Below are 54,530 nucleotides of genomic sequence, written 5' to 3' on the forward strand. Positions count from 1 at the left end.
TCATCCTGGAGGAGGCCGAGGTCGCCGTCGTCCCGGGCGAGGCCTTCGGTACGCCGGGCTACCTGCGCCTGTCCTACGCCCTCGGTGACGAGGACCTGGTCGAGGGCGTCTCGCGGATCCAGAAGCTGCTGGCGGAGGCCCGCGACTGACGTTTCCCGTACACCCTCAGGGGTGTCGTTCTCCTTTTCGCGCTCCACGCGCGTGTGCGGGCCGTCTCCCTCCGGGGAGGCGGTCCGCTTCTTCGTTCGGGCAAGACCACGATCAGGGAAAACGCTACCGGCGCGACGGTTCCGTACGGCAGGATTTCGGGATGGAGCGTGTACGTGATCTGTCTGATCTGCCCAAGGCCCATCTGCACCTGCACTTCACGGGGTCCATGCGCCCCGGCACGCTGCTGGAGCTCGCCGACAAGCACGGCGTCCGGCTGCCGGACGCGCTGACCGGCGCGGAGCCGCCCCAGCTGCGGGCGACCGACGAGCGCGGCTGGTTCCGTTTCCAGCGGCTGTACGACGCTGCCCGCTCGTGCCTCAGGGATCCGGAGGACATCCGGCGGCTGGTGCGCGAGGCCGCCGAGGAGGACCTGAGGGACGGCTCCGGGTGGCTGGAGATCCAGGTCGACCCGACGTCGTACGCGCCGCGCCTGGGCGGGCTCATCCCGGCCATGGAGGTCATCCTCGACGCGGTGGACTCCGCCTCGCGGGAGACCGGCCTCGGGATGCGGGTCCTGGTGGCCGCGAACCGGATGAAGCACCCGCTGGACGCCCGCACGCTGGCCCGCCTGGCGGTGCGGTACGCCGACCGCGGCATCGTCGGTTTCGGGCTGTCCAACGACGAACGGCGGGGCATGGCCCGGGACTTCGACCGGGCGTTCGCCATCGCGCGGGAGGGCGGCCTGCTGTCGGCGCCGCACGGCGGTGAGCTGGCCGGGCCCTCGTCCGTCCGGGACTGCCTGGACGACCTGGAGGCCACGCGGATCGGGCACGGGGTGCGGGCCGCCGACGACCCCCGGCTGATGAAGCGGCTGGCGGACCGCCAGGTGACCTGCGAGGTCTGCCCGGCGTCCAACGTCGCGCTCGGCGTCTACGAGAAGCCCGAGGACGTACCCCTGCGCACTCTGTTCGAGGCCGGGGTCCCGATGGCGCTCGGGGCCGACGACCCGCTGCTGTTCGGCTCGCGGCTCGCCGCCCAGTACGAGATCGCCCGCCGGCACCACGGCTTCACGGACGCGGAACTGGCCGAGCTGGCCCGCCAGTCCATCCGGGCGTCGGCGGCCCCGCCCGACGTCCGCGCGAAGCTGCTGGCCGGCGTGGACGACTGGCTGAACTCGTGACCTGTGCCCCGGCCGGTTCCGGCGGGGCGTGGCCTAGAGGCTGACGCCCACCGTCACGGGCTCGTTGACCAGGGTGATGCCGAAGGCGTCGTGGACTCCGGCGACGACCTCGCGGGCCAGTGCGAGCAGGTCCTCGGTGGTCGCCGCGCCCCGGTTGGTGAGGGCCAGGGTGTGCTTGGTCGAGATCCGGGCGGGACCGGTGCCGTAGCCCTTGGTGAATCCGGACCTGTCGATCAGCCAGGCGGCGGAGGTCTTGGTGTGGCTGTCCCCGGCCGGGTAGGCGGGCGGCATCACGTCGTCGCCCAGCCGCTCGCGCACACGCGCGTGGAACGCGGCGAACTCCTCGTGGGTGAGGATCGGGTTGGTGAAGAACGACCCGGCCGACCAGGTGTCGTGGTCCTCGGGGTCCAGGACCATGCCCTTGCCGGACCGCAGCTTCAGGACCGTCTCGCGGGCCGAGCCGAGGGGCACGCGGTCCCCCGGTTCGACGCCGAGGGCGCGGGCGGTCTCGGCGTACTTGACCGGGGCCGAGAGTCCGGCGGCGTCCTCCAGCTCGAAGCGGACGCGGAGCACGACGTAGCGCTCGGGGTCCGCCTTGAAGCGGCTGTGCCGGTAGGAGAAGGCGCAGTCGGCGTTGGCCAGCGTGACCGTCTCGCCGGTGCGCCGGTCGTAGGCGACGACCTCCGTGATGGTCGACGACACTTCCTGGCCGTACGCGCCCACGTTCTGGATGGGGGTCGCGCCCGCCGAGCCGGGGATGCCGGCGAGGCACTCGACGCCCGCGAGCCCGGCCTCGACGGTGCGGGCGACCGCGTCGGTCCACACCTCGCCGGCGGCCAGTTCCAGTTTCGTGCCGTCGAGCGCGAACCCGGTGGTGGCGATGCGCAGGGCCGTTCCCGGGAACCCCTTGTCGCCGATGACCAGGTTCGATCCGCCGCCGATGAGCAGCAGGGGCGTACCGCTGTCGTCGGCCTCGCGGACGGCGGCGATCACCTCGTCGTCGGTGGTGGCGGTGATCAGCCGGGTGGCGGGCCCGCCGAGCCGGAAGGTGGTCAGGGGGGCGAGCGGAGCGTCGTGGAGTTCCTGCACGGGCTCAAGAGTACGAGAGGGCACGGGGGCCGCCGCCCATCGGTGGGGGCCCGGCGCGTGTCCGGCGGGCCAGGGGGTGCGGGTACGGCGTCGGGGAGGCCCGCGGAACGGCGGGCCTCCCCCGCGCCCTACGGCGTCCGCTCGAAGCGCCGCAGCACCTCGTCCCAGTCGGGGGGCAGCTCGTCGGCCGTCGCCGTCCAGGTGAGGAACGTCGCGTCCCGCATCAGGGGCCGCAGGGTGCCGGCGGCCGGGCCGTGCGCGCCCGAGCGGGCGAAGTGCTTGAGGGCCGCGGGCGACTCCCAGGCGGACAGGGTCCAGAAGGTGCGCCGCAGGGGCCACGCCTTCAGGGAGGCTCCGTACGCGCCGGGCGCCCTGCCGACCTGCCGCCACACGGCGGGCGTCCGCAGGAAGAACCTGAGCGCTCCCCAGCGGGTGCGGGTCTCGAACCGGGAAGCCATGACGTGGACCTGCCCGTGCTGCGGCGGGGGCTGCGGAACGGTCCAGGGAAGAGTGGGCACGGTGTACTCCTTCCGGTGCGGTGGACGGTCAGCGGGCGGCGGTTTCCAGGGCGGGTTCCGTGGGCTCGGCCGCGGTGTCGGCGCCGGGCGTCCGGGCGGTGTTCCGGGCGGTGCGCCGGGCGGAGGGGATGGCCAGGGCCGCCGCGGCCGCGAGGGCCACCACGCCGGCGCCGGTCCAGAGCGCGGGCCGCAGTCCGTCCACGAAGCTCTGGGCGGACTCGTAGCCGCCCTGGGCGGCGAAGATCGAGGACATCACCGCGATTCCGAGAGCGCCGCCGACCTCGCGCAGGGCGTTGTTGGCGCCGGAGGCGACGCCCTGTTCCTTCGGGTGGACGCTGGACATGACCAGGGCGGACGCCGGGGCGAAGTACAGGGACATCCCGATGCCGCTGGCGATCAGGCCGGGCAGCTGTCCCGGGTAGGAGACGTCGGCGGTGACCACGGCGGCCAGGTACGCGAGTCCCGCGGCCTGGAGGAACAGTCCCGCCGCGACGACCGGCCGGCCGCCGACGCGGTCCGAGAGGTAGCCGGCGATCGGCGCGACGAGCATCGGCATCCCGGTCCAGGGCAGCATCCGCAGCCCGGCCTCGGTGGGCGAGTAGCCGAGGACGCCCTGCATGTACTGGCTGAGCAGGAAGATAGAGCCGAACATCCCGACGAACATCAGCAGGCTCGCGGCGTTGATCCCGGAGAAGGCCGGCGAGCGGAAGAGCCGCATCGGCAGCATCGGCGCCTTGCCGCGGATGCCGTGCCGGACGAACCCGCCGAGCAGCACGGCGCCGGTGACGAGAGCCGTCAGAACGGACGCGCTGGTCCAGCCGTCGGCGGGCCCGCGGACCAGCCCGTAGACGATCCCGAAGAGGCCGCCGCTGGCGAGGAGCGTGCCGGTGATGTCGAGCGGGGCTCCGCTGCCGTGGGACTCGGAGAGCCGCAGCCGGGCGAGCGGCAGCAGGGCGAGGCCCAGCGGGACGTTCAGCCAGAAGATCCAGTGCCAGGACACGTGTTCGGTGAGGCTGCCGCCGATGAGGGGCCCGGAGGCGACGGCCAGGCCGTTGACGGCTCCCCAGATCCCGTACGCCGTCCCCCGCTTGGCGGCCGGCACGGCGGCGGTCAGCAGGGTCAGCGTCAGCGGCATCATGATCGCGGCTCCGACGCCCTGGACCGCGCGGGCGGCGATCAGCGAGTCGATGCCGGGCGCCATGGCCGCGGCGGCGGACGCGCCGGTGAAGACGGTGATGCCCGCCAGGAACATCCGCCGGCGCCCGAACCGGTCCCCCAGGGCCGCGCCGAACATCAGCAGCACGGCAAAGGTGAGCGTGTACGCGCTCACCGTCCACTCCAGATCGTCCAGCGCTCCCCCGAGGTCCTCCCGGATGGAGGGCAGTGCGGTGGTGACGACGAGGTTGTCCAGCGCCGCCATGAACCCGGCGACGCTGGTGATGACGAGGGCCCAGGCGGTTCCCCCGCGACGTGCGGTCTGTTCTGACATCTCTCCCCCAGAGGATGCTCGGCAGTGCGGTTAGTTATTGATGACTAACTTTTACGGGCAGGGCGAAGGGCACCGGAGCCGCCTTCGCCGCCTACTTCTCCAGCCGCCCGTCGAGTCGCGCCGACGGGTAGATCCCTTCCCAGACCCGGTGCTCGGGCGGGAACCCCATGGCCACGAGACAGTTGATGAGCATCCCGTACGCCATGAAGGTCGTCGTCCCGTCGACGTCGGCCCCGAGCGACAGGTGAACGGTGTCCCACAGCCGCGTCCAGCCGGCCCGCACCGCTTCCCCGAACTCACGCTCACCGGCCTGCTCGGCGGCCGCCACGGCGAGGTACATCTGCATCTGCATCATCAGCCGTTCGGGCTGCTCCGCGATGACCGTGCTGTACGCGTTCCCCATGGCCACCTGGGCCTCTTCGCCTTCGAGTCCCTCGGAGGCCTCCTCGAAGGTGCGGATCGTGTCCTCCACGCACCGCTCGGCGGCCGCCAGGAAGATCGCCTTCTTGCTGGGGAAGAGCCGGAAGAGATACGGCTGCGAGACGCCGACCCGCTTGGCGATCGCCTCGGTGGACGTGCCGTAGAAACCACCGCGGGCGAACTCGCTCGTCGCCGCACGGATGACGCTCTCGCGCCTCTCCTCCGCACTCATCCTGACCATGAGAGGAAGTTAGTACTCAATCACTAACTTGGTCAAGGGGGTTCGGTGGGGTGGTTTTCTCGCAGGGCGGCGGGCCGTCGCAGGTGCGGGGCGGGGGTCACTTCTAGTGCCGGTTGGGGGCCGCTTCTAGTGCAGGGGGCGGTGACTGCGAGTGCGGGTCGGGGGCCATTTCGCGTGCGGGTCGGGCGGCCGCTTCTGGTGCCGGGGGCGGCGATTGCGAGTGCGGGTCAGGGGCCATTTCGCGTGCGGGTCGGGCGGCCGCTTCAGGTGCCGGGGGCGGCGACTGCGAGTGCGGGTCAGGGGCCATTTCGCGTGCGGGTCGGGCGGCCGCTTCTGGTGCCGGGGGCGGCGACTGCGAGTGCGGGTCAGGGGCCATTTCGCGTGCGGGTCGGGCGGCCGCTTCTGGTGCCGGGGGCGGCGATTGCGAGTGCAGGTCGGCGCCGCCACTTCTAGCGCCGGGCGGCGGCGATTGCGAGTGCAGGTCGGGGGCCACTTCTAGTCCCGGGTGTGGCGACTGCGAGTGCACGGGGCGGCCGAGAAGCGGGGGAGCTGGACGTACGGAGGTGCGGAAACCGGAACGCCCGGAGTGCGGTACGCGTTGGGGCGGGCAGGGGGCCTCATACGCGTAAGGAGCGCCCCTCCATTGAGGACGCCCCTTACATCGCACTTCGTCGCACGCCGTCACGCCGGCCCCTGTGGAACTCCGGCCAGGGTTCGCGCCAGCTCAGGCTCCCGGTGGCGTCACCGCAGGCCCCGGACACCCCCGTCGAGTCAACGCGGGTCCCGCTGACACCCCGTCGACCCAAGGCGAACCGGCCGCCGACGCTCCCCGCCGTTCAGGCCAGGCGTGTTTCCGCCGCTCAGGCCAGGCGTATTCCCGACGTTCAGGCCAGGCGTACGACCGCCCGTGACATCCCGAGCACCTTCTGGCCGGCGCTCATCGCCACGAGGTCCACACGGACCGTGTTGTCGTCGAGCTTGGCGGCGACCTTGGCGCTGACCTCGATGTCGGCGCCCCGGTCGTCGTTCGGGACGACGACGGGCTTGGTGAAGCGCACGCCGTACTCGACCACCGCTCCCGGGTCGCCGGCCCAGTCGGTGACGACGCGGATGGCCTCGGCCATGGTGAACATGCCGTGCGCGATGACGTCGGGAAGGCCGACCTCGACCGCGAACTTCTCGTTCCAGTGGATCGGGTTGAAGTCCCCGGAGGCGCCCGCGTACTGCACCAGCGTGGCGCGGGTGACGGGGAAGACCTGGGCCGGCAGCTCGGTGCCGACCTCGACGTCCGCGTAAGCGATCTTCGCCGTCATGTCAGCTTCCCTCCGCCGCACGCGCGACGAGCTTGGTGACAGCCGTCACCACGTGCTCGCCGGCCTCGTCGTGAACCTCACCGCGGATGTCCACGATGTCGTTGCCCGCGAGGGACTTGATCGACTCGATGGTCGAGGTGACCGTGAGCCGGTCCCCCGCGCGCACCGGCCGGGTGTAGGCGAACTTCTGGTCGCCGTGCACCACGCGGGTGTAGTCGAGGCCGAGTTGCGGGTCCTGGACGACCTGCCCGGCGGCCTTGAAGGTGATCGCGAAGACGAAGGTCGGCGGGGCGATCACATCGGGGTACCCGAGAGCCTTGGCGGCGTCGGGGTCCGTGTACGCGGGGTTGTCGTCCCCCACGGCCTCCGCGAACTCGCGGATCTTCTCCCGGCCGACCTCATAGGGGTCGGTGGGCGGGTAGGTCCGCCCCACGAAGGACTGGTCGAGCGCCATGGGCTCGGCACCTCCTGGTTTTCAGCCGGAACAACCGGACAACAAGGCACGGCCGAGGCCCGCGGCGCGACGCCCGGCGGACGAACGCCGGGGCCCGTCACGGACGCCCGGCGAATGACCGACGGGTTCCACGACGGGACGCTCGGCGCACGAACGACGAGGTCACGACGGGAACTCGGCGATCGAACGACGCGAGGCCGCCCCCGTTGCTGGGGACGGCCTCGTGTACGAGCCTGAAATTATCGCGTTTCGCGGTGCGCGGTGTGCGCGTTGCAACGCGGGCAGTGCTTCTTCATCTCCAGTCGGTCCGGGTTGTTACGCCGGTTCTTCTTGGTGATGTAGTTCCGCTCCTTGCACTCCACGCAGGCCAGCGTGATCTTCGGGCGGACGTCGGTGGCAGCCACAGGAGTGCTCCTTGACGAACGGATGGGACGATTAACGCATAGAAGAGTAGCCGATCGAAGGACCGACCCCACAATCGGCTACTGTCAGTAGCGGTGACCGGACTTGAACCGGTGACACAGCGATTATGAGCCGCTTGCTCTACCGACTGAGCTACACCGCTGAGATGCGATCGGGCCCCGCCTTGCGACGGGAACCTCACACACCAGAGCCCCAATACGGAATCGAACCGTAGACCTTCTCCTTACCATGGAGACGCTCTGCCGACTGAGCTATTGGGGCGAGCGATGAAGACATTACACGGTCGGCCGCCGATCGCCCAAATCCGTTTCGCGGCACCTGCCCCGGGCTGTCTCCCACCCGTCCCCCGGGTCGTCCCGCGCCCGCTCCCTCGTCCGTTTCCGACCCCTCTACGGCCCTTGCGGCGCACGGGAACCACGCCTCCCCAGCGGGCCACGCCGCGGACGGGAACCCGTCCCCCGTCGGGGCTGCGGCCGACGCGAATCACGCGTCTCACCAGGCCGTACCGGCGGACGGGATGGCGGACGGGAACGGCCCCTCTCCGTGACTCCTCGACTTCGTCTTTCGATCTCGCTCCTCGTCTTCGCGATACGCGAGTGATCAGTGATGCCCCTGAGGTGACGGGGACCACTGGTGACACGTGAAGCGATGGCGGCGGGAGGCGAACTCGGCACTGCGCGGGCCGCGCGCGCATCGCGCCGCGACGAGGTTCGTCCAGCCCACCGCCTCGCCGCGGCCCGGACGCCGGCGTCCGCGTCAACCTGGCGACCACACCGGTACGACTATTGCGCTCCTCCCGGATGCGGGCGCGTCGCGACCCTAGGCTCGACTCACTCTGCGTGATCTTGCGTCCCTGCCGCGCAGACGTCACCGACCCCAGGAGCGCGATGCCCGACAGCCAGCCGCAGCCGCCCCACTCCTCGTCCTCCTCGGGACACGCCGACGCCTCCGACCTGCTGCTGTGCAGAGCACGGCTCACCGACGGCCGGACCGTGGACGTGCGGCTGGGCGGCGGACGCATCGAGGCCGTCGGCACCGCGGGCAGCCTCGCTCCGAGCGGAAGCCCGGCCCACGGCACGCGCGTCGATCTCGACGGCTATCTGCTCCTGCCGGCCCCGGCGGAGGCGCACGCCCACGCGGACACGGCGTTCACGGCCGACGGGGACGGGCCGGTCTCGTACGACTGCGAGGAGGTCCAGCGCCGGGCCACCGAGGCGGCGCTGCTCCAACTCGGGCACGGGGCGACGGCGTTGCGCGCGCACGTGCACGTCGGTGATGTCCAAGGGCTGGGCGCGCTGACGGCGGTGCTCCAGGCCCGTCGGGCGCTGCGCGGTCTCACCGAGCTGTCGACGGTGGCGATGCCGCGGCTGCTGACCGGGGTGGCGGGGGCGGACGGGCTCGCGATGCTGCGGGACGCGGTGAAGATGGGCGCCTCCGTGGTGGGCGGCTGCCCGGACGCCGACCCGGACCCGACGGGCTACACGGAGGCCGTACTGGAGATCGCCTCCGAGCACGGCTGCCCCGTCGATCTGCACACGGACGGCGCCGACCCGGCCCGCCTGGCCCGGCTGGCCGCGATGGCGGGAGGTCTGCGGCCCGGAGTGACGCTCGGCCCCTGCGGCGGCCTCGGGCGGCTGCCGGCCGACGCGGCGACCCGCGCCGCGGACCAGCTCGCGGCGGCCGGGATCACGGTCGTGTGCCTCCCGCAGGGCGGCTGCGGCAGCGTCGACCGCCAGGGGACGGCTCCGGTACGGCTGTTGCGGGCGGCGGGCGTACGGGTCGCGGCGGGCAGCGGTGCCCTGCGCGACGTCTCCAACCCCGTGGGCCGGGGTGACCCGTTGGAGGCGGCGTACCTGCTCGCCTCGCGTTACGGGCTCCGCCCCGAGGACGCCTACGACTCGGTCGGTTCCGCCGCCCGGGCCGCTCTGGGCCTGCCCGAGGTGCGGGTGGAGGCCGGTTTCCCGGCGGAACTGCTCGCGGTGCGCGGTGACGGCCTCGCGGGCGCGCTGTCGCTGGCGTACAGCCGGATCGTCGTCCACGGGGGGCGCGTCGTCGCACGGACGAGCGCGGTGCGGGAGTACTGCGGTTCGGGTGCGGCGGGCTTGGACCTGCCCCGGCAGGGGCGGGGCATGCCGTCGTGAGCGGCAGCTCTACTGGGATCTGCCGTCGTGAGCAACCTTCTCTCCCGGGGCCTGCGTCGTGAGCAACAGCACTTGCGGGGCCTGCGTCGTGGACGCCAACACTCCTTGAGCATGCCGCCGTCGTGAGCGGCAGCACCCATGCGCGTGCCGTCGTGAGCGACGACGCTCCCTGGTGCGAGCGCTCACGGGCGCGTGGCCCCGGCGGACGCGCGGGAAGGCGGTTGTGGGCGCCCTCCCGGCGTCTGGCGGTCCGCGGTGTCCGTCGGCGGGGTCAGAGCAGGCCGCCGCCCAGCATGGCTCCGGTCAGGGGATTGTCGAGACCCGGGGCATCGCCGACAGGGAACTCCGTGGCGTCCGACGGAGCGCTGACGTCGCCCGCCTCGGTGAACTTCACGACCAGAGGCGCCTTGACGCCCTTCGGGTGCTCGGCGAGGACGGCCAGGTCGACCTTCAGCTGTGCGAGGGCACCGTTCTTGATGGTGAAGTCGACGGCGACCTTCTTGTCCGGAGCGTCCTTGAGGTCGCGGGACGTGGGCAGTTCGGCACCCGGCGGCAGGTCGCCCTCCAGCGGACGGAGCCTGTCGAACAGCTCGGTGAGCACGTCGCGGACGTTGGCCTTGGCGACGACGTGCTCGGCGCCGTCGCTGCCGCTCCCGTTGCGGAACGTGACCTCGTCCGTGAGGACACCCCGTACGGCCTTCATGATCTTCCGCTGCGTCCTGGCGTCGATGTCGTCGCCGCCGGAACCCTTCGCGTCCTTGTCCGGCGCCTCCAGTTCGCGGGTGTCCATCTTGGCCCAGCCGCCGTCGAGCACCTTCTCGAACCGCTTGTCCTTCTCCGGGAGTTCGTCCGCGGTGGGGAAGGGGAAGCCCATGGCCTCGCCGAGCGCCTTCATGTCGGCGCGGTAGTACATGAAGTCGCCGACGACCCGGTACTCGACCAGGACGCCCTTGGCACCCGCGATCTCCACGCTCGTACCGACGAGGTCCTTCTCGTCCGAATCCGACAGCTTCTTGCGGGACTTGACGGAGATGTCGACACGCAGTCCGGCGATGAAGTCGGCGAACTCCTCGGGCATCTCGTCGGTGTCCCCCGAGAGCGAGGTCAGCGCCGAGGGGGTCGCGTCCAGGCGCAACTCGACGCCGAGCGACTTCTGTTCACCGAGCCGGTCGACGGCGTGGTCGACCTTCTGACCGGCGGTCAGGTTCTCGACCGTGCCGCAGCCGGCCGCCGTGGCGAAGAGGACGGCGGCACAGCCGGCCACGGTGACGGTCTTGCGTATGGCGGTGATGGTGGTCTCCTTACGAGGCCGTACCGCTCCGCACGGCCCCCGTGGCTCGTCCGGCGTACGACGACCTCTGAATTCACAGTGATCACTGATACGACCCACGAGTCGTCCACAGGGTTGTGCGGCGAATGAGCCCACCCGGGCGTACGGTCGGAATCATGCGCATTGTCATTGCTGGAGGTCATGGTCAGATCGCGCTGCGGCTGGAGCGCCTGCTCGCCGCGCGCGGGGACGAGGCGGCGGGCATCATCCGCCGTGCGGAACAGGGCGACGATCTGCGCGAGGCCGGCGCCGAGCCGATCGTGTGCGATCTGGAGTCCGCCTCGGTCGAGGAGGTCGCCGGGCATCTGCGGGGCGCCGACGCGGCCGTCTTCGCGGCGGGAGCCGGTCCGGGCAGCACCGTGGCCCGCAAGGACACGGTGGACCGGGCCGCGGCGGTCCTGTTCGCGGACGCGGCGGAGCTGGCCGGCGTACGGCGGTACGTCGTCGTCTCGTCCATGGGCGCCGATTCCGCGCACCAGGGCAACGAGATCTTCGACGCGTACCTGCGCGCCAAGGGCGAGGCGGACGAGTACGTAAGGAGCCGGGACGCGCTGGACTGGACGATCCTGCGTCCCGGCGCCCTGACGAACGACGCCGGCACGGGCCTCGTCCGCCTGGAGGCGTCCACCGGCCGGGGTTCGGTCCCCCGCGAGGACGTCGCGGCGGTACTCGCGGAATTGGTGGACACCCCGGCGACGGCGGGCCTCACCCTGGAGCTGATCAACGGCTCGGCGCCGGTCTCGGTGGCGGTGAAGTCGGTGGCGGGGAACTAGGAAAGCGGGCAACTAGGAGAGCGGGGCGAGCGGGGAGGCATTTCGCGTCCCGCGTCCCGGCAGCCCTCGGGCTCGGCGCCGACGGACCACGAGCACGAGCCAGTGCCATGACGAGACCCACGGTGAGCGGTCCTCGCTGACGGACCACGACGACGAGTCCACGGTGAGCGGCCCTAGCCGACGGATCACGACGAGGGCACCGGTCAGCGGCGCATGGTCGGGCGCCGGGCGTCCGCCGCTGGTCAGAAGAGGGGCAGCTGGCCGGGGAAGTCCGGTACGACGTAGCCGTCGAGCGCCGGCTGGGCCGTCCCGAGTTCGGCCTGCCTGCGCGACCCGGGACATGAGACCAGCTCACCGCTCCCCCGGGCCCCGGCCGGGTCGTGGCGCGCGAACCGTCCCGCGACGACGGCGATCTCGCGACGGCACTCGGGACACTTCCTGCGACGGGACGACATGGGGTCCAGTGTGCCCGGCGCCCGACACGTTCCGGGCGGCCCGATGGGGACGCCGCCGTTTCTCCGCTCATCCCGGTGACACCTGACGGCATCGCCCTGCACACGCCCCCGAGCCCGTGGGCGTGTGCATCCGCGAAACGAGAGGGGACCGCAACTGCTGAGCACGCGGAAGGAGCAGCAAGGCCGTTCTGCTGACGATGCGTGGAAGGCGTCGACATCCGTGCATGATGATCATCCCGCCGCTGGTCGTTCCGCAGCGCGTCACGGCCCAGGACTGGGCGCGTATCCCGAGGAGAGTGGCCAATGGGCCGTAGCAGCGCAGTGCCCGCCGGCCTGCTCGTCCTGCTGCTGACCGCAGGCTGCTCGGGAACCGGCAAGGGCGACGGAGCCGAGCCCGCCCCGCACGGTGCTCAATCAAGCACCGAGTCGAGCAGCGGTTCCGAGACTGACGACCGCCCGAGCGGGACGCCGTCCGCATTCGAACTGCCTGCCGGCGCGAAGGTTCTCGTACCTACGACCCAGGGAACCGGCGACGCCGACCTGCCGGCTTTCAAGCCGGAGACAGACGTCTACACCGTCTACGCGACCTGCACCGGCGGAGGCTCGATGAGCATCGCCCACCGCGATGCCCCGCAGGAGGACGCCACCAGGATTCGCTGCGGCGGGCCGGAAACCATCGGCCAGGTGTACACGGACTCGGTCACCGAGAAGCTGTCCGTCCAGACAAAAGGCGCCGTGAACTGGACGCTGGCCGTGGTGTCGGGCAAGTACGACGTGTAAGCGGGCGCGGGCAGCGGCCCTACAGTCGTGAAAACGAAGAGACCCCCTGGGGCCAGGTGAACAACCTGACCCGAGGGGGTCTGCCTTCATGTGGCGGCGCCAGGATTCGAACCTGGGAAGGCTGAGCCGGCAGATTTACAGAGGGCTCGCCCAACGCTGCCTGATCAGGCCTTTCGTTCTGCGTCACGTCGTTCGGGGGACGCACGGGGGAATCCCCCGTCGCCTCAAGTCGCACAACCGAGCAGCACGGCGGCCTGACCCAGCGAGGTCCGCCCTGCGCATTCTTCGTCCACCACGGCCTTTCACCAGCGCGAACTTCGACCAGTGAGACTGCGCCTCTGAACTGGAAGTCCGCGAGTCAGAGGTATGAAAAAGAGACTCCGGCTTGTGTGCCAGAGTCTCTCCACGCGTCTGCTTGTGTCTCTCACACGGGATCGCCGTGTGGTTGCCCTAGCCGCTCCTGATGGATGCCGGGGGACTAGGTAGAGCCACGGTTGTCCTGAGCGATCAGGACTGGTTGCGGACGTACTTGATGATCATGATGAGGAATCCGGGTAGCGCGAATGCCGCCCCAACTCCCATGACGACGGCCCCGAAGTACGGCAGGTGCCCCATCGTCCGTGCTGTGATTCCGGCGCCCATCCCGGCGATCATCCCCACCAAAAGGATGATCACGGCTTCGAACTTTCGGATCTTCCCATCATTCTCGTTGCTGGCACCGGGGTTGCCGGTACCTGAACCATGCGTGCTTCCATGCGCCGCACTCATCGCAACCTGATCCTTCGTCAGCTGCCTGTGAAGGATGACCTGTCGGATTCGGGCTGGCGAAGTAGCCCGGCCGCTGCTGCGGCTTCACCCCAAGGCCCACCCGGAAAGCTGCTCCGGCGGACCGTCACGCTGGGTCCCCCACTCCTGCCGTCTCCATGTGTGATCGACAGAGCATCAGGGCAGCGGCAGGACTCGGCATCCACCCCGACGGCCGCACCGTTACTGAGGTGGGGGCTTGTCGTTAGCCTGGATCTTGACTCACAAGCGAGCGAAAATCCCAACGGAAATCGCTATCTGTGGGCTTACTCACGCGGCTCTCGTTGAACGCAATAATCATACTAATTCTGGTCGTGTAAACGGATGCTGACGGTCCATGAGTTGGCTTCGTAGGTAACAGCACGTGGATGCGCGTAGAACCTCGCTCGACGGTGCCCTAGCCGCCCTCAACGCGCTTCACCGTGGGGCAGACGTGTACGGCTTCCGGGGCAAAGGTGGCGCGTTGCGTGCACTGGGGGCGCGCATGCGGGCAGACGCGCCCTTGCGCCACGCAAGTTACCTACCAGTTTAGTCCCGCTGGTCAGAAGAGCATTCATCGAAAAGTCTGAAATGAGGGTCCAACGGGATTACCCGTGGGCATCCGCGGCGTATGTAGCTTGCAGTTATCGCGATCATCGTTGCCTCGCTCAGTTCCACAGGCTCCGCAGCTTGCATGGCCGCCTAATGGTCGAACCTTCGAAACGTGTGGCCTCAATGCAAGCAGCTCTCGCTCGGGCTATCAGTGGTTTGCCTCGGCGCTGGCCCCGACAAGTTCTCGGTTTCGCTGGCGGAGTCTGGCGCTTCTGCGTTTACAAGTGGAATGGATCGTGCCTGTTTGTCAGTGGTGGATGCGATGATGGAGGTAGTTGATTGAGAGGAGGAGATAACCATCAGCACACCAGTACGCAAGCCGGCGAAGAAGTTGAAGGCGGGTGACCACCTGAAGTTGTGGAACGGCAAGACAGCAGAAATTCTGTCCATCGAACCAGGAATCAACCAGAATGGCACCAAGTGCCTTATCCTGCGCCTGTACAAGGCGGGAACAATGGTCGTAAAGACCGGACGTATCATGACGATGCACTATCAGACGCAAGGCAAGTAACTCGACTGTGGGTTCGGGCGGGGTGGGCACCCTTTAGGGGCGCCTCCCCCGTTCACCAGCGTGTCCTGGCGCGCGGTCATGGCGGTCGCTGTCCCGCCCGCAGGACAGCGAGGACTGCGGTTGGCAGATTTCAAGACCGTCCCTCGGGCGGTGTCCCAAGTGATCAGTACGAACCCAGGCATGATGTCGTTTAAGCCCTTACACGAGGCCGCCCACCCCTGGTAGGAGCCGGCCGCGAGGACTCTCAGCAGCCTCAGCTATCGTCCGGGCCATTAATTGGGGAGACGGACCAGTAATTTCTCCCGCCCGTCCCGCCACTGGAGGACGTCTGGGGGGAGCAGGGGCGATCCCACCATGCGGATGTTGGCCCCCCGGGCCGAGAACGCCCGTAGCGTTAGCGAGCCCTGGGCGCCTGGGTAGCATTTTGCAGTGGACTGGATATCACCAGTAAGCACTCTGGCGGGAGCCGTGGTTGGCGTGGGGGCGGCGTTGATCGCCGAGCGTCTCCGCTGGCGCCGCGACCAGCAACGGGAGGCTGTGCAGACGCGCAGGGCTGTGTACTCGGAGTTTCTGATGGCGCTGAGCCGCGGACACTCCGACATGCGAAGTATCGTTCTGCGGCCCGACCCTCCGTCCGGCGACGTGCTCTATGGCGAGCTTCATCAAGCCCTCGACGGCGCTGGTATCTGGCGCCTCAGGCAGTGTCTGTCACTCACTGCCTCAGCTGAGATCATTCAACTGGCCGAGGCCGCGTGTGATGCCCTGGCCTCGATGCGTGACCGGCTCATAGAGGAACCGACCATCCGGGGTGAGCCCTACCGGGTCTGTCGCGCGGAGCTCTGGCGGGAGAACGCGCATGTGCGAGAAGCCATGCGGCGAGACCTTGGGATGGATGGCCCTGAAGACCCCGAGGTGGGCCAGTACCGCCTCTCGGACATTCGCAGATCCTCGGGAGGCAGTTGACCGGCATCGGGCGGGCGGCAGCCACTTCTCGCTTCGCCGCCAGCCCACGACGGTTTTCAAGAGCGTCGCGCTTGCAGCGCGCCCAGCTGACTGACCTGTGCGGGAACGTCCACGACGTCATCTCCATTGGGCTCTGGCCCACGCATGGCCCACAGCCTGCCGAGGCAGCCATCACGCCCCAAACCCTGCATGGCTCCGCTCGCGGTGGTAGACGGCCATCCGCTTGCCGGGCCGCGGTTGGACCACCACGATGTTGAACGACCGCTGCTGGCCATAACTTCTATGCAAGAACTGCTGGTTCAACACTTTACTGACTTACCTCAACTGCTGCCTTCACCAGCGCGGCTACGTGCTTTCGGGCAGGCTCGCTTCTGTGTCCGCCAGCCTCGATAGCAGCAGGAAGCCAACTAGCTCCTTTAGAGACTCCGAGGTAGGGAGTGAAGCGCTCTAGCTCACCCACTCTCACCGCAACGATCCCCATATTATCAAGCCTTCTGAGCAAATTCTGCGCCACCTTAGGGTCTGCTTTGAAAGCCAATTCTCCGTATTCTTTCAAAGCAGACCAAGGGTTCCCTTTACTCCTCAACTGCGTCATGAACTCATGTCGCACTGTCGCCGTAAATACTTCATTTTGACGTGAGGAGAAGACGCCATTAAGTGCGGACAAAACATTCGAAATATGCAAAGCCTCTCGCGGCTGCCGGAATTCTGCAGTGGCTTTTTCGTAGTCATCTTTCAATGAGCCCCAATCACCTCCCATAGCCTCGACTAGGATTCGGATTTTCCCCCTGTCATTGAGGATATCGAGATCCGGGCTCGCGACAACCGGGACTTTCACAGACCGTAGAACTTTAGCCAGGCGCGGAAGGCCGTCTTTCCCCCCACAAGGCACGAACAAAATATCACCAGGGAGCGCAGGCAGTTCATTCTTCGGTGCGTATTCCTCTAGGGCAGATGAATAGAATCGACAGTCCCTCTCCGCCTCAGCCAACACGACAGCCTTATGAAAGAGCCCATCCAATACATTAGAATACCTAAGAACCGGGTCATCCCAAATTCCCTTCAACTCCCTAACGTTTAGCTGATGAGCCTCTGTTCCGCCTTCGACGGGTCGTTCGAGTCGAACGATTGAGACGTCTACCTCTGACTGAAGAAGGCCAGACAGGAGATTGCGATCATGCGTGGCAAGAATTACTTGGATCTTTTTCGACCTCGCCTGCTCTCCGAGGATTCGCCCCAGCGCCATAGCCTGCGGTGGGTGCAAGAATGCTTCCGGCTCATCGATAAAGACAACAGGGTAGGCCGAAGTGAGCAGGGGCAGGAGGAGCCCGATAAGGCTCTTCATGCCGTCCCCTTGGTCCATCAAGTTCGGCAGCCCTGAAAGGGCATCCCGATATCCAATATCGATTTTATCAATTGCTGGCGCCGGGAGTCCAGTCTCGCCAACTCGCAGATTTACCTGTTTACTGAGTCGATCAAGCGTCAGAGTCTGGCCGAATACCTCAAGGCTGATCTCGCAGAGTTCAGCCAAGAGATCTTCTTTATCTTGCAGAACGTGCATAGGTGACGTTGCCGGGGCATCGAACATGTCGCGCATCTCTACGGGATTGACACCGGCAATTCTCTGCCAAGCGTCTCCATAAAAAACGAGAAGGTCATACAACTCCTGAATGCCAAGGTCGGACATTTGCGTTGTGTAGCGCCAGTCGACTACGCCAGCGTGGACCTCAGCTACGCCTGGGCGAACGAAAAAATCTTGGCCGTTTCTAATTACCTTTCGCGAGTGCTTATGTAGCCACGCCCGGAGGTCTTCGGCACTTCCCTGCGTTGCAATATCAATGCCGTCTACAATGAAAGACGTACCATGTTGTTTCGCATTCTTTCTGCCGTGCTTGATATGGTTGATGATCTCGCGAATAAGTGTCGATTTTCCGGAATTATTGGACCCGACAATGGCAGTCACCCCAGCTTCAGAGAGGGTGATTGAGGAGCCTCCAGATAGCTTTACAGATGGAACATGGATTGAAAAATTGGATGCGTTACCCGTCTCGTCAATCGGTTCCATCCGGTCCTTCTTCCTAGTTTGGCCGCCTCAGAAAACTGAAGACTTTCCAAGCTGACCCCCCGTGATCCATGAACTGCCGCACGGGCCATCAGCCCTTGCCGACGGTCATCTGCTCAGGCAACGCTACACAGCGGAACCCGGTGTCGTCGTCATGCATCGTCTCGTTGGCGTCGTTGGCAACGGCGGGAGCTCCCCGGAACAGTGGACTGGTGAATGCGCTGCCGCGGAGTTCGTACCGCCCGCGGGTGGTCGGCGTTGCAAGCCACTCCCATACGTTGCCCACCATGTCGTAGACGCCGTACGGCGAAACGCCGCTGTGGTACCGAGAAACGGACGTCGTGGCCTCCACACCGGTCTCCCGAACGTTGCACTTTGCAGCGGTCTTCTGGTCCCCCCAAGGGAACGTTCGGCCAGAAGTTCCGCGCGCCGCTTTCTCCCACTGCTCGGCTGCCGGCAGCGACTTCCCTGCCCAATTCGCGTACGCGCTCGCGTCCCGCCACGTCACGTGCACGACAGGGTGGTCGTACAGCTCACGGGGGCATCGGCCGTTTCCCCAGTGCTCAGGTACCGGATACCGGGTAGCCGCGCAGAACCTGGCGTAATCGGCGTTGGTGGTCGGGAAGGTGTCGATGTGGAAGTCATCCACCCACACCGGATCGTCATCCTCCCCTGACAGGAAGATTCCTTCCGGGATATGTGCCATGAGCTTTCCGTCCCCGGGATGCTTGACGTACTCGCCGCTGCTCGTCTGATCCTCGCCCGACTCGATGATGGCTCGGGTGGGGATGTCATCCGCCGCGAGAATGCCAACAAAACGGCCCTGGGCATCCTGATCGGCCTTGGCAAGCAAGGTGTCAAGAGCCGCTTGATTTACCATGCGCAAGGCGGCTTGCTCGCCGCCTGCCTCCCACCGGGAGACGATGCGATCGGACACCCCGAGCTTTTCGGCGAACTCCATGAGACTCATACGTACGGCTTCACGCAGTGCCTTAACTTCACGTCCGGTCCATTTCGTAACGAGTGGCATGGGCTACCTCTGTCGTGAATCGCGCCCCTGGCAAGGGCGGCGTGCACGCGTTTACAGGCGGTCGCCAGGGATTCCGGCGTACCCCTCACGCAGTGCGGCGAGCACGGGGTGGTCCTGTGAGAACTGCACGTCATCAAGAGCGCTCAACGAGCGCACGCCAATCGTGGTGTTCGTGGCAAAGGCCGCCGCCATGTTCGGGACGTCGGCAAGCTGTACTGGGGCCGTGACCTGCTTGGGAGCGTCAAGGCTCTGGAGCAGAAGCATCGTCGTGCCGGGTAGAACGGGCGCGTCCGGCCAAATGACCGTGCCGTCCTGGTCGACGAATCCGAGATTCCAAGTGCCGCCCTCGGAGACGCGGCCATCCGGTTCAACGAACACCGCGTCGTCGAATCCTGCGAGCTGAGCCTCACGGCGAATCCGAAGTTGCGAGTGGAGTCCGATGTGCTTCACGGCCGCGCTGTCGCGGGTGAAGGCAAAGGACTTGGCCGCAAGCGGGGGCGGGGGCATGGCGCCCGCCGGCCGCAGGTTGACCAGGACGTGAGGGTCCTTGGCGTCGCTCGGGCGGCCCATGTCGATCGCAGGGTCGTAGATCGTGACTCGGAGCCCCGCGACGCCCTTAATGCCCTCAACCGCCTTGCGGATGTAGTTCAGGGTTTGCTCGCGGTCCAGTTCGACACCGAAGACGAGTCGGCAGTCCCGCACCAAGCGGTCCATGTGGAGAGACAGGCCGCGGATCGTGCCGTCCTCCATGCGCATGGACGTGAAATGTCCGTAGTTCGTGAGGGCGAGAGCTTCGAGTTCGTCCAGAGTGACGGGCTTGCCGTTGAGTTCAGCCATGCGGCCAGTCTTGCAGCCCCTGACGCTGCGCCAACACCCCGTCAAACAGCCAAAGTTCGGATTAGTTCGGTGCAGCGGCGGCGGGAGTACGTACTCCCGGAGCGTTCGCCGGGACACGCTTAAGGCATGACGACGAACGCACCGCGAGAGACGCTAGGCGCCGGGCTCTCCCTCGGCGGCGCCCACGACGGCCTCAAGCTGCTTGACGCGCTCGACAAGACCGGAAAGTTCGGTCGAGACACGCGCGAGCTCGGCTTGCAGCTCGGTCAGGCGCAGGGCAGCCTCGCGGGGCGCCTGCTCGCCAGGGGCAGGGTCACGGACGTAAGTGCCGCTGCCCGGGCGACCTTCCACCAGTCCCTCTTCCTGGAGCTGCGTGTAGGCGTTCTGCACGGTCATCAGGGCTACGCCGAGCTTCTTGGCGTAGGCCCGAGCACCGGGAAGTCGGTCACCGGGCCCGAATGTCCCTGCGGCGATTTCGTCTCTGATCCTCGCTGCGATCTCGCGGGCGTTGAGCTTCCTCTTCGGCTGTGAGTCCACACCCGAAAGCGTACTTGACCTAGGTCGTTTCCATTCAGGTCGCGAGACCTCTTGACGACCAGAAGCGACCTAGGTAGCTTTCTCCTCATCGACGAGCGACCTAGGTCGCTCTATTTAAAACGGCTTGACCTGCGTGAACAGCGTCCGGACGCACGGCCCGGATCACGCGCTGTGGAGAACTCAACAGAGCGCCGACCCAGCCGCATGCACAGGTGCGGTCGATGGGTGCGGGTCACCATCCCGGCGGCCATGTCGGGCCGGGTGACCTGCCCGGATCTGCTCTTAGGGGCGGGTCCGGCGTCTGCGGCTCTTGCCGCATCTCGAACCTCAACCTCTCCGCTGCGTCCACTGCGGCGGCCGGTTGCCTCCGCTGCTCGTCTCATACGAGCAGCGCTGAGGGGAGCCGGAGTTGTCCGACTTCAACGGCGCGCGGCCCCGGAGGTGCAACTCCGGGGCCGCTGTTTGGGCCGTTCCACTGATGAAGGAGTCACGACCCATGAAGTGCATCGTTGCTGGTCATGTGGCTGTTACGCCGGCCGAGTTCGCGGAGCTGGCGTTCGGCATTGACCTTGAGCTGTTCACCGGCCCCGTCAGGGAGTCGGAGCTGGAACGGGCCGCGCGGCTGGACGTGGCGCGGGAAGTGCTCGCGGAGCTGCGCGAGAGTGCCCCGGAGGCCGCCGCGTTCGCAGAGTCCCTGCTCCGTATGAGCCCGCTCGTCTCCCGCCCGACCGCCCGCCGTTCGCGCCGCACAACGAAGCGCCAGGGTGGCCGCTGCACCGCTGGCATGCAGGTGGCGGCATGAGGGAACGCCTCTTCGCCTGGTGGCTGCGCCGGGGCGGGGCGGTGCTGGCCATCGCGTGTGTGACGTCGTGGCTGGTGCCATTGGCGCCGTGGGGGCGGGGTCTGTGGAACCTGGCCGTGTTCGCCGGCGCCACCCATCTGCTGCTCGTCTGCCGGGCCCGCCGCGAGCGCGGCCAGGACGGGGGCCGCCATGCTTGAGTCCCTGTCTGCGGAGCAGATCCGCTCCGCGGAAAAGACGCTCTCCTACGGGACGTGGGCTATCACCGCGGGCGCGGTGCTGTTCTCCGTCCTTACCGTCACGCCCCTCGTCGAGCGGGTCACCCCGGACGGTTGGGACCGCACCGCGCCGATCCTTCCCCTGGTTGTGGATACCGCAGTGGTCATCGTGGTCCGTCTCGATGCGACCGTGGCCCGCCTCGGGGGAACGTCCGGGGCGTGGCCGGCCGTGCTGCGGTGGATGACCGGTCTTATGACGCTGCTCCTGAACATCGGGGACAGCGCGCTCAAGGGTGACGCGGTGGGGGTGGCGGTCCACTCGGTGGCGCCGCTCCTGTTGATCGCCACCGCCGAAGCGGGGCTCGCCTACCGGCGTGCGATCAACCGCGCGGTGGAGCGCATCGAGCGTTCACGGGCCGCCGAAGCCGAGCAGCGTGAACAGCAGCAGCGGGCCGAGCGTGAACGCGAGCGGCAGGCCCGTGAACACCGTGAACAGCAGGCCCGCGAGCACGCCGAAAAGCTCGAACGTGAGCGGGCCGAGCGGGAGGCTTCCGAGCGGGCTGCGGAGCGCGACCACAACGCCCGCATAGAGCGTGAACGTCTCGACCGCGAGGCTGAGACCCGTCGTGAGCAGCGCGAATACGAGGAGCGCGTCCGGCGCGAGAAGCAGGCGCGTGAGGATGCGTTGCGGCGTGAACAGCGTGAACAGGCGGAGCGTTCACGGTCCGACCGGCACGGCCGGGAGGTCGTCTCCCTGGCCTCTCGCGAGGCTGTTGAGCGGGATGGCGTGAACACCGTGAACGGCTCCGTGAACACCGCCGTGAACAGCCGGCCGACCCCGTTCACGAAGATGCCCGAGACCGAAGCCCGCGCCTACCTCCGCTCGTTCGCAGAGGGCGAGAAGTCGGTACGGCAGCTCGCGGAAGACACCGGCTGGTCGATCGGCTGGGTCGCCAACCGACTGCGCGAGAACACGGACGAGGACGGGGACGGACCGGCTGAGGCTGCCGTCTGATGGCCTCCATACCCGTCTACCCCTGGCACCTCGCCCCCGTCGGTCTGGCCACGATCCGGCAACTGCGGGCCCGAGGGCTACGGCCGGGCGGGCAGGACGTTGCCGCGCAGATCGAGCGACCCCGGTATCGCCGCGGGCCGTTGGTCGCCTACCTGTACGAGATCGACATGGCCAAGCCCGTACGCCCGATGACGCCGGCGAAGTGGGCTGCTCTGGCCAAGGCCAACACCGCGCGGCGCACGTGCCCGGAGTGCAAGCGGGATGCCGGATACGTCATCCCCGCCTCGCTCGGCATGTGCGTGCCCTGCGCCTATCCCAACGAAGAACAGCGCGCCGCCTGACCACCGTTGACAGGCCCGGCCGGCAACTTCCTACGGCCCCGGCCGGGCCCTACTCCCCATAAGGAGTGCTCACAGCATGACGGACCTCAGCACCGAGCCGGTAGTAGCACCGGCTCCCCCAACCACACCACCCCCGCCGCCCGACACCCCGCCCACCACCGCCAAGGACACGGCAGAGGTGGACCACACGCCCGGCGGCTGGCCGGTCGTTCCGCTCGCCCTGTCCGGGGCGAACGGCACGGTCGGCGCCCTCGCCGCCGCCTCCCTGGCAGGCGGACCGCTCGCCGCGGCCGTGGCCGCGACCGGCATGGTCGTCCTCGGCACGGTCGCTGCCAGCCGTTCCCGCAAGCCCAACCCGCGCCGCGAAGCTCGCCGGGCCGCGGCCCGTACTGCCGGCCGCACCGCTGCACGCACCCCGGGGCTCCGCAGCTCGGGTGGTGGCACACGTGCCGCCTCGGGGCGCCGTTCCGGCGGATCACGTGGCGGCCGAGCCGGTAGCAGCGGGTCGGGCAAGGTACCCGGCCAGCACCGCCGCACTGCCGCGGCCCGCTACGCCAGTACAGGGACCGGCGGAAAGACCCCGAGCAAGACCGGTAACGGCCCGTCCAAGCACGCCGGGGGATCGGGCAAGGGCATTGCCCGTCGGGCAGGGCAGGTCAAGGCGCTGCGGGCCGCACGGAAGGACGGTGCCGGCTCGCGTAGCGGGCAGCGGGCGCAGCTGACGAACGCCCGGCGTGCGGTCGCTGATACCCGCCGCAACGCCAAGACCAACGCAGGCAAGACCGGGCCAGGAAGGCGCGGTATCGGCGGAAGCCGCCTGCTGGGCGGTGCCGCCCGTAAGGCGCGGGCCGCCCGGGACGCGGCGATCGCTAAGCAGCGCAACAAGCGCGACACCAAGACCGGTAGCACGGTGGCCAAGCAGCGGGCGCAGGTCCGCAAGGCCCCCGCCCGGAAGGCAGCCCGCAGCGCGCTGCGCCGGTCCGCGGCCCGCTTCCACGGACGCCGCCTGCTCGCCGCGCTGCTCGCCCTGCCCGTCGGCCTGCTGGGCTGCCTGTCCACGTGGCTCGGCCGCAAGCTCGGCATCCCCGCCCTCATCCACCCCGGGCGGCGCCTGTACCGGCGGATGGTGCAGAGCGCCGGTGAGCAGCGCGCGACCCGGGACGAGAACGCCCGGGACAGGCAGCGCGAGCAGGAGGCCGCCGCGGACGCGGAGGCCGCGAAGGACGGCACGGACGGTATCGCGGACGGCGTTGAGCGGCCCGCGGCCACGGTTCCCACCAGCACGAACACCCCTGTGAGTGAAGGAGAGCACGTGTCCGGATTCCGGTTCGAAGAGGCCGCTGCCGAGATGGAGCAGGCCGCCAACCAGTACGAGCCCGAGAACGCCATGGAGATCCTCGCCATGGTCGAGGGACTGCCCGCCGCGCTCACCGCGGTCGCCAACGTCATGAAGATCCTCGCGGAGCGCTCCGACTCGGAGTTCCCGCTGGAGAAGGAAGTCGCCGACGGCTTCAACGACATCTTCGGCGCCCTGATGAGCGCGGTCGCGGTCGCGGAGGACATGGGACCGCTGTTCCGCCAGGCACACGAGCAGGACATCGCCCGCCACGAGGACCCCCGCAACGGCACCGAGGCTGAGAAGGGCTGGAACGTCTGACATGAGCAGCACCGCCACCGCAAAGCAGCAGGCGAGCAGTGGTCCGGTGCTGGACTGGAGCGCCGGTCACGGACCCGTGACCGGCGCTCTGTCCGCCACCACCGGAGCCTTCGCCCTCGCCACCACCGGCGCCGCCACCTCGATGCCCCCCAGTTGGGCCCTCGCCGTGGGCGCGGCCGGGGCGCTCGGTCACACCGTCGCCGGTATCCGCGTCCGCAACGCCGGCCGCACCCTCGCCACCAAAGCCGCATCCTGGCTGGTCGGCGCCGGGTGGACCACGTGGGCCATGACCCACGGACCGCTCACTTGGACCGCGCTGGGCTCCCTCGCCACCATCGGAGTCGGCATCGGAGCCGCCGCACGGTCCACCGCGCTGTACGAGGAAGCGCGCGAGGACGAGGCCAACGCCGCTCAACAGCGCGCCATCGCTGCGGAGTTGTCCGCGGAGCGGCGTGCGATCGCCGCGGAATGGGTCGACCGCATCCAGCGCGTCTGCTCCATCACCGTGCGCGTCGTCGGCGTCGAAATGTGGGAGACCGGCGCCGGATTCTCCATCGACGCCGAACTCCCGCCCGGCGGCGCCACCTGGAACAAGATCGCGGGCGAGTCCCCGCGCCTGTCCGCCGATGCGCGGCTGCCGCACGGCTGCACCGCCACCGCCGGGCCCGGCATCCATCAGGGCCGCGTCATCATCGACGTCACCACGGTGAACGTGCTGGAGCAGGAGCGCACCTACCCCGCCGACTACGGGCCGCTCTCCGTGCACACCGGCATTCCCTGGGGCTACCGGACGAACGCGGAAGAGGTCCTGGCCTACCTGCGCGAGCAGTGCGCGCTGATCGTCGGCCCGACCGGTTCGGGCAAGACGAACCTGATCCACCTGATCCTCGCCGGGTTCGCGCGCACTGAGGACATGCTCACGTGGGTGATCGACCTGAACGCCGGATCCGCCGGCCTCCCGTGGGTCCTCCCGGCGCTGAACGGGGAGATCACGCGGGAGGACGGCAAGCCCGTGCGGCCCGGTGTTGACTGGCTCGCCGGAACGTACGAGGAAGCCCTGACCATGCTTGACGCTGCGGTGCGGGTGGCCAAGCAGCGCAAGATGGGCTACCAAGACCTGCTGTCCAAGGCCAACACCGATCTGCTGCCGGTCAGCGTGAAGATCCCTCAGATCATGCTCGTCATTGACGAGGGCGCGGAAATCCTGGCCAGCACCGACCGGCAGATCCGCAAGCTCGGGGACAAGATCCTCGAAGTGATCCGGATCGCCCGCGCCATGGGCGTACGCACCGTCATCACCGCCCTCGGAGCAACGGGGAGCGTCCTGAACAACCTGATGATCCGTCGCGAGGCCAAGGTGCGCGTCGCCCTCACCGGTGGTGAAACCGAGGGCATGGACCTCTCCAAGATGTTCCCCGGCAGCCGCGGCCTGCGCGTCGACCAAGCCCCGCACAAGGGAGCCGGGTTCATGGGCACCCCGGAGTCGCCGGCCGCGCTGTTCAAGGCGTGGCGGATCCTCCCGAACCAGATCCGGGAGATCACCGCCGCAACCTCCGACCGCCACCCCACGCTCGATGACGTATCCATGAAGGCAGCCGGGCCCGCCTACGCGCGGCGCTGGGATGCCGAGCGCACCGCATGGATGCGCGAGCACGGCGCGTCCGACAACGCCAACGATGCCCCGCGCGTTACGGCGGGGCCGCTGCGGCTGTCCGCGCTGAGCGAGCAGGAGTCCCCGGAGGACGCGCTCGCGCGGCGGTTCCGGGAGGAGATCGACGCGCAGTTCGGCACGGCACCCGAACCCCAGACCACCGAGCAGGGCGACGCGTTCGAGCGGCCGGCGGGGCTGAACCTGTCGGCGCTGCGGGGCGAGGAGGACAGTCCCGCGCAACAGGCCGCGCTCGCCGCACTGATCGCCGCCGGACCCGAGGGCACCGGAGCGTCCGCGATCGCCCGCGCCCTTGCGGACGCGTTCGGCACGACCCGTCAGACGGTCGTCGGCTGGCTGAAAACGTGGGTGCAGGACGGCACCGCCGTGCGCGTCGGGGAGGGCACCAAAGCCCGCTACGTCCACCGCTCCCACACCGGCGACGGCTGATCCCTTGTCGCCTGTCGCCCCCGCGCCAGCGCATGTCGTCTGACGGGCCTGTAGGGCCCGGAAACGGCTTGTGACCTGGGAGGCGACAAGCGACAAGACAAGCGACAAGACAAGCAAGACGACAAGCCGCACGACAAGTGAGACGACAAGCCACGCGACAAGCACACCACCCACCGCACGGGCCCGCGCCACCTCTTGGTGCGGGCCCGCGGCGTACCCCTGAGGGAGCTGAAATGCGCCAGCACACCCCGCCCGGCCAGATAGCCCCGCACATCCCCGCCGACACCTGGAACCGCGCTCAGGCCACCGGCCAGCCGGTCGTGTTCGTCGTCAACGACACCCCGCCCGCCTTCCCCTGGCAGCGCGTGCTGATCCCGTTCGCCATCGCCGGGGCCGCCGCACTCGGAGCGTGGGGCGTGGTCGCCGCCCTGTGCTGGCTGATGGACGTCGCCGCGCACACCGCAACCGTCATCGCGAGCGCCACCGGACCCATCGGAGCCGGCGGACTCACGCTCAAACTCGCCCGCAGGCGCTGATCGCAAGGGAGCGAGCAACGTCGGCTAGGCCGAATACCAGTCGCTCGGGTCCTCGGAGAAAGGCCCACGCCAATCACGCAGCTGGAAGATGCGGAAGGGCGTCCGCGCGTCGGTGGGCCAGCCAGATGCTTCGGCCGCCGCCACATGGTCGCTGTAGTAGGCGCGGTATATCGCGGCTTTCACGCGGATCGTCGGCGTCGCGCGGGCGTTGAAGTAGGTACTGTCCAGGTCGCGTTGGAACCAGACTCGCCGGCGCGGATGGATCGATTCGATGTGAGTGAACTCGATGCGTTCCACCCACGTCGCGTACCGCTGGCGCAGCCGCTCGAACCCCTCTCCGAGCCGGCCGTTGCCGGGATGCCCCGGTCGACCCCAGTCTCCGGGACTCGTTCGCAGGGCTGCGAACTCCAGGGGCGTGCGGCCGTTCTTGGCGTCGTTGCAGGCCTCACAGGCGGGCACGAGGTTGTGCAGATCGTCGTCACCGCCCCTGGCGTAGGGGATGACGTGGTCTTTGACCCGCGAGGGGGCCAGGGAGTACACGCACCGGCCGCCGTGCGCTGTCAGCACGGCGAGCTCCTCCCACAGCGGGAAGTATCGGCGCCGGGGCCGCCCTGCCTGGCCCAGACGCCGCTCTCCTACGTCTCTTCGCACTCCGTCGTCCTCAGGCGGTGACCGCTTCGACGAGGCCGGCCTGCGAAGGGATCACGACCGGCGGCACGTTCTGGCGATGCATGTCCCAGTGCTTGGCGAGCCACGTGACGTGATCTGCGGTCACGGCCACGGTGAGCGGAGCGCCGTCCAGCGTGGCGTAGTCCGGGTAGGCCTTCAGGGCATCGGCAAGGTGCATCGTCTTGGTCGTGGGGTCGACGGCGATGAGGCCGAGGTCGAAGAGGCGGTGCAGGTCGCGGCGCAGGAGCAGGCCGCCGCCCTTATGGTGCTTGCCGTTGGCCGCGTAGCTGTACAGGTGCGCGGCCTCCAACGCCTGGACGGGTGCCGGCCCGGTGAACGCGCATACTTCGCCGAACACCTCAAGCAGGTGCTTGCGGAAGGCAGGCTGTCCCTTGCGGACGCGGACGACGGCCGAGCCGTGGCCTTCGGCGATAACCTGCCGCGCGGTGTCGACGATGCGCAGCGGCACGGGGACGCCGCCGTGGGTGAGGGCGTGGTGGAAGTCGTCCCAGCGCAGCTCGCGCAGGCTGTTCTGCGAGGCTCGCTGTACGCACAGCGCCCGCAGCTCCGGAGCGGTCAAAGCTCCACGGGCGGCGATCCATCCGGCCTCGTGCCGACTGGTGTAGGTCTTCACCTGCTTGGTTTTCCAGCCGGCGTCTTCGTTCTCGTGCTTGCACTCCTGGTTCCAGCACACGAAGCGGGGCTTCTTCTGCTTCCGCTCAGCGACGTCGGCCTTCTCGCACTTGAGGCAGTACGGCGTCTTCTTCGTGGTCTGGCCGTTCGCGATGTCCTCGATCACCGACAGGCCCAGCATCTCCACGGAGTCCCACAGCACGATCACGTCGCCGACCTTCAAGGTCGCGTGGTTGGGGACAGTGCTGTCCCAGCTGTAGTGGGTCGCGGGGTTGTCGTCGTAGCCCTCGCTGATCCGCTTGCTCCCGGCCTTCGCTAGCGCCAACCACGCCGTCATCTCAAGCCCTCCCGACAGGCACACCGAATCGGGCGCCGACACGCGGGCATCGCGCGAGCGCCTGTGATCAACGTAGCGGGCACCACTGACAACGCCCTGCGAAATTCCCGGCCTCCCCGCTCTGACCGGGGATCGCCACGCACCCCCGCCGGCGTCATGCGCTCGGTTCGGGGGCTTTTCCGGGCGGCCGCCTCTCACCACAAGTCGACGGCCGCCCTGTTCTCCACCCGTCACGGGACTGACCTGATGGAGGTCTCCAGCATGCCCCACCCCACCGATATCCGGCGAGCCGGACCCCGACCCCTCGTCCTGGACGCCTTCTGCTGTGCCGGCGGCATGGGCATGGGCTTCCACTTGGCCGGCTTCGACGTCGTCGGCGTCGACATCGAACCCCAACCCCACTACCCGTTCACCTTCCACCAGGCAGACGCCGTGACCTTCATCCGCGAGCACGGCCACGAGTTCGACCTGATCCACGCCTCCCCACCCTGCCAGGACTACTCCAACCTCAACGCCTACAACAAGAAGACGTACCCCCGCCTGATCGCCCCGACCAGGGCCGCCATCCTCACCACCGGTCGGCCCTACGTCATCGAGAACGTCGAAAGCGCCGCCAACGAACTCATCGACCCCATCACCCTGTGCGGGCCCATGTTCGGACTCACGGTCTACCGCCACCGCGTCTTCGAGACCAACTGGGACTTGACCCCGCCCAACCACCCTCGACATGGCCCGCTGTGCACCCGAAACGGCTATCTGCCCACTGCGGACAGGCCGTACATGACCGTCACGGGCGGCGCCCACTCCCGAGCCTGGCAAAACGCCGCCGCGGAGGCCATGGGCATGCCCTGGATCAAGGTCCCCGCCGGCGGAAACATCAAGCTCGGCATCCGCGAGGTCTGCGAAGCCATCCCACCCGCCTACGCCCAATACATCGGCCACGCCTACCTCACCAACGCCGCACCCCAATTGGAGGCGGCTGCATGAGCCGTACCCCAGACACAGAACTCTCGAAGCCGGGCCTGCTCACCTGGGCACTGGAAGCCGCGCGCCGGGAATGGCACGTCATCCCCCTGCGCCCCCACGACAAGCGCCCGGCCGGCCACGCGGACAAGTACTGCCCCGGCACCGGCCGCTGCGACAACGGCCACAAGACCCCGGAGGAACGCGCCACCACCGACCACGATCTGTTGGTCGCGGCGTGGACGCGGCAGCCCTACAACATCGGCATCGCGACCGGCCCCTCCGGGCTGCTCGTGATCGACCTCGACACCCTCAAGCCCCAAGAATCGAAAGGAACGCCTGACGGCGCCGCCAACTTCCAAGCGCTCTGCGAGCGCGCCGGACAGACCGTCCCCGACACCTACCGGGTGCGGACCGCCCGCGGCGGAGGACACCTGTACTTCACCCAACCCCCCGGCCTCCAGCTGCACTCCACCGCAGGACGCCTCGCGAAGAAGGTCGACACCCGGGGCTGGGGCGGGTACGTCGTCGCCCCCGGCAGCATCACCGCAGACGGCACGTATACGGTCCTGGACGACCGCGAGCCTGTCCCGCTGCCGGGCTGGCTGTGCGACGCACTGACAGCCGCTCCCGCCGCTGCCCCCGGGCCGCTGAGACTGCCCGTCATGGCGGGCAGTCTCGCGGCACAGGCGGCGCTGGAAGCCGAGTGCGCCGCAGTGGCTGCTGCTGCGGAGGGCATGCGGAACACGGTGCTGAACCGCAGCGCCTTCAAGGTGGGGCGGTTCGTCGCGTGGGGCGACCTTCCGCGGCACGTGGTGGAGGAGGCCTTCCAGGCGGCGGGGGAGGCGGCCGGACTCGCCACTGCCGAATGCCGCACCACGATCCGCAGCGCACTGGACGGCTCCATCCGCACCGCCCGCCCGCGGGAGGCCGCATGAGCGCCCCCAACTCCCTCCACCTGGAAGGCCAAGCCCAACCGACTGGCGGGCCGCGTCCCGCCCGGCCGGCTGGACCCCAGGCGGCTGTGGGCGGACCGAGGGTCGCCGCCCGCAAGGGCGTCCCTTCTGCCCTTCGCTCTCAGAAGTTCCGCAGCAACCAGGCCCGTCACAGCACCTCCGACCCCACCCCCGAGCAGCCCGGAATCCGCAACTACGCCCCACCGGTCTACCGGGACCACTGGGACGGAGCCCGCTGGTGGAAGCAGCCCGGCGACACCCCCAACGGCGCCTACGCCTGCGCCTGCGGACAGACCGCCACCGCCACCGGAGCCCCGAACGTCGCCGCGCTCGCCGCCGACTACGCCGCCCACAAGTCCACCTGCACGGGAGCTCCCGTGCCCCTGCCCGAAAGGAGGGCCGCCGCATGACCGAGACCATCGACGGGGCCGCGCTGCTGGACGAGGTGGAAGCCTTCCACCGCCGCTTCAACGTCTTCCCCACCGAACACGCCTACGTCGCCGTAGCCCTGTGGGACGCCCACGCGCATTTGATGGACGCTCTCGACGGCACCGCCCGCATCGCCTTCCTCAGCCCCGAACCGGGTTCCGGGAAGTCCCGTGCGCTGGAGATCATCGAGACCCTCACGCCGCGCGCCGCGACGACCGTCAACGCCTCCGCCAACGCCTTGTTCCGGCTCGTCTCCGCGGACGAGGGCACCCCTACCCTCCTGTTCGACGAGATCGACACCGTATTCGGGCCCAAGGCGGGCGGGAACGAGGAGGTCCGCGGGTTCCTCAACTCCGGCTACCGGCGCGGCGCCAAGTCCCTGCGCTGCGTCGGGGACGGATCCGACCAGAAAGCAGGCTTCTTCCCCTCGTTCTGCGCGGTCGCCATGGCCGGACTCGGCACGCTGCCGGACACGATCCTGACCAGGTCGGTCATCATCCGCATGCGGAAGAAGGCACCCAACGAGAAGTGCGAGCCCTACCGGCGCCGCGTCCACGAGAAGCAGGGACACGTGCTGCGGGACCGGCTCGCAGACTGGACCGCCACGGTGCGCGACCAGGTGTCTGAGGCGTGGCCCGAGATGCCCGAGGGCGTCACGGACCGGCCGGCGGACGTGTGGGAACCGCTGCTCGCGGTCGCAGACGCGGCCGGCGGACACTGGCCGGCCCGAGCACGCGCGGCGTGCATCGAACTCATCAAGTCCGCGAGCAGCAACGACGAAGCCTCTCTCGGCGTGCGGCTGTTGACTGACCTGCGCGACAAGGTGTTCTGCGGTGTGGACAAGATGCCCACCGCGGCCATCCTCGAAGTCCTGCTCTCCCTCGATGACGCCCCGTGGGCCGACATGAGCGAGGACGGACAGGCCATCAAGCAGCTCACCGCCCGCCGGCTGTCCAAGCTGCTGAGCCAGTACGTGCGCCCCGACAACAGCCCGATCAAGCCCAAAGGGATCCGGGTCGGCAGCACCACCCCCAAGGGCTACTACGCCGAAGACCTCACCGACGCGTGGAACCGCTACTGCCGCCCCGACCCCCAGGAAGCCGCAACATCCGCAACATCCGCAACATCGCAGGTCAGCGGGGGTGGATCTGTGGCGGATGCCCCTTCTGAGACCCGCCACATGTTTGCGGAAACCGACACACGCCAACTCCGCATCGCTGGCTGACCAGCCCGCACCCCACGGTCCCGCCCCGCCGCCGCGTGGCGGGACCTATCCGCAACACAAACGGCATCCGCCACAGATTCAAGCCGCTGACCAGCAGTGTTGCGGCGTGGCGGATGTTGCGGATCCCCCAGAAGGCGAAGACAAGGAGTCGCAACGATGGCTCGCCCCCAGATGCTCAAACTCCCCGAAGTCCTGACCGAGCTCGGCATAAGCCGCGCGGCCTTCTACCGCATGCGCGCCCGCGGTAAGGCCCCCCGCCTCCGCAAGCTCCCCAACGGCCAGGTTCGGGTGAGCCGCGCCGACCTGGACGCGTGGTGGGAGGACTGCACCGAGAACGCCGCCTGACACACCATCCGCTGGGCCCGCCCCCTAAGTGGGCGGGCCCTTCCGCTGTCTGGAGACCAATGCCCCTCACTTACGACGTCCGCGTCTACAGTATCGAGACCCGGCGCGACCGCCCGAAGCCCTACCGCGTCCGGTGGCTGGTCGGCCCGCAGAAGCACTCAAGGAGCTACACCGTCAAAGCCCAAGCGGACGGACGGCGTTCGGAGCTGATGACCGCTCTGCGCAAGGGCGAGCAGTTCGATGTGGAAACGGGCCTGCCCGCTTCCGAACTTCGGGCGCTGAACGGCTCTGTGAGCTGGTACGAACACACCCGGACGTACGTCGAGCGCAGGTGGGATCGCCTGCCCGCGAAGTCCCGTCGCAACGACGCGGATGCTCTCGCCACGATCACCCCGGCGCTCGTGAGGACGTCCGTCGGCCAACCGTCTGCCCGTGTACTCCGCACCGCCCTGTACGCATGGGCGTACAACAAGAGCCGCTGGGATCAGGAGCACCCCGCCGAAGTCGCGGAGGCACTCCGCTGGATCGAGAAGAACTCGCTGCCCGTCTCCGCGCTCGAAGACCCCGAGACGCTGCGCCTGGCTCTCGATGCCCTTTCGACGCTGCTTAACGGCTCCCGTGCGGCCGGCCGCACGGCGAACCGCAAGCGTGCATGTCTCAGCGACGTCCTCGGCCTCGCCGTGGAACGTCGATACTTCACCATCCCGGTGAACCCGTTGACCACGGTGAAGTGGTCGCCTCCGAAGTCGACCGAGGAAGTCGACCCCGCGAGCGTCGCCAACCCCCGACAGGTTCGGGAACTGCTCGCAGAGGTACGCGCTCAAAGTGACCGAGGCGCTCACCTCGAAGCCTTCTTCGGGTGCCTCTATTACGCCGCCATGCGCCCCGCCGAAGCCGTGGGGCTGACTGTGTCGCAGTGCCACCTCCCCAAGCGCGGCTGGGGTCGGCTCACGCTACGCGGCGGCATCGTTCACGCCGGCCACAGCTGGACGGACGACGATCGGGCCTACGAGCAGCGCCATCTGAAGGCTCGCGCCGCCAGAGACTCCCGGGTCGTGCCCATCCCGCCTCACTTCGTGGCCATGCTCCGGTGGCATCTCACCCGGTACGGAGCGGCGCCGGACGGACGGCTCTTTCGCACGAGCCGGGGCGGCGTGATTCAAGACACAGGATATGGCGAAGTATGGGCAGAGGCGCGAAGCGCGGCCCTCTCCCCTATCGAGGCGGTATCTCCGCTTGCACGTCGCCCGTACGACCTTAGGTGCGCCGGCGTCTCCTTCTGGCTCTTCTCTGGGGTCGATCCAATGGAGGTGGCTCGCAGGGCTGGGCACTCCGTCGCAGTGCTCCTCCGGGTCTACGCGAAGGTTCTGGCGCAGGCGCAGGACCGAGCGAACCGCCAGATCGAGGCTGGCCTGCGGGAATGGGACGGAAATAGCGAATCCCCCGGGGGACGCCTGGGGGACACGCACTGATCAGGGCCGGGCTACACCCGAGATCTAGTGAGACAAGACTCGCTTTTCGATCACCGTTCGAATCACGATGTTCGAACAAGAAGAAACCCCCTCCGGTCTACGTTTCCGCAGATCGGAGGGGGTCTCCCTTCATGTGGCGGCGCCAGGATTCGAACCTGGGAAGGCTGAGCCGGCAGATTTACAGTCTGCTCCCTTTGGCCGCTCGGGCACACCGCCGGGGTTGCTGCCGTGAGGACCGCTTTTCGGCGGTGCTCCGTGGCAACGACGTAAACGATACCCGATGCCCGGGGGTGGTTCGCCACCCGATTGATCAGTACTCGGCGGGGAGCGGGTGGCTAGGCTTATGCGGATGCGGCGCGGGGCCCATGCCGGCTCTGCGGCCGCCCCCACGCACCCCGATACAAGGAGCCACAGGACATGGCCGACTCCAGTTTCGACATCGTCTCGAAGGTCGAGCGGCAGGAGGTCGACAACGCCCTCAACCAGGCCGCCAAGGAGATCTCGCAGCGCTACGACTTCAAGAACGTGGGCGCCTCGATCTCCTGGTCCGGCGAGAAGATCCTCATGGAGGCGAACTCCGAGGAGCGGGTCAAGGCCATCCTCGACGTGTTCGAGACCAAGCTGATCAAGCGGGGCATCTCGCTCAAGTCGCTGGACGCCGGTGAGCCGCAGCTCTCCGGCAAGGAGTACAAGATCTTCGCGTCCATCGAGGAGGGCATCTCCCAGGAGAACGCGAAGAAGGTCGCGAAGATCATTCGTGACGAGGGCCCCAAGGGCGTCAAGGCTCAGGTGCAGGGCGACGAACTGCGCGTCAGCTCCAAGAGCCGGGACGACCTGCAGGCCGTGCAGGCGCTGCTCAAGGGCAAGGACTTCGACTTCGCGCTGCAGTTCGTGAACTACCGCTAGCGCGTTCGGTGCGGGTACGACGAAGGGTGGGCACCCCGGGTGCCCACCCTTCCTGCCTGCCCGGAGCTTCGTGGTCCGCTCAGCGGCGCGAGTCCCCGAAGAAGATGCGGTAGATCACCAGCAGGACGAGGGAGCCGCCGATCGCGGCGGCCCAGGTGGCGCCGTCGTAGAACTCCTTGGTGATCGGGTGGTCGAGCCAGCGCGCGGAGATCCAGCCGCCGATGAAGGCGCCCGCGACGCCGATGACGGTCGTTCCGACGAAGCCGCCCGGGTCGCGTCCCGGCAGCAGGAACTTGGCGATGGCTCCGGCCAACAGCCCCAGAATGATCCAGCCGATGATGCCCATGCCCTGAACCTGCCTCTCCGCACCGTGCCCGGACTGTGATCATGCTCCGGCCGGGCTGTGTCCATGCGTTCGAGCCGCTGGTCGCACCCGTGTTGGTGCCCCGTTGCCGGGGAGGACGTCTGCCCGCCGCCGGCCGGTTGCACTGATCAGTAGGGTGCTGGGCATGACAGGACACGGGACCGCCGGCCAGGACACCGGTGCCGGGCTGCGGCGGACGCTCGGCGTCGGGGACGCCGTCGTCATCGGACTGGGCTCGATGGTCGGCGCCGGCATCTTCGCCGCGCTGGGTCCCGCCGCCGGGGCCGCCGGCTCGGGGCTGCTGATCGGGCTCGCGATCGCCGCCGTGGTCGCCTACTGCAACGCGATGTCGTCCGCGCGGCTGGCCGCCCTGTATCCCGCCTCGGGCGGCACCTACGTGTACGGACGCGAGCGGCTCGGGGAGTTCTGGGGCTATCTCGCGGGCTGGTCGTTCGTCGTCGGCAAGACGGCCTCCTGTGCGGCGATGGCGCTCACCGTGGGCGCGTACGTCTGGCCGGGGCAGGCGCACGCGGTGGCGGTCGGTGCCGTGGTGGCCCTGACCGCGGTGAACTACGGCGGGATCCAGAAGTCGGCCTGGCTGACCCGGGTGATCGTGGCGGTGGTCCTCGCCGTCCTCGCTTCCGTGGTGGTCGTCTGCCTCGGTTCCGACGCCTCCGACGCCGGCCGGCTCGACGTCGGGCTGTCCGGCGGGCTCGGCGGGGTGCTTCAGGCGGCCGGCCTGCTGTTCTTCGCGTTCGCCGGGTACGCGAGGATCGCGACCCTCGGTGAGGAGGTCAGGGATCCGGCGCGCACGATTCCCCGCGCCATCCCGCTGGCCCTGGGTATCGCGCTGGTCGTGTACGTGGCCGTTGCCGTGTCGGTTCTGTCCGTGCTGGGTGCGCAAGGGCTGGGCGGGGCTTCGGCGCCGCTGGCCGATGCCGTGCGGGCTGCGGGGGTGCCGGGGCTCGTGCCGGTGGTGCGCGTGGGTGCGGCCGTGGCCGCGCTCGGGTCGCTCCTCGCCCTCATCCTCGGGGTGTCGCGGACGACGCTGGCCATGGCGCGTGACCGGCATCTGCCGGGTGTCCTGGCCGTCGTCCACCCGCGCTTCCAGGTGCCCCACCGGGCGGAGCTGGCCGTGGGGGCGGTGGTCGCGGTCCTGGCCGCGACGGTCGACGTGCGGGGTGCCATCGGGTTCTCCTCCTTCGGGGTGCTGGCGTACTACGCGGTCGCCAACGCGTCGGCGTGGACGCTCGGTTCGGCTCCCGTCCAGCGGATCGTCCCGCTGGTCGGGCTCGTGGGGTGCGCGACGCTGGCCTTCGCGCTGCCGGGTGTCTCGGTCGTCGTGGGAGCGGCCGTGCTGGTGGCAGGGGCGGCTGCTTACGGCGTACGTCGGTGGGCGGCCTCGCGGTAGGCCACTCGCAGACGTGGAGGGGCGAGGACGGCGGGGTGCTGTCGGCTTATGTGGCCGGCACCGTGCGGCTGCGGAAGTCGGGCCAAGGGAGCAGGTCCGCGTTGTCGTTGGACTCCTCGTACCAGCCGGTGCCGTCCAGCCAGGTGCTCAGCCAGTCCTTGAGACTCGCGGCGTCCACGTACCAGGCGTCGTCGGCGCGGTCGGCGTTCGGCTCGAAGAACAGGACCGTGCCGTCCGGGTCCCGGCAGTCCACGCACGCGTACATCCCACAGCCCCAGTGGGATATCGGCAGAACCGCTTCGGGCCAGGGCCAGTCGGGGTCCTTGACGCCCTCGGCGCGGTTGGCGACGTACTGCGGGACGACCGCCGGTTCGCCGGACGGCGCGCTCTCGAGCAGGGGCAACAGGCCGTATTCCGGGCCGAATCCGCCGTCTCCTATCCGCAGGTAGAGCGCGGCGAGCAGGGGTGGCAGCGGGAAGCCCAGGGCGGACTCGGCGCGGGCGATCACGGAGGGGTCCACCGGCTCGGGGAGCGACGGCCAGCCCCACGGGCGGGTGTCACGGGCCCGTCGGGCGACCCTTGCCAGCAACTGCTCGATTTCGGTCATGGGCTCATGATGCAGCGCGGCACCGACAATCGTGCGGGCCTGTGGACAACCCTCGCGGCGGGCGGGTTCGAGGCTGTGGACAACGGCTCTCGCACTGCTTGTGGAACGCAGGGCTTCCGTATCCGGGTCCTCTTGGTCCGGGTGGGATGGGGGCCGTTGGCGCTCTGACGCGTCGTCATGCGAGGTGGAGCTCTACGCCCTCATCGGCGAGGAAGGCGACCAGTTCCTCGAACGTCCACGGGCGCCGGCCCGCGTGCGGTGTGGCGCCGAGGCACATGCGGGCGACACCGGCGTCGTGCCAGACCAGTGTCAGCGGCCAGCGGGCGCCCCAGCGGCCGCGGAGGCAGTCGGCGACGGCGTCGAGACCCCAGCCGAAGTAGCCGCCCGGCCCGTTCACGGCTTCGCCGAGTGCGCAGAAGAAGGCGGACGGGTCGGTGACGTGGCGGCCGTCGAGGTGGAAGGCGGTGCCCGCCGGACGGTCCGTACCGCCGTGGAGGTGGTTCGCCAGAGCCGTGCTGAGCCAGGCGCTCCGGCCCTCCGGAGTCAGCCGCGCCCAGAGACCGGGCTCGGTCGGGCGCCCGTCCCACCAGAGGTCCCAGACCTCCGGGGCGGCCGGCGCGGGGCGCTCGGACCAGGGTTCGAGGGCGAGGTCGACGAGGCCGGGACCGCGCGCGGACGGGATCCAGGCGGTGATCTCGCCCTCGACGGCCTCCTGGACGGTGCGGCCGTGCGCGTCGAGGCGCAGCAGCACGGCGTGTCCCAGGTCCTCCTCGCCCGCGTCCAGGGCCTCCCGAAGGGCACCGCGCGGCGCGCAGCCGAGCAATCGCACGGGCGGCTCGGTCGAGGTGGGCTCCTCTTCCCGCGTGCGCGCCAGGTCCTTGCAGGTGCCGTGGCTCTCGCCTGTGGCACCGTGCATCCGGTATCCCGGGGAGAGCGGCGGGCACTGCGGGTAGTCGAAGGGGTTGCCGACGGACTCGGACGCCTCCACCACGACGTCGCGGAGCGCGAGGTCGCGTGCGCACGGGCGGTCCCCCAGGACCCGTACGTCCTCCAGGCCCCACTCCTCGACCGGCTCGCCCCGTTTGTCGAGGATCGTCAGGACGAGGACGCCGACGGGTGCCGAGCCCTCCGCGCGGGACCGGGACAGGGCGGCGCTCAGCGGGCCCTCGGGACGGCAGCCCAGCAGCGTGTACCTCGCGCGCGTGGGGGCTGGCGGGTCTGCGCAGAGGTCCTCGGCCTCCGCGCAGAAGGCCCAGGTGTCGCGGTTCTCCGCCTCGTACTCGGCGTCCTGGTCGTACGCCGCCAGGGCGTACTTCGGCGGGCGCACCCCGTCGGCTAGCGCGTCGCGAACGGCTCGTCCGTGCGCACGATCTCGCGGCCCAGTGGGAGCAGCGAGACGGGCAGGAGCTTGAAGTTGGCGATGCCGAACGGGATACCGATGATCGTGACGCACAGGGCGATGCCGGTCACGATGTGGGCCAGGGCGAGCCACCAGCCCGCGAGGACCAGCCACAGGACGTTGCCCACGCACGAGGGCGCGCCCGCGTCTCGGCGCTCCACCGTCGTGTAGCCGAAGGGCCACAGGGCGTAGACGCCGATGCGGAAGGCGGCGATGCCGAACGGGATACCGATGATCGTGACGCACAGGATCAGGCCCGCGAGCAGGTATCCGAGGAACAGCCAGAAGCCGCTGAGGACGAGCCAGATGACGTTCAGAATTGTCTTCACTGGGGGCGACCTGCCATCTTCTCGAGCCGGGCGATGCGCTCCGCCATGGGCGGATGCGTGGAGAACATCTTGGACAGTCCCTGACCCGGGCGGAACGGGTTCGCGATCATCATGTGGCTGGCGGTCTCGATGCGCGGCTCCGGGGGGAGCGGCAGCTGCTTGGTGCCGGCGTCGAGCTTGCGCAGGGCGCTCGCGAGGGCGAGCGGGTCCCCGGTGAGCTGGGAGCCGGAAGCGTCCGCCTCGTACTCCCTGGAGCGGCTGATGGCGAGCTGGATGAGGGACGCGGCGAGCGGGCCCAGGATCATGACCAGCAGCAGGCCCAGGATGCCGGGTCCGTCGTCGTCGTTCGAGCGGCCGATGGGGATCAGCCAGGCGAAGTTGACCAGGAACATGATCACGGAGGCGAGGGCGCCGGCGACCGAGGAGATCAGGATGTCCCGGTTGTAGACGTGGCTGAGTTCGTGGCCGATGACGCCGCGCAGCTCGCGCTCGTCGAGCAGGCGCAGGATGCCGTCGGTGCAGCACACGGCGGCGTTGCGGGGGTTGCGGCCCGTCGCGAACGCGTTGGGTGCCTCGGTGGGTGAGATGTACAGCCGCGGCATGGGCTGGCGGGCCTGGGTCGAGAGTTCGCGGACCATGCGGTAGAGCGCCGGGGCCTCGAATTCGCTCACCGGGCGGGCACGCATCGCGCGGAGCGCCAGCTTGTCGCTGTTCCAGTACGCGTACGCGTTCGTGCCGACGGCGATCACGAGGGCGACGATCAGACCGGTGCGCCCGAAGAAGCTGCCGATGACGATGATGAGTGCGGACAGTCCCCCGAGGAGTACGGCGGTCCTGAGCCCGTTGTGCCGGCGGTGCACGGTACGCCCTCCAAGTGGTGCGGCAGGGGAACCCTTGCTTGCGGATGCTGCATGCGTCCACTCCTCAGTGGACCCTCCCGTACAGGTCAACGCCAGGCAGGAGGCACTAGTTCCCTTGTGCCCGCGTCGGCGGGCGTGGGCCGACCGGGTGACGGGACGGCTGTCCCACGCGCGCGTGCGGGCGTTTCCGGGGCGTCGTGAGGCACGCGTGCGCGGGCGCGGGGCGGGTCCGCGCCCGCGCGTGCGGGTGCCGGGCCGGGGTCCTGCCTGGGGCCGACTCGGGTACGGGGCGCGGCGGGCGGGCCCGTCAGAAGAGGCCGGTGTCCGAGAAGCGCAGGACCAACTGGGGTGCTCCGGAGAGGGCGATACCGAGGACGGCCGTCAGGGCGATGGCCGCGGTCAGCGGGGCCGGGAACCGGTGCCCGGCCGTCTCTCCCTCGGGGGCGCGGAAGAGCAGCGTCGTCCACTGGAGGTAGTAGAAGAGCGCGATCACGACGTTGACGGCCATCACCACGGCCAGCCAGCCGAGTCCGGCGTCGACGACCGCCGAGAAGACGGTCACCTTGGCGAACAGGCCGATGATGCCCGGCGGCAGCCCCGCGAGGCAGAGCAGGAAGAAGCCCAGGACGAGCGCCGTGACGGGGCTCGCGGCGTACAGGCCGCGGTAGTCGCTGACGCGGTTCAGGGGGCTCGTACGGCCGACGAGGGCGGCCACGGCGAAGGCGCCGAGGTTCACGGCCGCGTACATGAGGGCGTACGCGACGGTGGAGCCGACGGCCTTCTCGGCGTCGTCGGAGTAGGCGGCGGAGGCGATCGGCACCAGCAGGTAGCCGGCCTGGCCGACGGAGGACCAGGCGAGCAGCCGGACCGCGCTGTACGCGCGCGTGGTGCGCTGGCGCAGGGCGCCGACGTTGCCGATGGTCATCGTCAGGGCGGCGAGCACCGCGAGGGCGGGTCCCCAGACGTCCGCGAACGAGGGGAACGCGACGACGGTGACGAGGATCAGGCCGGAGAAGCCGACCGCCTTGCCGACGACCGACAGGTAGGCGGCGATCGGCAGTGGCGCGCCCACGTAGGTGTCGGGCACCCAGAAGTGGAACGGCACCGCGGCCGTCTTGAACGCGAACCCGATGAGGGTGAGGACGACGCCCGTCTGGGCGAGGGTGTCGAACTGACCGTCGACGTGCTGGATCCCGTCGGCGATCTCGGTCAGGTACAGGGTGCCGGTCGTGGCGTACACGAAGCTGACGCCCATGAGGCTGACGGCGGTCGCGGTGACCGAGGAGAGGAAGAACTTGAGGGCCGCCTCGGAGGACTTGCGGTCGCCGCGCCTGATGCCGACCAGGGCGAAGGCGGGCAGGGAGGCGACCTCCAGGGCGACGATGAGCGTCGCGAGGTCCCGGGAGGCGGGGAGCAGGGCGGCGCCGGCGGCCGAGGAGAGCAGCAGGAACCAGTACTCGCCCTCGGGGAGTTCCTTGTCGGCGTCCTTGAGGGCGGTCACCGAGAGGAGGGCCGCCAGGAGGGCGCCGCCGAGGACGAGGAACTGGATGACGAGCGTGAACCGGTCCGCGGTGTAGCTGCACACGTCGGCGTCGCCGGTCAGGCAGAACGTGGCGCGGTCCCCGTCCAGGAGGGGCAGCAGCATCAGTGCGGACGCGGCGAGTCCGGCGACGGAGATCCAGCCGAGCAGCGCCTTCCTCGCGTCGCCGACGAAGAGGTCGGCGACGAGCACGACGAGTCCGACGGCCGCCGCGAGGGTGGGCGGCGCGATCGCGAGCCAGTCGACGGACTGGACCAGGGAGCTCATCGGGTGCCTCCTGCGAGGAGCTGCTGCACGGCCGGGTCGGTCAGGCCGAGCAGGGCCTTCGGCCAGAGTCCGGCGATGACGGTGAGGGCGACGAGCGGGGTCCAGGCCGCGAACTCGTACGCCTGGACGTCGGCGAGCCGCGGGGCGTCCTGCTGCGGCACCGCGCCCATGCAGACGCGGCGCACCACGACGAGCATGTACGCGGCGGTGAGCAGGGTGCCGAAGGCGGCGATCGACATGAAGGTCAGGAACGCGGGGCGGCTGAGGCCGTCGGCGGGGTCGAACGCGCCGAACAGCGCCAGCATCTCGCCCCAGAACCCGGCGAGGCCGGGCAGCCCGAGCGAGGCGACGGCGCCGAAGGCGAGCAGGCCGCCGAGACGCGGTGCCTTGCCGTAGAGGGCGGCGCCGGTCTCCTCGGCGAGGGTGTCCAGGTCGGTCGTGCCCGTACGGTCCTTGAGGGCGCCGACCAGGAAGAAGAGCAGGCCGGTGATGAGGCCGTGGGCGATGTTGGCGAACAGCGCGCCGTTCACGCCGGTCGGCGTCATCGTCGCGATGCCGAGCAGGACGAAGCCCATGTGGCCGACGGAGGAGTACGCGATGAGGCGCTTGAGGTCGCCCTTCGCGCCCTGCTTGGCGAGGGCGAGGCAGGCCAGGGATCCGTAGATGATGCCGACCACCGCGAGGGCGGCGAGGTAGGGCGCGAAGGTGCGCATGCCCTCGGGTGCGACGGGGAGCAGGATCCGGACGAATCCGTACGTTCCCATCTTCAGCAGGACGCCGGCCAGCAGGACCGAGCCGACGGTGGGCGCGGCGGTGTGCGCGTCGGGCAGCCAGCTGTGCAGCGGCCACATCGGCGTCTTGACGGCCAGTCCGATCCCGACCGCCAGAACGGCGATGACCTGCACGGATGTGGTGAGTTCGCGGCCGTTGTCAGTGGCGAGTGCCACCATGTCGAATGTGCCCGCCTTGATCCCGATCAGGAGCAGGCCCAGCAGCATGACGACCGAACCGAGCAGCGTGTAGAGGATGAACTTCCAGGCGGCGGCCTGCCGCCCGGCACCGCCCCAGCGGGCGATGAGGAAGTACATCGGGATGAGCACCATCTCGAAGGCGAGGAAGAACAGCAGCAGGTCGAGGACGGCGAAGGTGGCGAGGGTGCCGGACTCGAGGACCAGGACGAGTGCGACGAACGCCTTCGGGGTGGGGCCCGCGGGCATCTTGAAGTAGCTGTAGAGCGCGCAGAGGAAGGTCAGCAGCGCGGTCAGGACCAGAAGGGGGAGCGAGATGCCGTCGACGCCGAGGTGGATGCGCACGTCGAGTGCGGGGATCCAGCTGATGTCCGTCGTGGCCTGCATTCTTGACGGGTGGTCGTGGTCGAAGCCCAGCGCGAGGGCGATCGCGGCGATGAGCACCACGCCGGTGACGAGCACGCCGTGCCGCAGCACCGCCTGCTCGGGTGACTTCCCCTTCAGCCCGGGCGGGGCCGGCAGGAGAGCCGCGGCCGCGCCGATGAGCGGGCCGATGACGATCAATGCGAGAAGGATCTGCATCACGGATTCGCTGATATCGATCACGCCTGCTCACGCTCCCGTGGCGACGAGGAGGACGGCGACCGTCAGGACGACGGTGCCGGCGAGCAGCGCGCTCACATAGGTCTGCACATTGCCGGTCTGGGCGCGCCGTGCGGCCTCGCCGAGCCAGCGGGGCAGGGCGCCCGCACCGCGTACATAGGTGTCGACGACCTCGCGGTCGAGGAACCGGACGAGTGCGGCTCCGGCCTGGACCGGGCGGACGAACACCCTCGTGTACACGGCGTCGAGGTGGAAGCCCGCGGCGGCGTGGCGGTGCAGCGGCCCGAGCAGGAGACGGCCGGGGTCCGCCGGGTCGGGCGCGGAGGCCACGTCGCCGTAGGCGGGCGCGTGACTCGCGATGGCCTCGGCCTCCACCAGTCCGGCGTCGCCCTCGGGGTGGGCGGCGACCGCCCCGAGGGGGGTACGGGCGGTCATCGCGGTGGTGTGCCGCCAGGCGCCGTAGGTGACGAGCCCGCCGACGAGGGCGAGTCCCGTACCGAGGACGGAGGTGGTGAGGACCGGTGTCAGGTCGCGGCCGTCGAACCAGTCGGGCAGCGGTCCGTACGCCAGTCCGAAGGCGAGCGACGGGACGGCGAGCACCCAGAGCACCGCGGTCATGGTGAGGGGCTGCCTGCCGTGGTCGGGGGCCTCGGCTCCCCGGCCGTTGAAGGCCAGCAGCCACAGGCGGGTCGCGTACGCGGCGGTGAGCACGGCCGTGACGAGGCCGGCGAGGAGGACGATCCAGCCGGCGGCGCCGGGGGCGTGCTCGGTGTGGCCGGTGGCGACGTGCTCGGCGGCGCCGAGGACGGCCTCCTTGGAGAAGAAGCCGCTGAACGGCGGGATGGCGGTGAGCGCGAGCAGCGCCACGGTCATCGTCCAGAAGGCGTCGGGGACGCGGGCGCGCAGGTCCTTCATACGGGACATGGCGGCCAGCGAGTTGGTGCCGGAGGCGTGGATGATCACGCCGGCGGCGAGGAACAGCAGCGCCTTGAAGGCGCCGTGCGACAGGAGGTGGAAGACGGCGGCCCCGCGGTCGGCGACGGCGAGGGCGCCGGTCATGTAGCCGAGCTGGCCGATCGTCGAGTAGGCGAGGACCCGCTTGATGTCGTCCTGGGCGAGCGCGGCCAGCGCCGAACCGGCCATCGTGACCGCGGCCATCACGGCGAGCACGACCATCGCGGCCGAGGAGGCCTCGAACACCGGAAGGAGGCGGGCGATGAAGTAGACACCGGCGGCGACCATCGTCGCGGCGTGGATCAACGCGGAGACGGGTGTGGGGCCCGCCATCGCGTCGGGCAGCCAGGTGTGCAGCGGGAACTGCGCCGACTTGCCCGCGACACCGGCGAGGAGCAGCAGGGCGATCAGCGTCGGGTGGTCGAGTCCGCCGCTCGCGACGGTGCCGAGGATCTTCGTGATGCGGAAGGACCCGGCGTCGGTGCCGAGCGCGAACAGGCCGATCAGGAAGGGGACGTCGCCGAGCTTGGTGACCAGGAACGCCTTGATCGAGGCGGCGCGTGCCTCGGGCGTCTCCCAGTAGTGGCCGACCAGGAAGTACGAGCAGATGCCCATGATCTCCCAGCCGACCAGCAGCACGATCAGGTCGCCTGAGTAGACGACGAGCATCATCGCGGAGGTGAAGAGGGAGACGAGGGCTGCGTACGAGGGGTAGCGCGGGTCGTCGCGGAGGTAGCCCGTGGAGTAGATCTGCACGCAGGACGCGACGAGGCCGACCACGACGGCGACGAGGGCGGCGAAGCCGTCGATGTGCAGGGCGAGTTCGATGGGCACCGAGCCGGTGGGCGTGAGTTCGGTGGCCGCGTCGACGGCGCTGCCGCCGCCCTGGCGCACGGCGACCAGCACGGCGAGGACGAGCGCCGCGAGGGTCGGGAGCACGGCCAGGGGGCGTACGAAGCCGGGGGCCGTCCGGCCGAGGAGCAGGCCGGCCGCGGCGCCCAGGAACGGGAGGAGGGGGACGAGGACGGCGAGGGTGGTCGTGGTCACGCGGTGGCCTCAGCCTTCTCGGCCGTGGCCGGCGCGGCGGTGTCCGGGCCGTCGCCGCCGGGGCCGTCGCCGGTCTCGGCGGTGTCGCGGAGCTTGTCGATGTCCGAGGTGCCGCGGTTGCGGTGCACGGCGAGGACGATCGCCAGGCCGATGCCGATCTCGGCGGCGGCGATGGCGATGGTGAACAGGGTGAGCGCCTGTCCGGAGTGCAGGGTGTCGCGGGCCGCTTTCGAGAGCCAGACGTCGAAGGCGACGAGGTTGAGGTTGACGCCGTTGAGCATGAGCTCGACGGACATCAGGACCAGGATCGCGTTGCGGCGCGCGAGGACTCCGTACAGGCCCGTGCAGAACAGGAGGGCGGAGAGCACGACGGGATAGGCGAGGTGCATCAGCGGTTCCCTTCCTTGCCGGAGGGCCGCTCGCCGGCCGTCTCCGGGCCTGCCGCGGTCGGGCGGGCCGCAGTCGGGCCGGGGGCGGTGCGGCTCGGGGGCAGCGTGCCGGAGGGCGGGCGGGTGCCCGGTGTCCTGCGGGCTGGTTCCGTCTCCTCCGCGGCCGTCTTGCGGGAGAGCACGATCGCGCCGACCAGCGCGGCCAGCAGCAGGACCGAAAGGGCTTCGAAGGGGAGCACCCAGCTCTGGAAGAGACTCTCGCCCGCGGTCTCCGTGGAGCCCTCGGCGGGGCCCTCCAGGTCCATCCAGGTGGTACGGAAGGCGTCGACGACGACCCACACCAGGGCGCAGGCGGCGGCGACGGCCACGGCCAGGGCGGCCCAGCGGTTGCCGGAGTCGGCGTCCGGGGACCGGCCGATGGGGGCCCTGGTGAGCATCAGCCCGAACAGGAGGAGGACGACGACGGATCCGACGTAGATGAGGACCTGTACCCAGGCGATGAACTCGGCGGTGAGGAGGAGGTATTCGACGGCGAGGCCACCGAGCGCGACCACCAGCCACAGGGCGGCGTGCACCAGTTGCCGGGTGGTCACGGTCACGATCGCGGCGCCGAGGGTGACGAGGCCGACGAGGAGGAACGCGATCTCCACGCCGGTCGGCGAGAGGAAACCGTGGCTGCCGGCGGCGGTCGTCACGGGCGCCGTGGTGGCGGCCGAGGCGTGCGCCGTGACGACGGCCGTCACCTGCGCCGTGGCTGCTGCGAGGCTCACGACTGGCCCTCCCGCGGGTCGGTGAGGCCGGTCCGGGGGCCGTCCTGACCTGGCTGGTCGTCACGACGGGGCGGCGTCGGGGCCTGTCCGGTGGGATCGGTGGGGTGCGTCGGCTCGGCCGGCTGGGCGGCGGGCTCGGCCGGCTGCGCGGGCGGGAGCTGCTGGGCTTGTTCGGCGGCCAGTTTGTCGGCTGTCTTGCGGGCCGCGGTGACCTCCTTCGGCTCCTCGGCACCGGGGTCGAGGGCCGGCGGGGCCGGGACGGTCCACATCCACTCGCGGAGCTTGTCGCGTTCGTGGGTGAGTTCGTGGATGTCGGTCTCGGCGTACTCGAACTCCGGGGACCAGAACAGCGCGTCGAAGGGGCAGACCTCGATGCAGATACCGCAGTACATGCACAGGGCGAAGTCGATGGCGAAGCGGTCGAGGACGTTGCGGCTGCGCTCGCGGCCACCGGGGGCGGCGGGCGGGACCGTCTCCTTGTGGGAGTCGATGTAGATGCACCAGTCCGGGCACTCGCGGGCGCACAGCATGCAGACCGTGCAGTTCTCCTCGAAGAGGCCGATAACGCCGCGGGTGCGGGGCGGGAGTTCGGGCTGGGCGTCCGGGTACTGCGCGGTGACGGTCTTCTTCGTCATCGTGCGGAGCGTGACGGCGAGGCCCTTGGCGAGGCCGGCGCCGGGGATGGGGGCCACTAGGAGATCACCACCTTGACGACGCCGGTGAGGGCGATCTGGGCGAGGGCGAGCGGGACGAGGAGGGTCCAGGCGAGTTTCTGGAGCTGGTCCTCGCGGAGACGGGGGTAGGTGACGCGCAGCCAGATGACGACGAAGGCGAGGATCGCGGTCTTCAGCAGGGTCCAGACCCAGCCGAGGCCGTCGGCACCCCACGGCCCGTGCCAGCCGCCCAGGAAGAGGACGGTGGTCAGGCCGCACAGGACCACGATTCCGGCGTACTCGGCGAGCAGGAACAGGGCGAAGCGCAGGCCCGTGTACTCGGTGTACGCGCCGAAGATGATCTCCGAGTCGGCGACCGGCATGTCGAAGGGCGGGCGCTGGAGTTCGGCGAGACCGGCGACGAAGAAGACGATCGCGCCGACGATCTGCCAGGGCAGCCACCACCACTCGAAGGCGTCCACGATGCCGGGAAGGGAGACCGTGCCGGCCGCCATCGCGACCGAGGCCGCGGTGAGGAGCATGGGCAGTTCGTACGCGAGGAGCTGTGCGGCCGTGCGCAGGCCGCCGAGCAGGGAGAACTTGTTCGCCGAGGCCCAGCCGGCCATGAGCGAGCCGAGGACGCCCACGCCCATCACCGCGAGCACGAAGAAGATGCCCGCGTCGACGACCTCGCCGACCGCGCCCTCGCCCGGCCCGATCGGGATGGCGAGGAGGACCAGGAGGTACGGGAGGAGGGCGACGGCGGGCGCGAGCTGGAAGACGCGGCGGTCCGCCCCAGCCGGGACGATGTCCTCCTTCTGGGCGAACTTGACGCCGTCGGCGACGAGTTGCGCCCAGCCGTGGAAGCCGCCCGCGTACATCGGGCCCAGGCGGCCCTGCATGTGCGCCATCACCTTGTGCTCGGTCTGACCCACGATCAGCGGGAGGGTCAGGAACACGACGAAGACGACGAGGAGTCGCAGGGCGACGTCGAGAGCGTCGTTCACTGCGGGCCTCCGGCGGGGTCGTCCTTGGTGGGGGTGTTCCGGCGTGCGGATTCCGAGCGGGGGTCCGCGTCGGGCTCGGGAGCGGACTTCGGGGCCTGGTCCGGTTCGGTACCGGTATCTGGCTTGGTACCGGTATCCGGCTCGGTACCTGTATCCGGTGTGGCACCGGTATCCGGCTCGGGCCGGGAGGTCGGGGCGCTGTCCGGCTCGGTACCGGTGTCCGGTGCGGTACCGGTGTCCGGTGCGGTACCGGTATCCGGTGCGGGGTCGGCGTCCGGCTCGGCATCGGAATGCGGCTCCGGGGCCGACTTCGGCTCACGTTCCGAGTGAGCAGCGTCGACGTCCGTCTCCGCGTCGGGGTTCGCGTCGGCGTCGGACACGCGGCTGGGTTCGGCCTTCGTCCGGGTCGCCGCCGCCTCATCCTCGGTACCAGCACCGGTACCAGCATTGGCACCGGCATCAGTACCAGTGCCGGCACCGGTGTCGGCACCGGCATCCGTACCAGCACCGGCATCGCGTTCGGCACCAGCACCAGCACCAGCACCACCCTCGGTACCAGCATCGGTACCCGTACTGGCACTGCGTTCGGCACCAGCATCGGTACCAGCACCGGCTGGACGTTCGGCACCACCTTCGGTACCAGCACCCGTACCGGCACTGGCACCGGCATCACGTTCGGCACCAGCATCGGTACCCGAACCGGCACCGTCATCGGTACCAGCACCCGTTCCGGCACCGGCACCAGCACCCCGGCCACCATCCGCCTCACGTTCGTCGAACGCGGGACGGGCGTGGTGCCAAGGGGCGTCCGCGCTCCGTGGGGTCCTGACGGGCGTCGGCCTGGTCGGGCTCGACGGCGTCGTCCCTTCCGTGGCCGGCTTCGCTGCGCCCGTGTCGGTCCCCGGGGTGCTCGCACCGGCGTCGCGGCCTGCGACCGCGTCCGCTCCCGAGGCGCTCGGCTCGGCCTGACCCGAGGCGGAACGTTGGGTCGCGGACCCCTCACCCGCGCTGCGCGCCCGACGCGGCCCCGCCGGACCGGCAGCACCCGTCGGCCGACGTGCACCCTCAGCAGCGGTACCCGACGCGGCATCGGAACCCGCGCCACTATCGGCACCGCCAGTACCAGGACCGGTTCCCGTCGGCTCACCGCCACCAGAACCGATACCGGCACCACCAGCACCAGATGCCGCACCGTCACCAGCACCGATACCCGTACCAGCACCAGCACCAGCACCAGCACCAGCACCCGACGTCGCACCGCCACCAGCACCCGACGTCGCACCGCCACCGCCACCGGAACCGGCACCCGTACCAGCGCCACCGGCACCACTGGCACCACTGGCACCGGTACCGACACCCGTACCGGCACCGGTACCGGCTCCACCACCCGTACCGGCGCCGCTCCCCGTACCCGTACCCCCCTCGGCCTGCTGGCTCGCCGAGCCCTCGCTTGCCGAGCGGGCGCGTCGGGGTCTCGTCGGGGTCGGTTCAGCCGGTGGGGCGGCGGGGCCGGAGGCGGGCGTGGACTGGCCGGCCGAGCCCTCGCCCGTGGTGCGGGTGCGGCGCGGCGGGCGGTCGGCGGCCGGGCCGCGGGCGGCTCCCCGTGCCGGCCGGGCGGGCGCGGGCGGGAGCTGGCCCTTGAGGGGGCCCCACTCGTTCGGGTCGGGGACCCCGGGCGGCAGCATCTGGCGGCGCTTGGGACCGCCGTGGTCGGACTCGCCGGGTTCCTTCGCGCCGGGCCAGGCCTTGGCGACGCGGGCCGCGAGCACGAAGTCCTTGCGCAGGGGGTGGCCCTCGAACCCGTCGGGCAGGAGCAGCGGGTCCAGGCCGGGGTGGCCCTCGAAGTCGATGCCGAACATTTCGTGGGTCTCACGTTCGTGCCAGCCGGCGCCCGCGTAGACGTCGACGGCGGACGGCAGGACGGGTGCCGAGTGCGGGACGGTCGTACGGACGAGGAGGCGGCGCACCGGGGACAGCGCGACGACGTGGGCGGAGACGAGGAAGCCCGTGCCGGGCTCGTCGACGGCGCTCAGCCAGTCGAAGTAGGTGCACGCCAGGGTGTCGCGGGCCGTCCGCAGGGCGTCGGTCCAGGAGGCGGGCGGTACGTCGACGGTGAGGAGCGCGTAGGACTCGTCGGCGGTGGCGTCGGGGCCGAAGAGTTCCTCGACGGGGACGGGGAGCCAGCCGGTGGTCATCGGTCCTCCCCCGCCGCGGGCGGACGCACCAGGCCGCTCTGGAGCGCGGCCGTGGAGGGGCGGGACGTGCCGTAGCGCTCGCTCAGCGACTCGCGGGCGATCTTCTCCTGGAGCTTCAGGATGCCCTGGAGGAGGGCCTCGGGGCGGGGCGGGCACCCGGGGACGTAGACGTCGACGGGGATGATCTGGTCGACGCCCTTGGTCACGGAGTACGAGTCCCAGTACGGGCCGCCGCAGTTGGAGCAGGCGCCGAAGGAGATGACGTACTTGGGCTCGGGCATCTGTTCGTAGAGGCGCTTCACGGCGGGGGCCATCTTGTCGGTGACCGTGCCGGAGACGACCATCAGGTCGGCCTGGCGGGGGCCGGGCGCGAACGGGATCACGCCGAGGCGGATGAAGTCGTGCCGGGCCATCGACGCGGCGATGAACTCGATCGCGCAGCAGGCGAGGCCGAAGTTGAAGACCCACAGGCTGTAGCGGCGGCCCCAGTTGAGGACCACCTTCATCGGCTCGGGGGCCAGGCGGGCGAGTCCGCCCAGCCTCTTCGGCTCGGGAAGCAGTACCGGCTGGGCCGGCTCCGGGGTCACGTCCATGTCAGGACGCCCTTCTTGTATGCGTACAGCAGGCCCACGGCCAGGAAGCCGAGGAAGACGAACATCTCGACGAGCGTGGCGGCGCCGTAGCCGTCCCGCGCGAAGACGGTCGCCCAGGGGAACAGGAAGATCGAGTCCACGGCGAAGATCACGTACAGGAAGGCGTACACGTAGTAGCGGACCTGGGTGTGGGCCCAGCCCTCGCCGACGGGGTCGACGCCGCACTCGTACGTCAACAGTTTCTCAGGCGTCGGTACGACGGGGCGCAGCAGCCGTCCGGCGCCGAAGGCGACGGCGACGAACAGCACGCCGACGAGAGTGAGCAGTCCGACGACCGAATAGGACTGGAAATAGTCCGACGCGACCACGGTCGCGGTCTCCGCGCCCCCGGTCCCGGCGATCACGGTCGGTTCCGGCACGTCCGCCCCTCGCTCTCTGACCTCGTGGTCCTTCGTGAACCTCGCGTTCGACGATCTGTACGCACGGGAGTCTAGGGCCTGCTAAAGAACCCGTAAGCAGCCCGTCACGCCTTGGCATGGGCAGGACGGGTGCGCCGGGAACCCCGGGGGTGGGGTTTTCCCCAGTGGATCGTGGCGGCCCACCTCATGGCGCCGGGAGCCGCGGCCCGGCACGCTGACCCGTATGACCGAACGCATCACGACCACCGGCGCCGCGGACGAGCCGGCGTCCGACAGCGGGCTCCTGCCCCCCGCACGCCTCGCGCTGCCCCGGCAGACGTGGAAGGAGATCGCCCATCTCCTCGCGAACCTGCCGGTCTCCATCATCGGCTTCACGTACGTCGTGACCGTGATGTCCGTCGGCGCCGGGCTCTCGGTGACGGTCGTTGGACTGCCGCTGCTCGCGGGCGGGCTGATGGGCTCGCGGCTGCTGGGCAGGGCCGAGCGGGCGCGGGCACGGGCGCTGCTCGGCGTGCGGGTCGAGGAGCCGAGCCCGTTGCCGGTGCGGCGGACCGGCTTTTTCGGCTGGCTCTGGTCGACGCTGAAGGACCCGGTGGCGTGGCGGACGACGTTGTACGAGTTCATCAGGCTGCCGTGGGGCATCGCGACGTTCACGGTCACGCTGGTCTCCTTCTTCGTGCTGTGGCCGGTGCTGCCATTCATCACCCGCGGGCTGACCAACGCGGACCGGGCGATGGTGCGCGGGCTGCTGTCCCCCTCGGACGAGCTGGAGCGGCGTATCGCGGAACTGGAGTCGGACCGCGGCGTGGTGGTCGACACGGCGGCGGCGGACCTGCGGCGCATCGAGCGCGACCTGCACGACGGGGCACAGGCCCGGCTCGTCAACCTCGCGATGGGACTGGGGCTGGCGAAGGAGAAGCTCCTGGAGGGCCAGGCCGACGAAAGCGTCGCGGTGATGGTCGAGGAGGCGCACGGCGAGGTGAAGCTCGCCCTGCAGGAGCTGCGGGACCTGGCCCGCGGGATCCACCCGGCGGTGCTCACGGACCGCGGCCTGGACGCCGCGCTCTCGTCGATCGCCTCGCGCTGCACGGTGCCGGTGAAGGTGACCGCCGACCTGCCGGAGCGGCCGGCCGCGGCGATCGAGGGCATCGCGTACTTCACGGTCTCCGAGCTGCTGCAGAACGTGAGCAAGCACAGCGGGGCGCGTTCGGCGTCGGTCGACGTGTGGCGGACGGACGAGCGGCTGCTCATCCAGGTGTGGGACGACGGGGGCGGCGGGGCGCGGCTCGACGGCGGTACGGGGATGGCGGGCCTCGCGGACCGTCTGGGCGCGGTCGACGGGCTGTTCCTCATCGAGTCGCCCGAGGGCGGGCCGACCACGATCACGGCGGAGCTGCCCTGGCGCGACCGCGAGCCCGGCGAAGGCCGGTAGCGACGGCTCCGGCGGCCTCCGCCGAGGGCGCCCACTCCGTCGCCCGGCGCCCTGGCGGACAGCCACCGGGCCCGGGCAGCCGCCAGCCCCGGCGGGCAGCCACCAGGCCCCGGCACCCGAGCCGGGGCCTGGACCATGCCATGCCCCAGGACACGACCTCCGCGGCAAGCGCCGGGCACAGCCCACCCGTGCCGAAGCCGGGCGGCGAACCGCGCTCCACCCACGCCGACGCAAGGCGGCGAACCGCGCCGCACCCACGCCGACGCAGGGCGGCTGAACCGCGCTCCATCGGCTCTCACCGCCATCCCCGGGGACGGCACCCCGAGGCAACCGCCCCCGTCCCGGCCCCGGTGCCGCGGAGGTAGGGAAAACCCCCCGCCGAAGAGGCCGATGGACTCCATGGTCCGTGGGCCCGCGGCCGAGGAGGGTGGAGGTAGACAGCGCACGACAGCTCACCGACCGGACGAGAAGAAACGGACGACGCCGATGGCCACGGACTACGGACAGGGATACGGGCGGCACGGCGGGCCCGGCTTCCACGGGGCGGGCTCCGAGGGCTGGACGCGGCGGCTCCCGGTCGCACTGCGGGCGCCGGTCGAGGCCCGCAGCTGGCGCGAGTTCGGGTACCTCATGCTGAGCCTGCCGATAGCGATCGCCGGCTTCGTCTACGCGGTCACGATGGTCTCGCTCGGCGCGGGTCTGCTGATCACGTTCCTCGGGGTTCCGGTGCTGGCGGCGGCCCTCGCCGGGTGCCGCGGGTTCGGCGCGCTGGAGCGGGCCCGCGCACGGGCGCTGCTCGGCGTCGAGATCGCCGACCCGGAGCCGCTGCGCCGCAAGGGCCAGGGCCCGATGGCGTCGGTGGGGGCGCTGCTCAGGAGCGGCACGTCCTGGCGGCATCTGCTCTACACGCTGGTGCAGTTCCCGTGGGCGGTGTTCGCGTTCGCGGTGGCGCTGTCGTTCTGGGCGTACGGCTGGGCGATGCTGACGTATCCGCTGTGGTTCTGGCTCTTCCCGCTCTACGGCGGCCAGGGCGGCCTCCAGCTCTACGGCGACGAGGGGCACCGCGTCTACCTGGACAACCCGTTCGAGATCGGGGTGACGGCGCTGGTGGGGCTGCTGTTCACGCTGGCCACGCCGTGGATCGTGCGGGCGCTGACGACCGTGGACCGGCTGATGGTGCTCGGGCTGCTCGGCCCGTCGAAGCTGGCGACGCGGGTGGTGGAGCTGGAGTCGGACCGCGGGGTGGTCGTGGACACGGCCGCCGCCGACCTGCGGCGCATCGAGCGCGACCTGCACGACGGGGCGCAGGCCCGGCTGGTCGCGCTGGCCATGGATCTGGGGCTGGCGAAGGAGAAGCTGTCCGAGGACCCGCGGGAGGCGGCCCGGATGGTGGACGAGGCGCACGGCGAGGTGAAGACGGCGCTTCAGGAGCTGCGGGACCTGGCGCGGGGCATCCACCCCGCCGTGCTGACGGACCGCGGGCTGGACGCGGCGCTGTCGGCGGTCGCCTCGCGGTGCACCGTGCCGGTGCGGGTCGAGGTGGACCTGCCGTCCCGGCCGGCCCCGGCCATCGAGGGCATCGCCTACTTCACGGTCTCGGAACTGCTCCAGAACATCAGCAAGCACTCCCGGGCGACCCGGGCCACGGTCGACGTGTGGCGGGTCGAGAACCGGCTGATGCTCCAGGTCACGGACAACGGGGTGGGCGGCGCCGAGCTGTCCGCCGGGTCCGGTCTCGCGGGGCTCGCCGAGCGGCTCGACGCGGTGGACGGGATCCTCGTGGTCGACTCGCCGCCGGCCGGGCCGACCCGGGTCACCGCGGAGCTGCCCTGGCGGGGACAGCGACTCGCCTGACGGCGGTCCCGGCGGTACCGGAGTTCCTGGCGGTCCCGAAGGTCCCGGAGTCCCGAAGGTCCCGGAGTCCCGGCGATCCCGGAGGTCCAGACGGTTCCGGCGGTCCCGGAGTTCCAGGCGGCCCCTCGGACCCGGGCCGCCGCGCTCGGCCAGGACGGCAAGCCCGACGTCACGTCGGG

Annotated in this window: 54 protein-coding genes, 3 tRNA genes and 1 riboswitch (1 of these 58 running past the window's edge); of the genes, 23 read left to right on the forward strand and 34 right to left on the reverse strand. The window is 69.8% G+C overall.

Annotated features, from left to right (window positions below; genetic code table 11):
- On the forward strand, positions 1-149 hold the final stretch of the coding sequence (locus ACWGIS_RS04120) for a pyridoxal phosphate-dependent aminotransferase (RefSeq protein WP_453360835.1). The gene continues 1,078 nt to the left of window position 1, outside the view; 149 of the gene's 1,227 nt are visible here — the last part of the coding sequence; its start codon lies beyond the left edge, outside the window; its stop codon occupies positions 147-149.
- A 161-nt stretch (positions 150-310) separates the two neighbouring features.
- Complete coding sequence (locus tag ACWGIS_RS04125) at positions 311-1,330, forward strand: adenosine deaminase (protein ID WP_453360836.1); 1,020 nt, start codon at positions 311-313, stop codon at positions 1,328-1,330.
- A gap of 33 nt (positions 1,331-1,363) precedes the next feature.
- Here the strand turns inward: ACWGIS_RS04125 and ACWGIS_RS04130 are convergent, their stop codons facing one another.
- The 9 genes from ACWGIS_RS04130 to ACWGIS_RS04170 all read right to left on the reverse strand — a co-directional run bounded on the left by ACWGIS_RS04130 (position 1,364) and on the right by ACWGIS_RS04170 (position 7,538).
- Positions 1,364-2,419 (reverse strand): UDP-N-acetylmuramate dehydrogenase, encoded by a 1,056-nt coding sequence (locus ACWGIS_RS04130; RefSeq protein ID WP_453360837.1) that lies wholly within the window; start codon positions 2,417-2,419, stop codon positions 1,364-1,366.
- Between the two features lie 128 nt (positions 2,420-2,547).
- Positions 2,548-2,937, reverse strand: coding sequence for a DUF3291 domain-containing protein (locus ACWGIS_RS04135; protein WP_453360838.1), 390 nt, complete (start codon positions 2,935-2,937; stop codon positions 2,548-2,550).
- 28 nt (positions 2,938-2,965) lie between these two features.
- Positions 2,966-4,426, reverse strand: coding sequence for an MFS transporter (locus ACWGIS_RS04140; RefSeq protein WP_453360839.1), 1,461 nt, complete (start codon positions 4,424-4,426; stop codon positions 2,966-2,968).
- 91 nt (positions 4,427-4,517) lie between these two features.
- Positions 4,518-5,087 (reverse strand): TetR/AcrR family transcriptional regulator, encoded by a 570-nt coding sequence (locus ACWGIS_RS04145; RefSeq protein ID WP_453360840.1) that lies wholly within the window; start codon positions 5,085-5,087, stop codon positions 4,518-4,520.
- 884 nt (positions 5,088-5,971) lie between these two features.
- Entirely contained in the window at positions 5,972-6,400 is a 429-nt protein-coding gene (locus tag ACWGIS_RS04150) for a MaoC family dehydratase (protein WP_453360841.1), read from the reverse strand.
- 1 nt (position 6,401) lies between these two features.
- Positions 6,402-6,854, reverse strand: coding sequence for an FAS1-like dehydratase domain-containing protein (locus tag ACWGIS_RS04155; protein WP_453360842.1), 453 nt, complete (start codon positions 6,852-6,854; stop codon positions 6,402-6,404).
- Positions 6,855-7,093: 239 nt separating this feature from the next.
- Positions 7,094-7,258 carry a 50S ribosomal protein L33 gene (gene rpmG / locus ACWGIS_RS04160; protein ID WP_003948671.1) on the reverse strand — a complete coding sequence of 55 codons (165 nt, stop codon included), beginning with the start codon at positions 7,256-7,258 and terminating at the stop codon, positions 7,094-7,096.
- A gap of 88 nt (positions 7,259-7,346) precedes the next feature.
- Positions 7,347-7,419: transfer RNA gene (locus tag ACWGIS_RS04165), tRNA-Met, on the reverse strand.
- A gap of 46 nt (positions 7,420-7,465) precedes the next feature.
- Positions 7,466-7,538: transfer RNA gene (locus ACWGIS_RS04170), tRNA-Thr, on the reverse strand.
- A gap of 626 nt (positions 7,539-8,164) precedes the next feature.
- Between ACWGIS_RS04170 and ACWGIS_RS04175 the strand changes: the two genes are divergently transcribed.
- Positions 8,165-9,418: an amidohydrolase family protein gene (locus tag ACWGIS_RS04175; RefSeq protein WP_453360843.1), complete on the forward strand. Its 1,254-nt coding sequence runs from the start codon at positions 8,165-8,167 to the stop codon at positions 9,416-9,418.
- A gap of 271 nt (positions 9,419-9,689) precedes the next feature.
- On the opposite strand, the gene ACWGIS_RS04180 is transcribed toward ACWGIS_RS04175, so the two are convergent.
- Positions 9,690-10,682 (reverse strand): hypothetical protein, encoded by a 993-nt coding sequence (locus ACWGIS_RS04180; protein WP_453360844.1) that lies wholly within the window; start codon positions 10,680-10,682, stop codon positions 9,690-9,692.
- A 182-nt stretch (positions 10,683-10,864) separates the two neighbouring features.
- Between ACWGIS_RS04180 and ACWGIS_RS04185 the strand changes: the two genes are divergently transcribed.
- Entirely contained in the window at positions 10,865-11,521 is a 657-nt protein-coding gene (locus tag ACWGIS_RS04185; protein WP_453360845.1) for an NAD(P)H-binding protein, read from the forward strand.
- Positions 11,522-11,763: 242 nt separating this feature from the next.
- Here ACWGIS_RS04185 and ACWGIS_RS04190 read toward each other — a convergent pair whose 3' ends face one another.
- A complete protein-coding gene (locus ACWGIS_RS04190) occupies positions 11,764-11,976 on the reverse strand; it encodes a hypothetical protein (protein WP_453360846.1) in 213 nt (70 codons plus the stop codon).
- A 303-nt stretch (positions 11,977-12,279) separates the two neighbouring features.
- On the opposite strand from ACWGIS_RS04190, the gene ACWGIS_RS04195 reads away from it, so the two are divergent.
- Complete coding sequence (locus tag ACWGIS_RS04195) at positions 12,280-12,756, forward strand: hypothetical protein (protein WP_453360847.1); 477 nt, start codon at positions 12,280-12,282, stop codon at positions 12,754-12,756.
- Between the two features lie 507 nt (positions 12,757-13,263).
- Here ACWGIS_RS04195 and ACWGIS_RS04200 read toward each other — a convergent pair.
- A complete protein-coding gene (locus ACWGIS_RS04200; protein WP_453360848.1) occupies positions 13,264-13,524 on the reverse strand; it encodes a hypothetical protein in 261 nt (86 codons plus the stop codon).
- A gap of 7 nt (positions 13,525-13,531) precedes the next feature.
- Positions 13,532-13,703, reverse strand: a riboswitch (cyclic di-AMP (ydaO/yuaA leader).
- A gap of 1,388 nt (positions 13,704-15,091) precedes the next feature.
- Between ACWGIS_RS04200 and ACWGIS_RS04205 the strand changes: the two genes are divergently transcribed.
- Positions 15,092-15,625: a hypothetical protein gene (locus ACWGIS_RS04205; protein ID WP_453360849.1), complete on the forward strand. Its 534-nt coding sequence runs from the start codon at positions 15,092-15,094 to the stop codon at positions 15,623-15,625.
- Between the two features lie 307 nt (positions 15,626-15,932).
- On the opposite strand, the gene ACWGIS_RS04210 is transcribed toward ACWGIS_RS04205, so the two are convergent.
- From ACWGIS_RS04210 to ACWGIS_RS04225, 4 genes are all read right to left on the reverse strand, one after another.
- The gene (locus ACWGIS_RS04210; protein ID WP_453360850.1) at positions 15,933-17,690 is read right to left on the reverse strand and encodes an ATP-dependent nuclease; all 1,758 of its coding nucleotides are present in this window, start codon (positions 17,688-17,690) and stop codon (positions 15,933-15,935) included.
- Between the two features lie 88 nt (positions 17,691-17,778).
- Positions 17,779-18,717, reverse strand: a complete 939-nt coding sequence (locus ACWGIS_RS04215; RefSeq protein ID WP_453360851.1) for an SUMF1/EgtB/PvdO family nonheme iron enzyme — start codon at positions 18,715-18,717, stop codon at positions 17,779-17,781.
- A 51-nt stretch (positions 18,718-18,768) separates the two neighbouring features.
- Positions 18,769-19,554 (reverse strand): aminotransferase class IV family protein, encoded by a 786-nt coding sequence (locus ACWGIS_RS04220; RefSeq protein ID WP_453360852.1) that lies wholly within the window; start codon positions 19,552-19,554, stop codon positions 18,769-18,771.
- Between the two features lie 153 nt (positions 19,555-19,707).
- Complete coding sequence (locus ACWGIS_RS04225) at positions 19,708-20,091, reverse strand: GntR family transcriptional regulator (RefSeq protein WP_453360853.1); 384 nt, start codon at positions 20,089-20,091, stop codon at positions 19,708-19,710.
- A gap of 496 nt (positions 20,092-20,587) precedes the next feature.
- Here ACWGIS_RS04225 and ACWGIS_RS04230 point away from each other — a divergent pair, with 496 nt between their 5' ends.
- The 7 genes from ACWGIS_RS04230 (at position 20,588) to ACWGIS_RS04260 (ending at position 26,755) form a co-directional block, all read left to right on the forward strand.
- Positions 20,588-20,893: a hypothetical protein gene (locus ACWGIS_RS04230; protein WP_453360854.1), complete on the forward strand. Its 306-nt coding sequence runs from the start codon at positions 20,588-20,590 to the stop codon at positions 20,891-20,893.
- A complete protein-coding gene (locus ACWGIS_RS04235) occupies positions 20,890-21,090 on the forward strand; it encodes a hypothetical protein (protein ID WP_453360855.1) in 201 nt (66 codons plus the stop codon). The genes ACWGIS_RS04230 and ACWGIS_RS04235 overlap by 4 nt, the downstream gene beginning before the upstream one ends.
- Positions 21,083-22,123: a DUF2637 domain-containing protein gene (locus ACWGIS_RS04240; protein WP_453360856.1), complete on the forward strand. Its 1,041-nt coding sequence runs from the start codon at positions 21,083-21,085 to the stop codon at positions 22,121-22,123. Before ACWGIS_RS04235 ends, ACWGIS_RS04240 begins: the two co-directional genes overlap by 8 nt.
- Positions 22,123-22,464 (forward strand): RRQRL motif-containing zinc-binding protein, encoded by a 342-nt coding sequence (locus ACWGIS_RS04245; RefSeq protein ID WP_453360857.1) that lies wholly within the window; start codon positions 22,123-22,125, stop codon positions 22,462-22,464. Before ACWGIS_RS04240 ends, ACWGIS_RS04245 begins: the two co-directional genes overlap by 1 nt.
- Positions 22,465-22,540: 76 nt before the next feature.
- On the forward strand, positions 22,541-24,121 hold the full coding sequence (locus tag ACWGIS_RS04250; protein WP_453360858.1) for a hypothetical protein: 1,581 nt from the start codon (positions 22,541-22,543) through the stop codon (positions 24,119-24,121).
- A 1-nt stretch (position 24,122) separates the two neighbouring features.
- Entirely contained in the window at positions 24,123-26,219 is a 2,097-nt protein-coding gene (locus tag ACWGIS_RS04255; RefSeq protein WP_453360859.1) for a hypothetical protein, read from the forward strand.
- Positions 26,220-26,452: 233 nt separating this feature from the next.
- Positions 26,453-26,755 carry a hypothetical protein gene (locus tag ACWGIS_RS04260; protein ID WP_453360860.1) on the forward strand — a complete coding sequence of 101 codons (303 nt, stop codon included), beginning with the start codon at positions 26,453-26,455 and terminating at the stop codon, positions 26,753-26,755.
- Positions 26,756-26,779: 24 nt separating this feature from the next.
- Here ACWGIS_RS04260 and ACWGIS_RS04265 read toward each other — a convergent pair whose 3' ends face one another.
- Together ACWGIS_RS04265 and ACWGIS_RS04270 are read right to left on the reverse strand one after the other, a co-directional pair.
- Positions 26,780-27,322, reverse strand: a complete 543-nt coding sequence (locus ACWGIS_RS04265) for an HNH endonuclease (RefSeq protein WP_453360861.1) — start codon at positions 27,320-27,322, stop codon at positions 26,780-26,782.
- A 94-nt stretch (positions 27,323-27,416) separates the two neighbouring features.
- Entirely contained in the window at positions 27,417-28,394 is a 978-nt protein-coding gene (locus ACWGIS_RS04270; protein WP_453360862.1) for an HNH endonuclease, read from the reverse strand.
- Positions 28,395-28,655: 261 nt separating this feature from the next.
- On the opposite strand from ACWGIS_RS04270, the gene ACWGIS_RS04275 reads away from it, so the two are divergent.
- The 6 genes from ACWGIS_RS04275 to ACWGIS_RS04300 all read left to right on the forward strand — a co-directional run bounded on the left by ACWGIS_RS04275 (position 28,656) and on the right by ACWGIS_RS04300 (position 33,784).
- Positions 28,656-29,381, forward strand: coding sequence for a DNA cytosine methyltransferase (locus ACWGIS_RS04275; RefSeq protein WP_453360863.1), 726 nt, complete (start codon positions 28,656-28,658; stop codon positions 29,379-29,381).
- Complete coding sequence (locus ACWGIS_RS04280) at positions 29,378-30,295, forward strand: bifunctional DNA primase/polymerase (protein WP_453360864.1); 918 nt, start codon at positions 29,378-29,380, stop codon at positions 30,293-30,295. Before ACWGIS_RS04275 ends, ACWGIS_RS04280 begins: the two co-directional genes overlap by 4 nt.
- Before the next feature lie 86 nt (positions 30,296-30,381).
- Positions 30,382-30,723: a hypothetical protein gene (locus ACWGIS_RS04285; RefSeq protein WP_453360865.1), complete on the forward strand. Its 342-nt coding sequence runs from the start codon at positions 30,382-30,384 to the stop codon at positions 30,721-30,723.
- Positions 30,720-31,967, forward strand: coding sequence for a DUF3631 domain-containing protein (locus tag ACWGIS_RS04290; protein ID WP_453360866.1), 1,248 nt, complete (start codon positions 30,720-30,722; stop codon positions 31,965-31,967). Before ACWGIS_RS04285 ends, ACWGIS_RS04290 begins: the two co-directional genes overlap by 4 nt.
- 156 nt (positions 31,968-32,123) lie before the next feature.
- A complete protein-coding gene (locus ACWGIS_RS04295; RefSeq protein ID WP_453360867.1) occupies positions 32,124-32,312 on the forward strand; it encodes a helix-turn-helix transcriptional regulator in 189 nt (62 codons plus the stop codon).
- 59 nt (positions 32,313-32,371) lie between these two features.
- Positions 32,372-33,784 carry a tyrosine-type recombinase/integrase gene (locus ACWGIS_RS04300; protein ID WP_453360868.1) on the forward strand — a complete coding sequence of 471 codons (1,413 nt, stop codon included), beginning with the start codon at positions 32,372-32,374 and terminating at the stop codon, positions 33,782-33,784.
- 134 nt (positions 33,785-33,918) lie between these two features.
- On the opposite strand, the gene ACWGIS_RS04305 is transcribed toward ACWGIS_RS04300, so the two are convergent.
- Positions 33,919-34,000 (reverse strand) — tRNA-Tyr (locus ACWGIS_RS04305).
- 201 nt (positions 34,001-34,201) lie between these two features.
- Between ACWGIS_RS04305 and ACWGIS_RS04310 the strand changes: the two genes are divergently transcribed.
- Positions 34,202-34,690 carry a YajQ family cyclic di-GMP-binding protein gene (locus tag ACWGIS_RS04310; protein ID WP_355789823.1) on the forward strand — a complete coding sequence of 163 codons (489 nt, stop codon included), beginning with the start codon at positions 34,202-34,204 and terminating at the stop codon, positions 34,688-34,690.
- Between the two features lie 79 nt (positions 34,691-34,769).
- On the opposite strand, the gene ACWGIS_RS04315 is transcribed toward ACWGIS_RS04310, so the two are convergent.
- A complete protein-coding gene (locus tag ACWGIS_RS04315; protein ID WP_453360869.1) occupies positions 34,770-35,036 on the reverse strand; it encodes a GlsB/YeaQ/YmgE family stress response membrane protein in 267 nt (88 codons plus the stop codon).
- 163 nt (positions 35,037-35,199) lie between these two features.
- Between ACWGIS_RS04315 and ACWGIS_RS04320 the strand changes: the two genes are divergently transcribed.
- The gene (locus tag ACWGIS_RS04320; protein ID WP_453360870.1) at positions 35,200-36,465 is read left to right on the forward strand and encodes an APC family permease; all 1,266 of its coding nucleotides are present in this window, start codon (positions 35,200-35,202) and stop codon (positions 36,463-36,465) included.
- Between the two features lie 46 nt (positions 36,466-36,511).
- Here the strand turns inward: ACWGIS_RS04320 and ACWGIS_RS04325 are convergent, their stop codons facing one another.
- From ACWGIS_RS04325 to ACWGIS_RS04390, 14 genes are all read right to left on the reverse strand, one after another.
- Positions 36,512-37,072, reverse strand: a complete 561-nt coding sequence (locus tag ACWGIS_RS04325; RefSeq protein WP_453360871.1) for an SMI1/KNR4 family protein — start codon at positions 37,070-37,072, stop codon at positions 36,512-36,514.
- Between the two features lie 175 nt (positions 37,073-37,247).
- Positions 37,248-38,399: a barstar family protein gene (locus tag ACWGIS_RS04330; protein WP_453360872.1), complete on the reverse strand. Its 1,152-nt coding sequence runs from the start codon at positions 38,397-38,399 to the stop codon at positions 37,248-37,250.
- A gap of 8 nt (positions 38,400-38,407) precedes the next feature.
- Positions 38,408-38,800, reverse strand: coding sequence for a YccF domain-containing protein (locus ACWGIS_RS04335; protein WP_453360873.1), 393 nt, complete (start codon positions 38,798-38,800; stop codon positions 38,408-38,410).
- Entirely contained in the window at positions 38,797-39,660 is an 864-nt protein-coding gene (gene htpX, locus ACWGIS_RS04340) for a zinc metalloprotease HtpX (RefSeq protein WP_453360874.1), read from the reverse strand. The genes ACWGIS_RS04335 and htpX overlap by 4 nt, the downstream gene beginning before the upstream one ends.
- A gap of 307 nt (positions 39,661-39,967) precedes the next feature.
- Positions 39,968-41,467, reverse strand: a complete 1,500-nt coding sequence (locus ACWGIS_RS04345; protein WP_453360875.1) for an NADH-quinone oxidoreductase subunit N — start codon at positions 41,465-41,467, stop codon at positions 39,968-39,970.
- A complete protein-coding gene (locus tag ACWGIS_RS04350; RefSeq protein WP_453360876.1) occupies positions 41,464-43,041 on the reverse strand; it encodes an NADH-quinone oxidoreductase subunit M in 1,578 nt (525 codons plus the stop codon). The genes ACWGIS_RS04345 and ACWGIS_RS04350 overlap by 4 nt, the downstream gene beginning before the upstream one ends.
- Before the next feature lie 6 nt (positions 43,042-43,047).
- Positions 43,048-45,039, reverse strand: a complete 1,992-nt coding sequence (locus ACWGIS_RS04355; protein WP_453360877.1) for an NADH-quinone oxidoreductase subunit 5 family protein — start codon at positions 45,037-45,039, stop codon at positions 43,048-43,050.
- Complete coding sequence (gene nuoK / locus ACWGIS_RS04360) at positions 45,036-45,428, reverse strand: NADH-quinone oxidoreductase subunit NuoK (RefSeq protein WP_453360878.1); 393 nt, start codon at positions 45,426-45,428, stop codon at positions 45,036-45,038. The genes ACWGIS_RS04355 and nuoK overlap by 4 nt, the downstream gene beginning before the upstream one ends.
- Complete coding sequence (locus tag ACWGIS_RS04365) at positions 45,428-46,171, reverse strand: NADH-quinone oxidoreductase subunit J family protein (RefSeq protein WP_453360902.1); 744 nt, start codon at positions 46,169-46,171, stop codon at positions 45,428-45,430. Before ACWGIS_RS04365 ends, nuoK begins: the two co-directional genes overlap by 1 nt.
- Before the next feature lie 23 nt (positions 46,172-46,194).
- Positions 46,195-46,890 carry a NuoI/complex I 23 kDa subunit family protein gene (locus ACWGIS_RS04370; RefSeq protein ID WP_453360879.1) on the reverse strand — a complete coding sequence of 232 codons (696 nt, stop codon included), beginning with the start codon at positions 46,888-46,890 and terminating at the stop codon, positions 46,195-46,197.
- A complete protein-coding gene (locus tag ACWGIS_RS04375; RefSeq protein WP_453360880.1) occupies positions 46,890-47,858 on the reverse strand; it encodes a complex I subunit 1/NuoH family protein in 969 nt (322 codons plus the stop codon). Before ACWGIS_RS04375 ends, ACWGIS_RS04370 begins: the two co-directional genes overlap by 1 nt.
- Positions 47,855-50,053 (reverse strand): NADH-quinone oxidoreductase subunit C, encoded by a 2,199-nt coding sequence (locus ACWGIS_RS04380; RefSeq protein WP_453360881.1) that lies wholly within the window; start codon positions 50,051-50,053, stop codon positions 47,855-47,857. Before ACWGIS_RS04380 ends, ACWGIS_RS04375 begins: the two co-directional genes overlap by 4 nt.
- Positions 50,050-50,646: an NADH-quinone oxidoreductase subunit B gene (locus ACWGIS_RS04385; protein WP_453360882.1), complete on the reverse strand. Its 597-nt coding sequence runs from the start codon at positions 50,644-50,646 to the stop codon at positions 50,050-50,052. The genes ACWGIS_RS04380 and ACWGIS_RS04385 overlap by 4 nt, the downstream gene beginning before the upstream one ends.
- A complete protein-coding gene (locus ACWGIS_RS04390; protein WP_453360883.1) occupies positions 50,637-51,065 on the reverse strand; it encodes an NADH-quinone oxidoreductase subunit A in 429 nt (142 codons plus the stop codon). Before ACWGIS_RS04390 ends, ACWGIS_RS04385 begins: the two co-directional genes overlap by 10 nt.
- Before the next feature lie 223 nt (positions 51,066-51,288).
- On the opposite strand from ACWGIS_RS04390, the gene ACWGIS_RS04395 reads away from it, so the two are divergent.
- Positions 51,289-52,497 carry a sensor histidine kinase gene (locus tag ACWGIS_RS04395; RefSeq protein WP_453360884.1) on the forward strand — a complete coding sequence of 403 codons (1,209 nt, stop codon included), beginning with the start codon at positions 51,289-51,291 and terminating at the stop codon, positions 52,495-52,497.
- A 486-nt stretch (positions 52,498-52,983) separates the two neighbouring features.
- Positions 52,984-54,351: a sensor histidine kinase gene (locus ACWGIS_RS04400; RefSeq protein ID WP_453360885.1), complete on the forward strand. Its 1,368-nt coding sequence runs from the start codon at positions 52,984-52,986 to the stop codon at positions 54,349-54,351.
- The last annotated feature ends 179 nt before the right edge of the window (positions 54,352-54,530 follow it).

This window comes from Streptomyces sp. NPDC054842 (assembly GCF_053611025.1).

Coding starts and splice junctions, on each gene's coding strand:
- ACWGIS_RS04290 (WP_453360866.1), top strand. CDS start 30,720: ATGACCGAGACCATCGACGGGGCCGCGCTGCTGGACGAGGTGGAAGCC.
- ACWGIS_RS04125 (WP_453360836.1), top strand. CDS start 311: ATGGAGCGTGTACGTGATCTGTCTGATCTGCCCAAGGCCCATCTGCAC.
- ACWGIS_RS04325 (WP_453360871.1), bottom strand. CDS start 37,072: ATGACCGAAATCGAGCAGTTGCTGGCAAGGGTCGCCCGACGGGCCCGT.
- ACWGIS_RS04235 (WP_453360855.1), top strand. CDS start 20,890: ATGAGGGAACGCCTCTTCGCCTGGTGGCTGCGCCGGGGCGGGGCGGTG.
- ACWGIS_RS04245 (WP_453360857.1), top strand. CDS start 22,123: ATGGCCTCCATACCCGTCTACCCCTGGCACCTCGCCCCCGTCGGTCTG.
- ACWGIS_RS04315 (WP_453360869.1), bottom strand. CDS start 35,036: ATGGGCATCATCGGCTGGATCATTCTGGGGCTGTTGGCCGGAGCCATC.
- ACWGIS_RS04255 (WP_453360859.1), top strand. CDS start 24,123: ATGAGCAGCACCGCCACCGCAAAGCAGCAGGCGAGCAGTGGTCCGGTG.
- ACWGIS_RS04195 (WP_453360847.1), top strand. CDS start 12,280: ATGGGCCGTAGCAGCGCAGTGCCCGCCGGCCTGCTCGTCCTGCTGCTG.
- ACWGIS_RS04400 (WP_453360885.1), top strand. CDS start 52,984: ATGGCCACGGACTACGGACAGGGATACGGGCGGCACGGCGGGCCCGGC.
- ACWGIS_RS04260 (WP_453360860.1), top strand. CDS start 26,453: ATGCGCCAGCACACCCCGCCCGGCCAGATAGCCCCGCACATCCCCGCC.
- ACWGIS_RS04270 (WP_453360862.1), bottom strand. CDS start 28,394: ATGACGGCGTGGTTGGCGCTAGCGAAGGCCGGGAGCAAGCGGATCAGC.
- ACWGIS_RS04215 (WP_453360851.1), bottom strand. CDS start 18,717: ATGCCACTCGTTACGAAATGGACCGGACGTGAAGTTAAGGCACTGCGT.
- ACWGIS_RS04230 (WP_453360854.1), top strand. CDS start 20,588: ATGAAGTGCATCGTTGCTGGTCATGTGGCTGTTACGCCGGCCGAGTTC.
- ACWGIS_RS04295 (WP_453360867.1), top strand. CDS start 32,124: ATGGCTCGCCCCCAGATGCTCAAACTCCCCGAAGTCCTGACCGAGCTC.
- nuoK (WP_453360878.1), bottom strand. CDS start 45,428: ATGCACCTCGCCTATCCCGTCGTGCTCTCCGCCCTCCTGTTCTGCACG.
- ACWGIS_RS04310 (WP_355789823.1), top strand. CDS start 34,202: ATGGCCGACTCCAGTTTCGACATCGTCTCGAAGGTCGAGCGGCAGGAG.
- ACWGIS_RS04300 (WP_453360868.1), top strand. CDS start 32,372: ATGCCCCTCACTTACGACGTCCGCGTCTACAGTATCGAGACCCGGCGC.
- ACWGIS_RS04240 (WP_453360856.1), top strand. CDS start 21,083: ATGCTTGAGTCCCTGTCTGCGGAGCAGATCCGCTCCGCGGAAAAGACG.
- ACWGIS_RS04395 (WP_453360884.1), top strand. CDS start 51,289: ATGACCGAACGCATCACGACCACCGGCGCCGCGGACGAGCCGGCGTCC.
- ACWGIS_RS04345 (WP_453360875.1), bottom strand. CDS start 41,467: ATGAGCTCCCTGGTCCAGTCCGTCGACTGGCTCGCGATCGCGCCGCCC.
- ACWGIS_RS04385 (WP_453360882.1), bottom strand. CDS start 50,646: ATGGACGTGACCCCGGAGCCGGCCCAGCCGGTACTGCTTCCCGAGCCG.
- ACWGIS_RS04380 (WP_453360881.1), bottom strand. CDS start 50,053: ATGACCACCGGCTGGCTCCCCGTCCCCGTCGAGGAACTCTTCGGCCCC.
- ACWGIS_RS04200 (WP_453360848.1), bottom strand. CDS start 13,524: ATGAGTGCGGCGCATGGAAGCACGCATGGTTCAGGTACCGGCAACCCC.
- ACWGIS_RS04155 (WP_453360842.1), bottom strand. CDS start 6,854: ATGGCGCTCGACCAGTCCTTCGTGGGGCGGACCTACCCGCCCACCGAC.
- ACWGIS_RS04220 (WP_453360852.1), bottom strand. CDS start 19,554: ATGGCTGAACTCAACGGCAAGCCCGTCACTCTGGACGAACTCGAAGCT.
- ACWGIS_RS04210 (WP_453360850.1), bottom strand. CDS start 17,690: ATGGAACCGATTGACGAGACGGGTAACGCATCCAATTTTTCAATCCAT.
- ACWGIS_RS04145 (WP_453360840.1), bottom strand. CDS start 5,087: ATGGTCAGGATGAGTGCGGAGGAGAGGCGCGAGAGCGTCATCCGTGCG.
- ACWGIS_RS04320 (WP_453360870.1), top strand. CDS start 35,200: ATGACAGGACACGGGACCGCCGGCCAGGACACCGGTGCCGGGCTGCGG.
- ACWGIS_RS04140 (WP_453360839.1), bottom strand. CDS start 4,426: ATGTCAGAACAGACCGCACGTCGCGGGGGAACCGCCTGGGCCCTCGTC.
- ACWGIS_RS04280 (WP_453360864.1), top strand. CDS start 29,378: ATGAGCCGTACCCCAGACACAGAACTCTCGAAGCCGGGCCTGCTCACC.
- ACWGIS_RS04175 (WP_453360843.1), top strand. CDS start 8,165: ATGCCCGACAGCCAGCCGCAGCCGCCCCACTCCTCGTCCTCCTCGGGA.
- ACWGIS_RS04185 (WP_453360845.1), top strand. CDS start 10,865: ATGCGCATTGTCATTGCTGGAGGTCATGGTCAGATCGCGCTGCGGCTG.
- ACWGIS_RS04190 (WP_453360846.1), bottom strand. CDS start 11,976: ATGTCGTCCCGTCGCAGGAAGTGTCCCGAGTGCCGTCGCGAGATCGCC.
- ACWGIS_RS04150 (WP_453360841.1), bottom strand. CDS start 6,400: ATGACGGCGAAGATCGCTTACGCGGACGTCGAGGTCGGCACCGAGCTG.
- ACWGIS_RS04275 (WP_453360863.1), top strand. CDS start 28,656: ATGCCCCACCCCACCGATATCCGGCGAGCCGGACCCCGACCCCTCGTC.
- ACWGIS_RS04250 (WP_453360858.1), top strand. CDS start 22,541: ATGACGGACCTCAGCACCGAGCCGGTAGTAGCACCGGCTCCCCCAACC.